This window comes from Gimesia aquarii, from assembly GCF_007748175.1.
Taxonomy (GTDB): domain Bacteria; phylum Planctomycetota; class Planctomycetia; order Planctomycetales; family Planctomycetaceae; genus Gimesia; species Gimesia aquarii_A.
The window spans coordinates 4649020-4706690 of record NZ_CP037422.1 but is presented as its reverse complement, the minus strand read 5'-3'; the positions used below and the strand labels follow the sequence as shown (position 1 = coordinate 4706690).

Below are 57671 nucleotides of genomic sequence, written 5' to 3'. Positions count from 1 at the left end.
TCGATCCAAAACCTGTAAAGCTGTTTGCATCATTAAAACCTTTCGGATTGTTCCGTTTAGAAAAGCTCCATCATGAAAAAATCATATCCATTTTCATTATATACCTTACATCGGCACTTCCTACTGTCTCAACTGAATTCAACTCAAATTCAGCCAACTCTTAACAGAAATTCAGTATAAATGAATTAGTTGTACTAGCTAAATAAAGAAAAATCAGGGGGATAGTGGACTAATCGTGCTTTTGGCTGAAATCCCTACCTATTCAGGAGATGGATCAAAACACTTCGGATTATTCCAATGGAATTCATAGGACATGAGGTCCTTAGCCGATCTACCAGTTCTACTTCGACTAGCTGACCAAAAGCAAATTCATGAATTGCCGAATGGAAGAAGTATCACTTGGTTCTTCGCTATGGATTTGCAACAAGTTTACTTTTTCGAAGTATCCCGCGCTATAGAATGTTGTTTTAGAAACTGTTCCAGTTGATTCAATTGCCGTTTCATTTCAGAGATATAGTCTCCTTGAACGGGTTTGACTGTCAGTGGGTCAAAAACAATCGAAGCCACACCTCGTTGCTGTAATTCCTTGACCAGTTTTTCGTCGGGCTTCTGTTCCCACAACATAAATGGAATCTGATGCTCTTCTTGAACCTTTTTTAGTTTTTTCCAATCATTATCATCAGGATTTAAATGTCTCTTCCAATGCAAATGATGCACTGACCAATCAGCACGCCGAGCCAGATATTGATAAACGGGACGTTGAGAAAACCATTGAAGACCAGCATATTCAGTTTTAAGCTGATCCAGTTTTTGTTTTAACACTTCTAGAGAACCCTTAAGTTTCTTCAAGTTGACAGTGACCGTCTTTTTCTCTTGAGGAAACAACACCATCAGCTTTTGGGCAACCGCTTCTGCCTGTTTGATCATTAAAGCGGGATCTAGCCAGAAAAAAGCCACAGTTCCCGCATGAGAATGCGCCCCCTTAGCGCCATGGCTGTGCACTTCAAAATCAGGAACAGTAATTAGTGAGTCTTTCAAATAAAGTGACGTTCTCAATACCTTGGAACGAGGAAGCGATAATTTTTTCACCCAGTCAGCAAAGTCAGCACCATTGGTAATAATTAAATCTGACTCCTGAATTGTCTGAATCATGGCATCATTGGGTAACCATGTTTCAGGATCGGCGTCAGGCGAAACAGGATTAATAACCCTGATTTCAGGACCGACAAGAAATTCGACAATAAATTCGAGAGGATAATTCACTACGACAACTACAGGAGTCTGCTTATTTCTTGCGTTATTGTTTTCCCGTTGGGGATCTTGCTGACATGCACATGACATCATCAAGAAAAATAAAGCGACAAATAGATAAATACGTTGCATAATCTAAATCACTAAAAAAACAAAAAACGCATCACTTGCGATGCATACATTTGAAACACAATAGCAACCATCAGAACCAACACCAAACTGGCTCCCAGGATGAAGAGGACTTCTGTGAATTGTAATTTCCAGATAGTTGCCCGGCTGCACCCCAATTGGAACATCGTTTGCCGCTCTCGTTTTCGAAGGCGCAAAGAAAGTAGAAAAACGAGAGCCAGTAATAAAGCCGTTGAAATCGCAACCAATAACGTATTCACGTCAAACAACTTTTTGACGCGAAACACCATCGCTAACAATTCATTGACAGTGACGACTGGGCGGACAAGTTGAAGTGTCGATTGTTCTACGTCATAGATTCCAAGTAGCAGGACTTCCGATTTTTCATCAAACGGAACCACAATGATCGATGAAATTGGAAATGTCTCTGCTTGACCATGAAAATGAAACGATGCCAGATTTTCTTCCGTCACTTCATTGAATTGTGGAACGGCCGCATTTGCAACTGTTCGCTGAGGATCCCGTTTTAACAAAAGGTCTTTATCTGTCTCCACATTGATCTTCTGATGGCCATGACCGATGCCTGCGATAATCCATTCGGTCTTTAAATCCACAAATACGGCGTCATCGTCTGGAGAGTTTGATTCTTCCAACACACCCACCACAAGCATTTTCAGTGGATAATTTCCGGAAAGATCAAAAACATTCAAAGGGTCCGAAATAACTCGATCACCAGGTTTTAGTTGTAGCTTTTCAGCTACGTTGGCGCCGATTACACAGTCTCCCAGACGTTTCAGGCTGGTTCCCACTGCAACTGATAGATCTCGAAACTCGAAATAATCTAATGTGGTCCCCACAATAGGAGATCCTTGAGCCGTGAAATGAACTGCCAGTGGAATCGGCAATGCATAGCCAGTTTCTTCAATGAATTCCACTTCTTTCATCGATATGGACTCTAGTTCTCCCTGACTGAAATACATTGACTCCAGTACCAGATCAAATCGGCTCCCTTTGGCTCCGGCAATTAATGGAGTGGAGCGTGCCCTGAATTGCAGTTCTTGTTCAAATTGAGTGACGCCAAATTGTAATACAACCGGTAATAAGAGAGACAGAGTCACACACAAAATCAGAGTGATCGTTTTGAATTTGTTATAGAGTAAATAACGTACCGTCAGCCTAAAAATACCATTCATACCGTTTCCACCACTTCATGAAAACGTTCGATATCAACGGTACGCTCAAATCGATCCAGGAGACTGTCATCATGCGTCACCATGATCAAAGTGGCGTTTGTACGTGTGGCATGCTCAAGCAGTAAATCTCGTATCAACTCTTTATTGACCCGATCAAGATTGCCTGTAGGTTCATCCGCTAATAATATTTGAGGCTGAGGTAATAATGCGCGGCAAATAGCAACCCGCTGTCGCTCACCTTGGGAAATTTGATCGATGTGAGAGTTAAAATACTGATCGACCTGCATGGAAGCTGCGAGCTCCTGTGCACGCTCATGCACACCTGCATCCAATAGTAATGCACCGTTGATAAAATAAGGAAGCAGGATATTTTCACGTACATTCAGGTAATCAATTAATTCAAATTCCTGAAAGACAAAACCGATTTGAGAAATACGATAAGCACGACGCTGATGATCATTCAACGCTTTCAGATCCATTCCATAGGAGGTTAAAGTCCCCTGATCTGGAACCAAAATTCCCGAAATCAAGTTCAAAAGTGTCGTTTTCCCACATCCACTCGGACCAATGACCGCAACTTTCTCAGCCGCCTGAATGACCAACTCAAGAATGTGTAATCGAAATTTCGACTGAGGATAACTGAATTTCAGTTGGTGTATCTCGATCATGACGAACTCGAATTTACTGACTTCGTTTCGGACTGATTATTTTCAGATTGATCGGTCTCTCCCGGTTCTACTTCCCTCAGACTTGTTTGAAATCGCAAACGCTGTTCATCGAGTAGGTTCATACCAGTCAGTTTCCAGTTACCTTCAATTGGCTCAAGATAAAAAACTGCCTGATACTGATTCGTGCGAGTATGAATGTGTCCCCAATGCTCAACAGTACCTTCGACCGTCCAGGTAGACTGAACTGCGAAGCTACGTTCATCCTGCGTGATTTGATCTTGTGAATCAAAAAGTGTCTCGGAATTCACGGTCTCCCAATTCACACCAGTCACTCGAGAAATCGCACCGCCTTGTTCTTGCATTTTCAAGCTCTGATTAATTTGACGATAGAGTGTTTCTAAAAAAGCACCATCGGCACTTTTGGCCAATGCATCATAGATATCACTATCTGCATGATAATCAAATGCTCGATAAATGTTTTTATGAAGCGTTTTAAAAACAGCTTCTGCTTTGTCAGTTGCCACTTTGGGAATCGGTTCCATTGGACTCGCAAATGTCACTCGTGTTAGTGGCCAACACAAAAGACCAGTTACCAATAAGATAACGACAGCCGCTAATCTCTTTTTGTATGATTCTTTTTTTCCAAAAAGGCTAAAGCTCAAAATAAAACCTAATAACAAACATCCTGAACTGACAAGAGGAACAGACCAAATAGATCGGGGTTGTAAACTGACTTCAACCGGATTCACTTCCAAACTAACCTTGTGCCCGGGATTCTCCCATTCAAAGATACTATTTCGCTCTAATTTCGAAAATACGGGTCGGTAAGACTGATCAAAGGCAAAACAAACAGATTCCACACTCCAGACACTACGGTTAAACATATCCCAGGTTACTTTAACTTTATCGGGTGTCCCTTTGGTGCTATATGATAAAATAATTCCCACTCGGGCATTGGCTGTACTCACCCGTTTTTTCTCTGCTGGCTTTGCAAAGTCTTTGAAATCAAGGCCATAAAAATCAAGCCGAGAGATCACTGGCTTCACTGCAATACCATCAATCTCAATTGGATTTGCCTTGGCGAAAAATTGCTCGATAGATTCCCGCGACGCTTCCTGCTCTTCGACAGATAAAAAATCAGCCTCTTTTCGATCTATTGAAAAGAACGATTCCAATGTTGCCAGGGGAATTAAGATTTCGTGTCGTACTTCAAAGTCTTCGATATACAGAAAGGAATAAATTGTTCCATAACTGGTAATTCCCAAAGTCTCTTCGCGGCGCTCTTTGAGCCACTTCTGCCAGGCTTCTTCGGAAGCATCGGGAGCCAATGGTGGATGCTCCCAATTAAAGCGAATGGTCTGTGGCTCGCGAGGTTTCATAGAGACAGCGTAAGGAGTTTCCGAACCTTCCTGTTTCAGATTAAATTGCACCATTGCTGGAAAACCGGCGTTTGAATCGACAAGCTGTTGACTGAACGTGAGAAATTCGGGGGGAGAAGTAAGTTTATACTCAATCTGAAAAACAAGTGTGAATAACATCAAATCGCTCATCGCGACGCCTTGTGGTTTGATTGAGGAATCATCCACAGAAACGACTTTTCCAATCAGCTTTTCTCCGTTGATATCTCGCACATGCAGGCGATCTAAGAGAAATTGTTTGTGTTTTTCAATGGCTTTCTTAATTTTCTCTGTCGAAATAATATTCTCTTTATCTGGTTCCAGCTTCTGAAAAAAATAGAGATCTTCAACATAGATCTGCATCGAAACCATGACTTTCTCACTCGTGACGTAGACATTTTCCTGACTGACTGATATGGGATGTGCTTCACTAATCACAGGAAAAAACAGACCTGTCGAAACGATGAAACAGGACAAAATAATCAGACGGGGTCGAAATCTCGGAATAGAACGACGACCAGCTAATGCTTGCAATTCATAAAGTGAGGTTTTAGCTGGCTGATTCATATTAAGATTTTGAACTAGGAAAACACGGACCAAACTGGCAGGAAAGTCATAAACAGGCAGGATTCCTCACATTTCTATACTATTTGATCGTACCGATAAACTGTATAGAATTGCAATCGAGGTCCGCTTATAAGACACTACGAATAATGAATTCATGATGATTGAGAAAAAAGGGCATCCCATGGAAGAAAATACAAACTCGGCGTCGTCGGAAACTGAGCCATCGAAAGAAGTTACCGTCGAAACAACTCCCATCATCAAACCCGGACTCTTTAAACGGAGTGTTCTCTGGTTTCTGGCTTTTTTATTAGCTGCCTCAGCGATGAATTACCAGCGAGAAACGGGGCCGACTTATCCCATGAAAATCCGGGTGGAAGATGGAATCACTGCGGAACTCATTCGTACACATGAATCAACAGCTGATGCGATCGTCGAACTACCGGCTCCCGGCAACAAAGAGAACAAGCCTTCCGCTAGTCTGTACTATAAACGGTACCGGACTTCTGATGAATTTACCTCTGTCCCAATGAAGGCCGTTGAGGAAGATTCTCATTACATACTTGAGGCGGCTCTGCCCAAACAGCCTGCGGCTGGCAAGCTGGAATACTATATTGATGCGACGATTGAAGGTCAAAAACGTCGTTTTCCAGATCAAGCAGATGACTATATTCTCATTCGATTTAAGGATCCTGTTCCGGATGGCGTTTTGTTTCCCCATATCATGTTAATGATTTTTTCGATTTTGTTAGGAATGCGATCAGGACTCGCCGCGTTATTTGCTCCATACAATATGCGTCAACTAGCCTGGGTTACCTTATGTGGTATGACTGTAGGAGGCATGATTCTAGGACCTCTTGTGCAAAAATACGCCTTTGGGGAATACTGGACTGGATTTCCATTAGGCGGTGACTGGACCGATAATAAGATGCTCTTCATGTTTCTGGCCTGGGTCTTTGCCTGCTCTGTCATTGGCTTAAACCCATTCAAAAAACCAACAGCGACAGGACGAACTGTCGTGTTCTTGGCCGCGATTGTGATGACGGTCTGTTATCTCATTCCCCATAGTATGGGAGGTAGCGAGTTAGACTACAGTCAGGTCGATCAGGGAATTGATCCGAGTGAAGCAATCAAGACAGGTCGACAATGAACGCCGCTCAAGTTCATCTATTAACGGTACACATACCCGTTATTGGCTGCTGGGGGCTGTCAATCCTCTTTCTTCTGGCACAATATCTTCGAGATGACAGACTGTTCAAAATCAGCTGTTGGCTTTTCTTGACACTTTTATTAGCGGCCACCATCGCATACTTCTCAGGACCTCCCGCATATGATCTTTTAAAAGACAATTATAGTATCACGACAGAGACTGTCGAATTTCATGCGATTCTGGCTCGTTCCGGTCTGCTGGCAATGGTAGTGTTGTCGATGGTAGTCGGTAATGCCTTGGTACAGGGATTTCAGGGAGAAAAAATCCCTGGCTGGCAACGATGGGTTATTCTGATCAGTATACTACTACTTTCCATTTTTTGGGGAGTCGTCGCTCATTGGGGAGGTTTGATTCGGCACCCAGAAATTCAGTATTCGGTATCAAAACCGATTGAAAAATCAAAACAGCAGCAAGCTACTGAATAATCTCTTATTTCACGATCTCTGTCCCAATTCCCTTATCGGAATAAATTTCCAACAGGATGGAATGAGGGAGTCTTGCATCAACAATATGGACTTTCCCAACGCCACTTGCCAACGCTTCCAGTGCCGCATCTACTTTAGGGACCATACCGGAATCGATCGTTCCGTCTGCAATTAATGATCGACAGCGTTCCGTTTCCAGATGTGAAACTAATGTCTGTGGATCATTTTTATCGAGAAAGATTCCTGGCACATCACTGAGAAACACTAGCTTTTCCGCCTTTAGAATCCGCGCTAACGCTGCTGCAGCGGTATCCGCGTTCACGTTCAGTTTCTGGCCTGATTTATCCAGTGCGACTGAAGGAATGACAGGTATTGCATCTGACTCACAAACTTCTGCTAACAGGCTTTCATCTACGTCAGTTACATAACCAACACGTCCCAAATCGATCGATGAACCATCCTCAGCCTGGAGTGTTAATTGTTCACCCTGGAGACAGTTCCGCGTTCCAAAATGAAGTGGTTCTGCTTTCGCTCCTTGAGATTTGATTTCTTGAGCCAATGATTCACTAATCTGATTGGCGAGTACGTTAGTGGCGATTTCCAATGTTTTTTCATCGGTATAACGCCGTCCATGCACAAATCGTGATTCAATTCCCGCTGAATTCATTGCCTGACTGATGGCTTTCCCACCGCCGTGAACAAGAATAGGATGCATCCCCACTGTTCTCATAAAGATCACATCAGTCAAAAAGCTTTTGACGGCTGCTTCCTCTTCAAGGGCACTTCCTCCTAGCTTAATGACAACATAACGTCCACGGAATCTTCGAATCCAGCTCAATGCTTCGATTAATACAGCAGCTTTCCGAACAGCGTCTTCCACTATGAATCTTTCATTTTTTGGTAGAAACTTTAAAGTCAATCGCGATTATTGAAATCATTGAATCTGGGATAAATCGCTCCAGATTTGAAATTGTATAATTCAAAAACTCATTGTAAGCGCCCTCCTTGAACTGTCAAACGAGTGGTTCTAATACCCCTTTAATTATGCTTTCACCGAAGATCTCCATTTTTTTCTCACGAATTCGTATATTTGGCTCAACTTCAATTCCAAATGCCTCAAAACAGGAATTCAGCAACAATTTGACCTGTCGATCTGTCATAACCCAACTTAAATCGCCTCCCCCATAGGCAATAAAATCGGACTGACCTCTACGGCCCCGGCATATAGTGGGAATGGTGCGACAGTCCGCTTCGGCAATTTTGCACTCACATACATCAGATGCAATCCATCTACTGAGAACCAGAGAATTGGTGTGTGGTATTTCAGGGGAATCCCCCGATACTTAACTCTACATAACAAGGTAGAACTCACTCGCCCCTTACATAACTTTACAACCACTAAGAGATTTTAAAGATTGAGATGGAGATACTAAGTTGGCCCATTCACACTTGCCGATTCAACACCTGATGAAACAAATGGAACACTATTCCTCAGAACAGATGAACTTAAACTGTCGCCCTGCCTGGCTCAATAGTTTTGTTGACGAAGTTGCAGAAATTTTCAATCCATTAGAAGAAGTCGGACGAGTTGGTTTTGACTGTCAGTTCACCGAAGAATACTGGGAAGTGGGCCTCTTCCTGGGAAGCACGGAGATTGTTGGTGGACAACGTGACGGTCAACATGTTGCTGCCAGCTTTCAATTCGACTTATTGCAACTTCTTGACCGATTTGAATCAGTTAACCGATTTCATTTTAATTATGTGGAAGAAGCAGAGGCAATCGATGCCTGCGATCCATCGTCCGCCTATATTACAGTTGAAGGACATCTCGCTGACCTGGAGCTGGTACGTTTGAACGTATATGCTACTCCTCCAACCGAGGCAGGACCAGGCTTTCGCAAATCTCATAATGGCACAATAGACACCGTTTGATCCCCACTCACATTGAACGAACTAACTTTACCTACATCGCCTGCTTCGTGGTACACCTTTCCCTCACTTTTCCAGCTCAGCTCCGATTCGCCACAAAACGCGGATCGGAGCTGGATTCGCATTGATGGTAATATCTATAAAACAACCGCTGCCCGAATTCATTAAAACATAAATTTCAGAGCGGTTGATCTGCCGCTGCGATTTTCCCATCACGTAGTCTGAGAATATGATCAGTTTCTCGAATATAACGTTCGTCATGCGTTACAATGACGACAGTGGTCTTATATTGCTCACTCATATCTCGCAAACAATGGAAAATTTCTTCGCCTGTTCTCGTATCTAGCTCGCCCGTTGGTTCGTCAGCGAGGATAAGTAGGGGCCGCTTTAATAAAGCACGTGCAATCGCCACTCGTTGTTGCTCTCCGCCTGACAACTGGCTGGGACGATGTGTGATGCGGTGCCCTAACCCAACTTGTTCCAGTAATTCTTTCGCTTCTTTCTTCTGCTCAATAGAAACCCCCAACGGTAAAAAGGGAGCCAGAACGTTCTCCAGGGCATTGAGATTTTTTAACAGATTAAAATTCTGAAAGACAAAACCAACTTTTTCACGGCGATATGTATCACGTTCATTATTGTTTAATGTAGATAGAGACCGATTTTGTACAAAGATCTCGCCTGCAGAAGGTACATCAAGCGCGCCCAACAAATAAAGCAAGGTACTCTTACCACTTCCCGATGGACCCAAAATAAATGAAAATCTCTGACCGGGAAAATGACAGCTGACCCCCTGCAGTGCACGTACTTCAGTCTCACCACTCTGATGAATTTTCGCTACATCACGAACTTCAATCATAAAACAGTCACTTTCTGCGAAGATTTCAGATTTGACATTCTCAAAATTCTTAACCACGACGGATGGCATCAATGGGAGTCATGCGAGTGGTCCACCAGGCAGGATACAATCCACCTAAAACTCCCAGTAGAGTACTAAATAGAACTCCGAATAACAGTAAACCTGGGCTGGCATAAAGATGAATCTGATTTGCAAAATTCCAGTTTACAATCGAAATTGCCACGAGCCCTAAAATGCCTCCAAGAATACCACCCAATACACCAAGTAAGGAACTTTCAGCTGTAATCAATAGCATCACATCCCGATTAGACCATCCATTTGCTTTCAGAATTCCGAAGTCCACAATTCGTTCCATGACACTCATTAACATTGTGTTGATGATGCTCAGCATGGCAATCAAAACACCAATGCCCGTCATTAAACTGAGAAAGATATCCAAATCAGCAGTGAACGTTTCCAATCGTTCTCCCCAGTCTGCAGCAGCCCTCACCTCTAACGCACTTTCTTCTTGATCAGATTCTGTCAACGTTTTATCAGGATCATTTTTCGGTTTTTGTCCTGCTTTGACATTGGTAATGTCTGGCGAAGAATTCTGGTCTGAAATCCCCTTCAAACTCTGGTCAATGGCATCCACAAAATCTTTAAGAATGTTGGACTGTGAAGTATTGGCAAGTGCTAATGATGCTGGTTGCCAGGAAGCCAATTCACGACCTCGAAAATGATCTTTGATTTGTTTCACAAGCGTATCGTTGTCGACCGCTCCCGATTGTTCGAGATAAAAACAACTCACACTATTGGGATCAAATCGCGTGATATCACGAACCACATCAATATCCAGGATGATGGCGACATCGAGCAGCAATGAACCGCATTCATAAAGCCCGATAATTGTCATCTCCTGACCATTGACGCTAATCGTGTCACCCACCTGTTTGTCATGCTGTTCAGCAATTTGTCGACTAACAACTGTATTCAGAGTCCCCAGATCTTCCAGAGATAAAAACCGTCCCGCATAAATCGCATCACGATAAACTCCATGTTTTAATTGCAATCGTGAAGAAAGCTCGGTTCCAAACAAAAACCGAGGAGGACTGATAACGGGTTTATCTTCAATCATATTAACTCGAGACCAGATTTCAGGATTTACAATCGCGATTCCTGAAATCTGGCTGATTTCTTCTCCCCATGACCGTGGAATTCTTGAGAATAATGGGATTGGCGCTCCAGGCTGCATGGCCACAATTCCCTTGATTCTGCCAAAAGTCTGGGAAACAGTCTCTTCCAGTCCTCCTGCAATAGAAAACAATCCTACCATGCCTGCAATAGCGATCGTCAATCCCATTAGACATAACAATGAACGAACTGAGCGGCTCAGAAGATTGCGTATCGCGAATTTTAGCATTTAGGCTGTTTCCCAATCAGTTGAGTCAATCTGGTCTAAAAAAAAGTGAAGTATTGTCATTCTAGGCTGATAACATCCAGCAAAGAATCCATTTGTTTCGTAATCTCGAAATAAAAGACCTGATTATATAGAGTTATAATTGCACTAACTTGAAAACCAGTTAATTTCAAACGTAGAATGCTTCCAATTGGAAAGCTGACTTTGAAATATGGAAGAGCCACTAAACTCTGACGATTTTTGTTTTTATTGCTTGAGTTTTATCGCCCATCAGAACGCGCTTGTTGTTTTCAGCTTGCCTGACATTTTAAAAACATATTTTATGATTTGACGCTTAATACAAAAAACGAATTTTAAATCCATGAACAAACGCGATTATTACGATATCCTGGAAATTTCTCGAAGCGCGAGCGCAGATGAAATTAAAAAGGCGTATCGGAAACTATCCAGAAAATATCACCCTGATATGGCTCCTGATGATAAATCAGCAGATCAGAAATTTAAAGAGGTGCAAGAAGCATATGATGTCTTGCGCGATGAGGAGAAGCGCAAACAATATGATCAATTTGGCCACTCATTTCAACAGGCAGGACCTGGGGGAGGTTATTATCAATCTGGAGGAGCAGGTCCAGTCGATCTGGATGACCTGTTCGGTGGAGGTGGCATTGATTTGGGTGACCTGTTCGGAGGTGCATTTCGAGGTGGAAAGCGCGCACAACCACGTCCACAAAAAGGAGAATCAAAACGCCTGCATATTGAAATTCCCTTTCATCTGGCTGCTGTCGGAGGAGAGCACGAGATCAGTCTTCAAAAAGGGGGGGCTTCTGAGCGGCTGACAGTCAAAATTCCACCAGGTGTGGACAATGGATCGGTCATCAGGCTCAGTGGTCAGGGAAACCCTGGAATTCATGGAGGACCGGCAGGAGATTTATTAATTACTATCAAGGTAGGCAACCACCCTTACTTCAAAAGGGAAGGTAGTAATCTGATCCTGGAAGTACCAATTACCCTCAGCGAAGCCGCTCTAGGCTCCAAAGTTGACGTCCCCACACTTTCCGAAGGTGAAGTCACAGTCACGATTCCACCAGGAACATCGAGCGGAGCAAAATTACGCCTGCGTGAAAAAGGTATTCTTGACCAGAAATTTAAAAAAACGGGTGATCAAATCTGCTCGATAAAAATAGTCGCTCCTAAAAGTCTCAGTGATCAAGCACGTAGCCTGTATGAGCAACTAAAGCAATTGGATGAAGAAAATCCACGGTCGAAAGCATGGTGAAGTCAATGCAAATCCATCTTATCTTTAAAAGCGGTCTGATTCGATTGCTGGTCATCAACTTAATTTTATTCAATTTCTCCGTCAATCAATTACAGGCTCAAAATACAGAAGCGGGGTCGGTCACATCTGATTCCAAGACGCTCACAGATTCTGATTCAGATCTGGATCATGCAAATCAAGATTCAGAAGAAAAAAAAGATGAGCGGCCTCGTGAGTTAGGAGTCATGTTAATCATCGTATGGCTAATATTGGGAACAGGTGTAGGAATTCTTATCTTCACCTCTCTATTTGGCCATTCAGTACGCAGTATGGTGAGACGACCTTATCCAACACAATCTGATTCTGAACAGCAATCCTCATTGAATCCAGCTTCTAATGAAAATGATGAATCGAACCCAATAGAAGATGAGTCAAAACTATAAATGGTTTACATCGCCACTATGGGAGGCATCGTTCTCTGTGAATCAATTTGATTTTCCAAGAGCAGACAGGATTCGCAGCCAGCAGGATTTTGCAGATGTCTACTCAGCAAGACAGAGAGCAGGCGACAAAAATTTATTAATATTTGCCATCACAAATCAACTCGAACGATGTAGACTAGGTGTCAGTGTTTCCAAAAAAAACGGAAATGCAGTCATGCGTGCTAGAAAAAAAAGAATGATTCGGGAAGCATTTCGACTAGTACAACATCAACTTCCGAAAGGATTGGACCTGATTGTTATCCCACGTCCTGAGGTTGAGGCAAATTTAAAGCAGTATCAGCACTCATTGAAACAACTCACGCAAAAACTTTATCGACGACTGGAGCATAAGCAAAGCGGATGAAACGGATGGCTTTGCAAATCGCCCGCTTGCTGTATCAGATCCCCAGTTTGATCCTGATAGGCCTGGTCCGACTTTATCAGATGACGTTAAGCCATTTCATCGGAGGACAATGTCGATTTCACCCAACTTGCAGTGAATATTTCATTCAGGCAGTTAGGAAATATGGAGCCGTAAAAGGAGCTTTTAAAGGCATCTTACGTATTTGTCGATGCCATCCCTTTCATCCAGGCGGATTCGACCCTCCCTAAGCTTCTCCTAGTTTAATAGCTACTTCTGGGGGTAATGATCACAGGTGAATCATTCAAGGTTTCCGAAGCCATGGTTTTTTGAATCGCTTTCGATCTTTGCATACTGATTTTTCGAATCGGTACCGGCTGATTTTGAGATAACACAGCAGGAACGGTTGATTTACCTGATGAGTTCAATGTTTCCTGATTCTTCAAAAAACGAGTAGCAGCCTGAGGTGTTACCAGCTCGATCCGATGATCTGCAGTCTGTTGCTGCATTTTCTGTTTAGAATAGGGCCACCATTCGATTTCATCATCGGTGGTTGAATAATCCTTGGCTGGCTGCTGCTCAAAAGTAGCTGATACCTTCCAGGAATTTTCCCAGTATGTTGTTTCTCCTGGAGGAGGTAATCGAGGGAGATCCTGTTTATCCACTTCAGGCTCTGGAATCACTGGTATTGGCTGGAGGTGATTAGTTTCAGACTTAAGCGGCAACTCCTGGAAAAAAGGTGTGGAGTCAATACAAGAAAGTTCCTCATGCACGATCTCTGATTCTTGAACGATTTCCTGATTGTCAGAAATATTTCGAATCCACTGAGGTGTTTTCATTTTTGACTTTATGATGCTATAGAAACTTTTCACCTTTCCGTTCATCTGTTTCATTTTCTGAGAAACTGACGAATGGTGGGGAACTAAACCAAGGTAGTTCTGAGCGGGTTCTTCTGACTCGCGTATTTCCTCAGAAAATGATGAATCTTCGCTGGATACAAATTGTTGTGAGATTTTTCGAATCCATGAAACATTTTCGTTACTGCCGTTGTCAGGAGTTGGCAGGAGTAAACTTGGCGGAGCCGGTGGTGGAAAGTTATTTTCAACTGGCGCTGGAGCAGGTTCAGGAGGAAATTCATATTGTGAAGGCGATGATATTATTTCGCTATCGGGAATGACATTGTGCTCAACACTAGCATTCGCAGCCTGTTGGTATACTTTCTGTTGAGCATATTGACAGCCATAGATTCCCGTGAAAGTTAGCAAGCAGGCAGACAACGAGACAATTTTTGAATATGGCATTGACATTTTCATTTCCTAATTCCATGTCGTGCATTAGGCACCGTATATAAAATACCACTTTTGAGTTTGACAAAGTAATAAAATGTGGTATGTCACACGAAATAAAAATCGGTCAATTCTGCCGCTCTGTAATATATGAAAGCGATGAATCAGTTAGAATAAGTTCAACAACCATCCGTTTATTCTTGCTAAAACGATTTCTCATAAATGCAAGTGTCGTGATTGATAATTCTGTTTTTCAGTCTCTAACGGTCGTAGTATTTGTACCTGCTCACCTAATAGGAAATATCACTAAAAAAACAGCTTTGAAGATTTTTATCAAAACAGGAATCAGTTAAAATTTATCGATTATTCATTTTTGAATGATTGTTATCAAAACTCAGTCCAGATATCTCTACAATTGTTGGAGAAGTCAAGGGTCAAGGGATCGGAATGAAATCTGGTTTTTTCTACAATAAAGAGATGGATTTTATATCGTTTTAAAAGTCGGGAGTGCACACATGATAGATATGAAAAAAATTCTCGTCCCCACTGACTTCAGTGAATTTGGCGAACAAGCTCTTGTATATGGTTGCGAGTTTGCGAAACGATTTGGTGCTGAGTTACACCTGCTCAATGTAGTACAGGACGCGGTTGCTATGTTCCCGGAACCAAACATGATGGGAACGTCCATGAATGATCTGGTTGCCGATATGCAGCATTTAGCACAAAAACAATTGGCAGAAATGCCTGATTTTCCCGGAATGGAAGAAATCAAGGTCGTACGTGAAGTTCGAGTAGGTCCCGCGTTTCTGGAAATTATACGTTATGCAAACAAAGCAGAAATCGACTTGATTGTCATTGGAACTCATGGTCGTACTGGCATCAAACACATGCTACTGGGAAGTGTTGCGGAAAAAGTGGTTCGAAAAGCACCCTGCCCTGTACTAACGGTTTCTCACCCAGAACGTGAATTTGTGATGCCCACTTAAATAATTTGCCATAGTCACTTTACCGATAGCCGTATACAATATTTAGGAATCGATGATAGTACCATAGTATCTCGATTAAAAATTTTATGACCTTTCTCTGAACTTAAATTTGAGGGAACAATGCCAAAACTGACTGTGGAAAATGTAGGAGAATTTGATGTGGAAGCAGGTAAGCGGCTCGTACTAGCCTTAACCGATGATGCCCATATTGATCAATTACATGCTTGTGGTGGAGCAAGTCGCTGTACGACATGTCGAGTTGAGTTCGTTGAAGGTGAGCCAGGTCAAATGACCGTAGCCGAGAAAAACACCCTTGAAGCCCGTGAAGTATCTGATTGCCGATTAAGTTGTCAAATTCTTTGCGATCATGATATGACTGTCCGTGTAATAAGCCGCCTAGAAGGAAGTGGTCGAGCTGATGCCGGTAACAGACCTAAAGACGATATTGAACCACAACCTGTCGAATGGACTGACAAGTAATTTACTTGAAGATTTCTGATACTCAGTAATGACTGCTCACAATTCAGAACTTCTTCAAATCAATTCTTATCGTTTTTTAAGAATCGATTCTTATTGAGAGAGGGAAAACCTCATGCAAAAAGTTCTGACTTTTCTTTTGATATTCGGTTGGCTATGCCTCTCTGACGCCGGGATCTTGTCTGCTAAAAATCGAGACCCGAAAGTTCAAAAAGCAATCACCAATGCTTTAGAATACCTGGCAAGAGAACAACGTCGACAGGGATACTGGGAAGCGAATGGCGGTCAATATCGCGTTGCCATGACCGCACTGGCCGGGAACGCACTTTTGGCAGAAGGCTCTACAACAACGCGTGGAAAATATGCAAAAAACATTAAAAACGCGGTAGATTATCTTCTTGAAATGAGCCAGCCAAATGGATTAATTGGTTATAAGAACGACTACCATTACACCTATGGTCATGGTTATTCGATGGTCTTTTTGTCGCAAGTTTATGGTGAAGAAGAAGACTCAGTGCGACGTAAAGAATTGAAAACGGCACTGATGAAAGCAGTCGGCTTCTGTGCCAGTGCGCAAACGACTCGCGGCGGTTGGGGCTATGTTTCAGCGAAAGATGGGAACGATTTTGACGAAGGCTCAACCTGTATAACACAAGTCCAGGGATTAAGAGCCTGTCGCAATGCGGGTATCCCGGTCGATAAAAAAATTATTGATCGTGCAAAAAAATATATTGCCGACTGCACTACTCCAGAAGGTGGCGTTCAATATAGTATTCGTGGTGGTGGAGCGAGACCTGCCATTACTGCTGCTGCTTGTGCTGCCTTATTTAATGCCGGCGAATATGACTCAGATCAACTGAAAAATATGTTAGAATACAGTCGAAAGAACATTTGGCCCGGCGGTAGTTCGAATCGGTATTTTGGTCACTGGCATTACGCGCACTTTTACTATGCCCAGGTGATGTACCGAGGAGATACTAAAAATTGGGAAAAGTATATTAAGGATATTGGCCAACAAATCATCCGCAAACAATCAGCCTCTGGAGCCTGGATGGAAGGCCATGTTGGTCCCGTTTATACTACTGCGATTAATGCAACCATACTTCAATTGGATAATGGTTACCTACCCATTTACCAGAAGTAGTTTCGATCCCTTTATGCATCGCTTAATATTGTTAGATGACTGACGGTTGACTCTGCTAACTTTTGAGGGTTGTAGCCTCCTTCGAGTAAACTGACTACTCTTCCTTCACAGTATTCATTCGCTGTACTCAAAACAATCCTGGTTAATTCTCCAAAATCATCGCTTTCTAATCCTAGTGAACCAACCGGGTCCTCGCGATGCGCGTCAAAGCCTGCACTGATAAGAATCAATTCCGGACGACATCTCTGGGCAGCATCGACTAACATCCGCTCAAATCGAGAGAAATAGTCATCTCGAGAAATTCCAAAAGCAAGAGGAAGGTTCCAGATTGTACCCAGCCCCTTGCCTACCCCTGTTTCATTTGCTGCACCAGTACCAGGATAAAATGGAGCGCGGTGGACGGAGAAGAAATGAACGTTTTCATCTTCATAGAAAATATCCTGTGTTCCATTACCGTGATGGACATCCCAATCAACAATAAGAACCCGACGCAACTGATATCGTTCTATAGCATGCCGCGCTGCGATAGCAACGTTGTTCAACAAACAAAAACCCATTGCCTGATCTATCAATGCATGATGGCCCGGTGGTCGAATTGCACAAAATGCTCTTTGTGTTTGCCCCTCAAGAACTTGTTTTACAGCTTCAAGTGCGCAGCCCGCTGCATGACAAGCAACTTCGTAAGAGTGTAATGAAACAACAGTATCTGACTCGACTCTGCCTCCCCCTTCAGTACAGAACTGCTTTATCTCATTCAAGTATTCTGGAGAATGTACAAGCTGTATTTCCTGGATAGTTGCGTTTCTTTGATTATCAATTCTTATTAGATCCGATATTATTTCTGTTGAGAGAAGGTCGAAAATGTTTTTTAAACGATCCGAACATTCAGGATGGTTACCTGTCTCATGCTGCAAAAAAAAATGACTCTGAAAAAAAACAGTCATGAAAAACCCATTTGAGCTTGAAATAATCAACTTCTAAGCTGATATAAATTGATTGTCCCGTATAAAAGGAATAAAAGATTCAGTTTAAACTGAACATTCCAACAACATATTTGTTTCTCAAAAGCAGAGCACTTCAAAAAGAAATTTCTTAATGAAAAGTACCAATCTTTTATAATTCTTCGCTCGAACATAGTATCCAAAAGCGATTCTAAAGTGAAAACCAGTCAGTTAAATCAGATAATTCTTGACAGTTCGTAAGGTAAGGCGATAACTTAAGATAAACAATATCTGGAAATATTAAGATTGACTGAGACAATTATCATTAGAGTAATGAAGATTTTCTTATATCAAATGTGAATTCAGGAGTAATTCCTTGTATCTGCTGATATTAATTGGCATATTTAATTGGTAACAGCCTGATATTTATCGTATTATTATTAGTATATCATCTCCTCATTCCGCATCGTTCGGAACTAGTATTGTGGTCGGTATTTAATCACAGGAAATCTAATCGACTGCCATAGAGTTTTTTGCCTTATTAGTGTAATATTTTTCTTGAATGTTAAGCTCCCTATTGTAGTCGAGAGTGCCCCACACGTTTTCGATATAGAAACGGGGTTCGAGCAGAACGTTGAATGAAGGAACTTTCCGTGCGACAATCCATATGCTCGTCTCAGGTCATTTCACGAGTTGGAACACTGATTGCCAGGCCTGCAGGGTTTTCTCTGCTGGTGGTTGGGTTGCTTTTTTCGTCCAATTCGTCGCTTCTCGGCCAACAGCCCGCTCCTCCTGCTAAACCGGCTGCTGACCAACCAAACGCAAATCCAGCTGATCCACCCAAGGATGACGCTCTTGATAAAATTAAGGAATTAATGAAGCCTGAAGAGGCGGTAAACTTTCGCAAAACAAAATTGAGAAAATTCGACGATTTGCTTCGTAGCGGAAAGATCAGTGGCAATGCAGATAAGAAACTTATCGCCGAAGGAGCCCGTTACGAACTGTACCTAATGACAATGAAACAGAATCCACATAAGCCCGCAGAAAAAACGGATCTTAAAAAGCTCCGGTTAAATATTCTACGTGACATTCAGTTCTCTGGCCGTGTCTCAGGCAACAGTCAAGCGAGAGAACTTTACCTGGCAGAGTTGACCAAGCGCGCTGAAGACCTGTTTAATAATCACCGTCTCGTTCGTTTCAATGCCGTCGTCCTACTGTCACAGCTGGACCTGAAAGATGAAGACAGGCGCAAGAAAGTAAAACGAACTGCTTACACTCTGGCTTATGCTCCACTGGTAAAAATCATCAGTTCAAAAACTCAACCCGTTGAATTGAAAATTATCGCTGCAAATGGCCTGGGTCGCATTGGAAGAATGGGTGACCCCACGAATGCCTTGCGAATCAAAATCGTAGAGGCGATCATTCCTGAACTAGAACAATCACAAAAGGAACATTCCTGGTATCAACGAAGCCTGGTCGATGCATTGGGTTCGTTGGATATTACAGACAATCTGGCACGACGCCCTGTTGTTGTGAATGCTTTATTGAAAACCATGAGCGATCCGAAACGCACTTGGGGAGTTCGTTCGGCTGCAGCCTATAATCTTGGTAAACTACCACTCAAAGCGAACTCTGATATCAAACTGATCACGTATTCTATCGTAGATCTAACCCGCAAAATGGTCGCAGCATATAATCAAAATAATAATGCCCGCTTCTGGAAACGTTGCTTTTGGAATGTTTATCTCGCTTTCAAACCCGAATTCGCCAATCAAAATAATGGTTTGTTCAAAAAACAAGTCAATCAAACGGTAGTCAATGATGCTTACAAGCAAATCATCAAGCCCGCTGCTATAATACTCCAACCTGGACCAACTCCAAAAATTCCTGCAAATGTCACAAAAGCTATGGATGACTGGTTGAAAAAAAATCTCCCTAAAAACTTTCGAGTCGCCCCCGGTCAAGTTAAGCCTCCAAACCAGAAAGTCGCTGAAGGTAGCTAATCTCGTGTGATTTAGTTCAAGTAGCACAACTTGAATGCCATCCCGGTTTCTTCTAGTACTTACCTAAAACACGACAAAATTCATACGTCTGGTTTAAAAGCATTTGCTGCTTATTTCTTCCTGTTCATGTAAAGTATCTCCCATGAAAATCACAGACGTTCGTGCGATACAACCCATTGGAAAAGACTCTCCCTCAGACTGGCGGACAACCTTAGGGCAAATTCTTGTGGCCATAGATACTGATGCCGGGCTGACGGGCTATGGAGTTGGTGGAGGCGGTCTGTCAGGAATTCATGTTGTAAAAACTGTATTAAGAGATCTGCTAATTGGACGAAACCCGGAGAAAATTCCTCAGCTATGGAATGAAATGTACCAAGCAACTTTGGCTTTCGGTCGCAAGGGAATTGCGGTAATGGCCATTAGTGGTGTTGATCTAGCCTTGTGGGACCTTAGTGGAAAATCCCAAAAACTGCCAATCGTTTCTTTGATGGGAGGAAATCCGGGTGAAAAAATTCCGACGTACCATACCGTCTGGGATTTTCAGGATTTATCGTCTGTTGCCGAACACGCGGGATTTAAACTACATCTTGGAAAGGTGGCAGCTCCTGATCAGCAGGAAATAATGATTTCAGCCATTGAACAGGCACGGTCACTGATCGGAACAGGCCGACTCTTAATGGTTGACGCATGGATGAAGTGGAATGTTGATTCTACCATTGCCATTTCAAAAGAAATTGCAACGTTCAATATAGAATGGATTGAGGAGCCACTGTCTCCAGACGATTTGAGTGGTTATGAAACTCTAAAAGAAGAGTCAGCTGTTCCTATTGCGGGAGGCGAACATGAATTTACAGCAGCAGCATTTAGACCTTTAATTCAACAAAAACTACACTCTGTCCTACAACCTGATGTCTGCTGGTGTGGTGGTTTGACGGAATTGATCAAAATCTACAAAATGGCAACAGCGGCTGAATTACGTGTTTGTCCCCATCGTGGAGCTGAAATTTGGGCTCTACATGCAATTGCTGCCCTTGATCCCAATCCTCTGGCCGAAACGGGGCGTCCCTGGATGACATGGGTTGAAGGACAACCATCAATAGAAAATGGGATGATTGAACTCTCAGATCAACCAGGCTTTGGGCTCACGTTCGATGAACACAAACTGAAGCTGATCCACTAGCACTGGTCTCATCTAAGGATCGCGAAACTGCCCACATTCAATTACTATTGGCCCGTAGACTCTAGCAACGCTACAATGCTCATAGATTCAGTCTAAACCAAATAAACTTTTAAAATTGATTATCCCGACTCAGAAAGCACTCACAGCTATGAACTTTCACAATTTCAGTTTTTTTGGTCTCTTTGCTTGTTTCCTTCCGGTACTCCTCATTTCGTCAGGTTGCAATACTGAGAATTCCAATGAACAAGTTACAACGATTCCTGTTCGAGAAGACCCACCTATTCCCACAGCACCAGAAGGACCTGCAATTCTGACTGAAGAAGACATTCATGAGCTTCTGCTAAAAAATAATCCAGACTACAAGGGAAACGCCGAATTTGGAAAGTTGAAAGGAGAGATTATCTCGATAAATCTTCACAAAACGAATGTGGAAGATATCACCGCGCTCAAAGGATTGAAATTAGAATATCTGGATCTTACCAATTGCCCTGTATCTGATTTGAGTCCTCTCAAGGGGATGAAGCTGCAACAACTCTTTCTTGAAGGAACGTATGTCAGCGACCTGGAGCCACTGAAAGGGATGCCTTTACAAATCTTACGGTTAGAGCACGCCCCGGTGTCCGATATTTCTCCATTAGAAGAAATGCCCATCAATCAACTAAATCTCTTTGGTACAAAAGTCAAAAATCTCAGTATTATTAACACCCTGCCACTCAAAACATTATGGATTCCTAAGACTCAAATCACAGATATCACTCCTCTCAAAGGAATGTTGCTGGAAAGCCTGGATATTCAGGATACGAAAGTCACAGATTTAAGCCCTATCAAAGGAATTCAGCTGCTACGATTGAACCTGGCCAACTCAGCCGTCACCGATCTAACTCCACTCAAAGGCATGCCGTTACAACGCCTGATTTTCACTCCCTCCCAAATTACAAAGGGCCTGGATATCATTCGCGAAAGCGAGTCAATTCAAGGTATCGGAACATCTTTTGACAACGTAAAAGCAGCAGAACTTTTCTGGAAAGACTACGATGCCAAACAAAGCGAGCAAAATAAATAGACAGCTTATGTTAGTTTGCTCGTCGCAATCTCAGTCAACAAGATACTGATTGTTCCCAGAGAATATTTCTGACTTCAAAATACCCAGTCGGTTTCCCCAATATTGAACTAGCACTCCCAATGTCAGTAAACCATAGCGGGCACTGCGCTTGAAATTGATACTGGAGGCTTCTTCAAAATATCGAACTGGTACCGGAATGTCACCTAACTTAAATCCAAATCGAACCGTCTGAGCGAGAAATTGACTATCAAACACAAAGTCATCTGAGTTCTTTTCAAAAGGAATCTTTTCCAAGACCTCGCGACGATAAGCGCGAAATCCACTATGGAAATCTCCTAAGTTCTGCCCTAACGCCATGTTCTCAACAATTGTAAGTATCCGATTTGCAATATATTTATAAAGTGGCATTCCACCTTCCAACGCTTCTGCCCTGGTTCGAATTCGTGATCCCAGGATAACGTCGGAAATTCCTAATCGAATTAGTTCAACGGCAATGGTCACTACTCGGCTGTCATATTGATAATCTGGGTGAATCATCACCACATAATCTGCACCTGCTTCCAACGCGTAGCGATAACAAGTCTTTTGGTTTCCGCCATAGCCAGTATTTTGCTCATGTTGAATGACCGTTAATCCCAGCCTCTTCGCTACTTCTACCGTATTGTCGCTACTGCAATCATCAACGAGCACAATTTCATCAACAGAACCTGTGGGAATATCAGCGACTGTTCTTTCCAAAGTACTGGCTGCATTATAAGCTGGCATCACAGCGACAACCCGCCCTTTAGGAGAGGTTAATTCAGACTGATGGGAGGAGTTTGTAGACATAAAATAATTAAGATCTAAATGAAGAGCTGCAGCCGGAAATATGTTCTTCGAATTTAAGTTGGAAGTATTGTAATATCCGTTAGCAATATACGAATATCCACAGAGCATTCCAATTTAGTTTAGCAAAAGCAGCCATGCATTGTTTACGAGAGGAAGTCTGTAAACAAGTCTAATAGCGTAAGTTTTGAAGAAACTATCACACAGTGGATGAGGTCAAGCTGCAAACTCGATTTCGGCCTTCTGCTTTGGCCTGATACAGGGCATTGTCAGCAGCGGCAACTAATGATTCGACATTCTCCATTGTATGTTGACTATAAGTCGAAATTCCAATACTGGCAGTGACAGGGATCCGTGTTTCATTGAATTCGATTACTGCAGATTCAATTGAATGGCGTATGACTTCAGCTATTCGTTCAGTACCAGCTAAACCAATATCTGGTAAAAGAATCGCCAATTCTTCACCACCATAACGTGCAGCAATGACATTATCTGAAGACCGTATCTCGGTAATACGATCTTTCAAAATTTGTGCTACCCGCCTTAGGACTTCATCTCCTGCCTGATGACCGTAAGTATCATTAACTGCTTTAAAATGATCCAAATCAATCAAGACCAATGAACATGCCATCTGCATACTTTGAGCACGGTTAAATTCATCTTCAATAAACTCATCAAACGATCGCCGATTGACCAATCCTGTCAAGCCATCCTGTTTGGCCTGTCTTTCAATCGTAGCATGACTGAGTACTTTGAGTAGCGTGTTTGAAAGAAATTGAGAGGCCCAGGAAATCAATCGAAGCGATCTTTCATCATAGGGCTGGCTATCTTGCCGTGACAAACAGATTGCACCGATTCGCTTTCGATTTGTAACAAGCGGAGAGACGAGACTAGACCCAATCAGCGAGCGAATTCCATGTTTGTCCAGTTGATCCCCTGAAAGTGAAGTATTCTCCCCTGAAGTTAATCCTATCTGAACTAGCTTAATTTCATGCTCTCGCCAACGTGCTTTGACCCCTGTCTGAAGTGTAATTCCACATTGAACAATGGCTTTACAGCGCTCTTCTTCTTCAGGGGTAGATAGGAATAAGCCTGCTCTACCAGACTCAGTGAATTGACGTAATCGATCTAAAAATTCCTCCAGCATTTTGACAGGAGTTTTAAACTGTTGATCAGCCAAAGAGCGTAATTCAAGTTGTTCTCTGGTAACTCGTAATTCAAAACGGTGGTTCTCAAAATCTTGATTTTTCACTATGTTGCGTGATACACATATCAACAACCGTTTCGCCAGCTTGATTTGCTGTTGTTCATCGACTCCCTTGGGATAGAGATCCGTCGTCAGGAAAATCCCAGAAATATTATCGTTTTCATAAACCGCCATCAGAATGAGTTTTCGAACTCGAGGCTTATCCTGATCATGAATACAAGCATATATTTTTGATTCGCGTAGTTTCTTTCCACGCAGAATAATAATATTTTCTGTATGTAATTTTTTTAGAAGATGCTCATCAATTTCGTATACTGCTTTCGAATTCTTAGTAATACCTCTAGACTCTCTAAGCTTGAATTGACCTCCCATTTCATCGAGGTAAATCCCAAAACCCTCACGCAAAGAAGGGACATATCGTTTTAAGAGCAATTCGATGGCTTGATCGAATTCTGATTGAGTCACAAATTCTCTCAGAATATGATTCTCAATCAGCGTCATTGCGCGATCAGACTGGACTTCATTTAGTTCTTCTTCAACAGCAGAAATATTCCGTTGGTACTCTTCATTCTCCTTATGAATCGCATTTAACTTCCATGTATAAACCACGTATTGCAATAAGCAGACGACGGCGATTGCCACAACACTGATGCTGGACACACCTTGGGCAACATTGTTCGTAAATACTTCAACGATTGATGCAATGATGTAAGACAACAGTCTCCTGCGCTTTCTAACATACAGGCCGTTTAGTTAAAATTTGTAGATATTTTTATAATTGTGGTATCCATTAAACTTAGCTCAAAAACGTGAACCGATTCGTTCATTTTTCATTTACGAATCGGGATATTTACTACTGTGTTCAAAATAGCCTTGAATTCGTTATAATCCGAATAATATTACTTTTTTCACTTCCCGTTCGAATCGAAGATTGTTTCTAATGGTATTGGTTCTAAACCTCCTACATATAATTCTTTTTTAAATAGCAGGCCCATCATGAATGAACACAGTACACTCACCTTTCCTAAGTCCCGAATTATTTTCATAAAGATCTACGTACTGATGCTTATGACTATTTTTACGGTCAGTACAGGGCCTGTTTCCGCAGATAATCAAACCGACAAAAACACAAAATCGAAAACCACTCAAACCCAAAATCCAACAGACTCAAAAAAGAAGAAATCTCAAAAGTGGGTCTCTCTGTTTAATGGAAAAAGCCTTGATGGCTGGAAAGTTCCACAGTTTGGCGGTGAAGGAGAAGTACACGTTGCGAATGGAAACCTGATTCTGGAAATGGGAGTCGATCTGACTGGTGTCACGATAACTGATACAAAAAAACTGCCCCTCACAAATTATGAAGTGGAATTGGAGGCAATGCGTGTTGACGGAAATGACTTCTTTTGCGGACTCACATTTCCTGTAAAAAAAGATCCCTGTTCCATCATTTTAGGTGGCTGGGGAGGCAGTCTTTGCGGGCTTTCCAGTATCGATGGAGACGATGCTTCTCAAAATAGCACTACCAGCTTTCAAACGTTCAAAAAGAAACAATGGTATAAAATTCGTTTGCAAGTTACTAATCATAAAATTCAAGCCTGGTTAGACGGAAAACAAATCATCGATCAAAATTTGAAAGATCGTAAAATTTCAATACGCCACGAGGTAGAGCTTTCAAAACCATTTGGAATTACTTCGTTTTCTACAACAGCCGCTTTAAAAAACATTAAAATTCGCAAGCTCACCAAAGAAGAAGTTGATAAAACGGCTCCTCGAAAGTGAGCGTATGTTGTTTTTTATCAACATACCGATGGTTTAATTCACCAAAATGCACGTCTAGAGTTACAGAAACCCCATCATAAATCCCTGTATAGGAACGATTTAACAGACCAAGCTTTATTCAGAAATCGACTGGTACTTTTTTTGCGTTTATTGATTCTGCGAATGCATTGAAATTTGCGTGATTTCTCATTCATCAATTTTTGAATTCTTTAAGCAAAATGGTATCGTCTTGAACTCACAATTAACTGCCGAAGTCACTGCCTTAATTGCATCACAAAGCCTTTCACTGGTAGAAGGTATAAGACCGTTCCCTCCGACGGCGCTCTATGATTTCTGGTTTCATGGGCAGGAACACCTAAAGCAAAGACGCAAATACTTCACTCCCTTGACCAGCGATAATCATCATACTGAAATCTCTGAAAAAGAGTTGGAAGTTATCCTCACGGAATTCTTTGCCGAAGAAATGCTGATTCGAGTTGCTACTGCTATTCTAACAGCAGCTGATAAGAGACGGAATCAATGTCAGGCAGAGCCAATTGCCAGAAATCTTTTTCTGGCATCTCTTGAAGTTAAACGATTGGCTTTGATTATTCTAGTATCAGAGAAGTACTTGAGTCTGGAGACCTTAAAACGAATCAACCGCACGAGACGCTCTATCGAACGCTGGACAGACCTGCTGCTGGGACAGCTCGTCTTAAGATTTGGACTTGAAGAATTCGCTCATGATGGTGCCCGCTCCCAGGATTTTGGCGAGGACCAGTCAACAAATCTGAATGCCAATCATCCGATACAAATCTGGGATTTGATTACCGCGGGGTTACGGATCTCTTTTCCAGGTAGCCACTCGAGCAAAATAGGAAATCAATGGGAATTGATGCTGGGAGCTATTATGGCATGCTACCCCTCTGAATGCTTCAATCACTCTTCTAGCATGAAATCAATTCATCAACTTCGACTGGAACGGAGTGGAATTCACCCGGAAACGACTCTGGATCGTTTACCCGATAAATTTAGTTCGTTCTTATTTGATTCTTCGTTAGAAATTGATATACATGAGCCTACGTCTCTAAACTCAAACTTCGACAAAAGCTCTAAAAAATCTCATTTATCCCTAAACAATCAATCGGTTAGTTTTTCCAAACTTAGAAAACGAAAGCCCAACGAGTCTTCATCCTGACAATAAAAACACATCAAAATTCTTTTCAGAATGTCTGTTGACTTGAGTCAGTAGACGGGAGTATTATGATTTCTATCTAGGAAGATCTTTCTAGAATTTGATATTTTTAATTGTTTTGGAGTTTCTCCGTGATACATCGGTCTGGTACTTTTAGCTTTAATTTTGTGCAGTTGAGTTCTTACTCACCTTGGCACTTTTTTGGCTATTGGTTTACCACATCAGGTTACCTGACCGATCGAAAATATACCGTTCATAGCAGTTGAACAAACATAAAATTCGATTGGCCCTGTAACCTTACTGGTTACAGGGCTTTTTTTATTCCCTGAAACTGAAATAGAAAAGAGTCAATGTCATGATTGTAGTAATGAAACCGCATGCCACCGAAGAGATGGTACAGGCGATGGTCAGGCGTGTCGAAGAAATGGGTCTGAAAGCCCATGTGATCGTTGGCGAAGAACGCACCGTCATCGCAGCGGCTGGCGTAAAACGGGACAGACACCAAACGGAACTCGAATCGTGCGAAGAAGTAGAAAAGGTCGTTCCGATCGTCGCGCCCTATAAAGTAGCCAGTAAAGAAACGAAACCAGAACCTACAATTGTCTCAACTCGAAATCTGAAGATCGGTGGCTCTCATGTGGGAGTGATTGCTGGTCCCTGTTCTGTCGAAAGTGAAAAACAAATTCTGCAAGTCGCTCATCAGGTAAAAGCGGCAGGAGCGACAGGACTGCGTGGGGGAGCTTTCAAACCACGAACCAGCCCTTACTCTTTTCAGGGAATGAAAGAAGAAGGCTTGAAACTTTTAGCCCTGGCGAGAGAAGAAACGGGGTTGGCTGTTGTTACTGAAGTCATGACCCCCCATCATGTTGAAATGCTTAGTCAATATGCGGATGTACTGCAGATCGGTGCCCGCAATATGCAAAACTATCATCTCTTGCAAGCAGTCGGTGAAACTCGACTCCCTGTCTTGTTAAAACGAGGCCCATCGGCATCAATCGAAGAGTTTCTGCTTGCCGCTGAATATATTCTTGATCAAGGAAACAAACAGGTCATTCTTTGTGAACGTGGGGTTCGCACCTTCGAAACTCATACTCGTTTCACACTTCCCCTGGCAACCGTACCCTACTTACATGAACGTACCCACCTACCGGTTGTTATTGACCCAAGCCATGGTACAGGTATCGCAAGTCTTGTTCCCCCAATGTGTGCTGCTGCAATTGCGGCGGGCTGCGATGGATTAATTCTCGAAGTACACCCTGATCCTTCTCGCGCAATGAGTGATGGAGCCCAATCTCTCACACCACAAGCGTTCGCAGAAACAATGCAAGCCTGTCGCAAAGTTGCGGAAGCTGTTGGAAAAGAACTAGGATAGTTGAAATCGTGAATTGATTCGAATTCATCTTTACTGAAGGAGTCAGAATATGAAACTGTGTCTCTTTTCCGTAAGCTATGCCGGTTTCTGGGGTCAACATACATTGAGTGTGAATGACTTCATCGTGCAAGCGGCTCAGTTGGGCTATGATTCGGTAATGTTAATGGGTAAGCGGCCTCATCTATCTCCACTCGATGTCACACCCGAAGAAATCGAGTCGATTCAAGGTGCGCTCCATGAGCATCAAATAAAATGTTCAATCATTGGTGGCTATACCGACTTTTCTGGAACGGGAGCCGCCGAAGTCCCTTTTCTGGAAATGCAAATACAGTATGTGCAACAGCTGGTTTATCTTGCACAACAACTTGGAGCATCTACAGTGCGTCTCTTTACCGCTTACGATGCTGGATTACAAATGCCTCACGTTCTGTGGGGTCAGGTAGTCTCCGCTATTCAGGAATGTTGCGACCGTGCTGCCACATCCGATGTCACGATTGCTGTCCAAAACCACCACGATGTCGGAGTTCACTCGGATGCCCTCCTGGAACTGTTCCACGATATTGACCGCCCAAACTGTAAACTCGGCTTTGATGCCTGGTCCCCTGCTCTGCGAAATGAAAACCTGTTCGAAGCGGCGCGTAAAATGGCTCCTTATACAGCAATCACGACCAGTGCTGATTACATCAAAATGCCCCGCTTTGCGTACCAACCAGAGTTAATCAATTATCAAAGACAACAACCAGATATGGTCCGCGCAGTCAAATTTGGCACCGGTTTTATTGATTATTCTGCTTTTTTTCACGGGTTAAAAGAGGGTGGGTTCAACGGCACCGCAACTTACGAAATGTGTTCTCCCATCCGAGGTGGGGGTAGTCTCGATAATCTGAATGCATACGCTAGCGAGTATTTAACGTGGATGAAAACGCATTTAATGTAAATCCATGACCAAGACCTCTACAGGCTTATTGCAATTGAACCATATCTAAAAACCCACCTTGGGGACAAATAGTTTATTTCTTAGCAGGAATGAATTTTAATAACCTCTCAACAGTAGTTGGCTGTTCGTCTGCAAGATTCTCAATCGGGTCAGGAGTTTTTGAAATATCATAAAGCTCATTTTTTGTTGGCTTCCCTTTTTCGGTAGTGGTGATTAAGCGATATGTTTTTGTACGCACGCTAATCGCCGAATTCCAATAACTTAATGAAGCATCGCGTACTGCTGTTTTAGATCCGGTCAGGATCGGTTTCAAACTAAGACCATCCAATGGATATTGAGTCTTCTGAAAGGCAGGCTGACAAAGCTCAATAAGTGTTGGATAGAGATCAATGCTTTCGACTAATGCCGCTGATTTCAACCCCGCCTGAGAAACTCTAGGAGCACGAATCATCAATGTACTTTTCAAAGCACGTTCAAATGGGGCATGCTTGGCCCAGAGTGCGGAATCTCCCAGAAACCATCCATGATCCCCCCAGACAACTACAATTGTGTTCTCTCTTAGTCCTAATTCATCCAATTCCCTGAGTACCTTACCCACTTGTCGATCAATATAACGCACACATGCCAGGTAAGCACGTCGTGTTTTAAGGCGTGCCGGTTCAATCAAAGGCCGTGTTTTTTCAAATTCCATATTGTAATTATAAAATTCACCACTCTTGTGCCAGTAGGAAGAACTGATCTTTTCCGGATGCGGTGCAGGTGGAATATTCACACGAGACATCGCCTCCCAATCTTTTTTGGGTGCGACGAATGGAAGATGTGGTTTGAAAAAACCAAGCCCCATAAAGAAAGGCTTCTGCTGTCGTTTCATTGCTCTTAGCTCCTGGATTGCCTGTCGAGCGAGTAAACCATCAGGAAGATCTTCATCATGCTCAACGTTGAATTCCATCAAGTCACGAATTCCGCTTCCATCTTCGCGGCTCTGGCCATTTGCATAAGCAAAAAATATTCCCCAACCTCTTTTCCAGGAACCAAAGGGAGTAGCCAGTTTATCCCAGGCAAAGGGTAACTCAATACGGCCATCCCCGCTTCCATTATATTCAAAGACCCGACCGTCGGCCGTATGTGAAATTTTTCCGATACATGTCGTGAGATAACCACTTCGACGGAACAGTTCTGGTAGTGTCTGCGCCCCTTCAGTCTGACTTGTAGAAAGCGCTGATTTTCCATGATAAAATGCTTGATTACTGCGAGTCACCCCTGATTGCATCGGACTGCGTCCCGTCAATAAAGCAAAGCGCGAGGCGCCACAGGTAGGAACTTGCACAAAGTGATTTGTAAATAAGACTCCTTCTGAAGCTAATTGATCCAACGATGGGCTCTGAACATAGGGAAGCCCATAACATCCCAGTTCAGTCCGTAAATCATCAATGGCGATAAACAGGATATTAGGACGCTGCCCGGACTTTGATTCTTGTGCATCGACAGACAGGACCAAATAAAGGAATATCAAAACCAAAATCTGAAAACAGAAACGAATATTCTTAAAGAGCATTTTAGGAGGAATCTTAAACAAGAATTACAATTCACTGATTTAAAACATCACAAACATATTCATTAAGAGTTTGACACGATCTCAGGGTCTTGTATACAGTAAATCAACCTGAAAATGCGATAGAAACTGAGACGACTTACGATTCCACTACCAAAACACCGGTTCCGTTGATTTGATCATTTTTTAAATCCATTAATGCCCGGTTAGCATCCTGCAAGGGATAAGTTGTAATATGAGGTCGTATTGGAATTTGGGCTGCTTCCCGCAAAAGTGCTTGTCCGTCCAGTCGCGTATTCGCTGTAACTGATCGCAGGTTTCGTTCATAAAACAACGTTTCCTCATAATTCAATTGAGGAATATCTGACATATAAATTCCCGCTAAAGCGAGAGTGCCTCCCTTTTCCAGAGACTTCAATGCAACGGGAACCAGTTCACCTGCTGGAGCGAAAACAATGGCAGAGTGCACTTTGACAGGCATTTGATCCGCCCTTTCACCCACCCAGGCTGCACCCATAGCACGCGCTAATTGACGATGTTTTTCTCCGCGCGTCACGACAAAGACTTCACAATCACGATGTAAGGCAATCTGAATTACCACATGGGCACTGGAACCGAACCCGTAAATCCCCAGACGTTCACCCGGTTTTAATTCACTCCGTTGCAAAGCTCGATAACCAATAATCCCTGCACAAAGTAAAGGAGTCGCCTCGAAATGGCTGAACGCCTCAGGAATTGGATAGGCATAATCTTCATGTATTACAGCGAATTCAGCAAATCCGCCATCGGCATGATAACCTGTAAAACAAGACGATTCACAAAGGTTCTCTCTTCCGGATTGACAAAACGAGCATATACCACAGGTGCTACGAAGCCAGGCAATTCCAACACGATCACCAGCTTGAAAACGTTGACTGTTCCTCCCCACTTTCACCACGGTCCCAACAACTTGATGACCAGGAATGACAGGGGATTTCGCTTTTGGCAAATCACCCTCAATTACATGCAAATCAGTGCGACAAATCGCGCAACATTTTACGCTGATCAATATCTCGTTTAGACCAGGTTCAGGAACAGGGACGTCTACCAGTGAAAGAGGGGAACTACTAATGGAAGCTCTCCGACTTAATATCATGGCTTTCATTGGAGGATATTCTCCAACATCGATCCTAATTGATGAGTTTTAAAGTTCTTGTTTATATTCCGATCTCTTTAGCCATCCAATCGCAATTAATAATCATTATGAGAGCTTGAGTACTTTCTCCCATGTAATTCATTATTTATTTGTACGACATGAAATCAGAATTTTACTTAAAAACACCCTTTATCAATGTGGTCGGCCAAGATCTCTTTCATACGACTGATGTTCTCTTCTTCCTGACTTTTGATATCTTTCCAAAATCCTTCCAATTCGGAATGCCCCTTTGCGTTGGCAATATATTGATCACAACGCCAAAGAGAATCTAACCTCTTGCTGAGTTCATGTATTACATCATGATCGTGATCTGCACATCCTTTTGTTTCGCCAATGTGCTCCATTTGTTGTTCTGCTGTTAAGGTCATATCCAGTTCCTTTCTTTACGAATTTAAGACTTACACCCTTTTCCTAATGACATCAAAATACAATTCTCTTTCAACTCAAGTAATCAGGAGTTGAGGTAAAGTTTAATAGGGAAATCCCCTAGGACATGACACGGATCATAAACTATGCCCAAGGTATTTACACGCCTCATTCCTCTGGTTATGTTGAAGAAATAATCTGGGGCACTGTCATGACGAAGTGAAAATATTCGCGAAGTCTCGTACAAGGACCTGAAGTTTTTGTTTAACATTTTCAGTGTAATGCTTGAAACAACATTGAATTTAAGGAGCAAAACCATGACCGTTGGACGAATTTGCACTCGGGAAGTTGATTTAGTAGATGCACACGAATCGGTTCAGATAGCTGCAGAACGAATGAATGCGCGTAATGTAGGAACGCTTATCGTTCTAGATCAAGAATCGCATCCGATCGGTATGATAACAGATCGCGATCTGGCTCTCCGTGTTGTCGCTAAAGGGCGCGATTCGATCCAAACACTCGTCTCCGAGATCATGACTCAATTTCCATACAATGTAACTGAAGAAACTTCGATTGAAATCGCACTCTCAAAAATGCGGGCTGGTGGATTTCGTCGATTACCTGTTGTAGATGCAGCAGGAAAGCTAATCGGTGTTGTCTCACTAGATGACATTCTGGAACTACTCTGTTCTGAATTTACGGATATTGGAAATTTGATTCGGAAGGAAAGCCCGGAAAGTTTGGCTCAATCTTAAAATTCAATGCGTTAATAGAGTCCGTTTAGCATGGAAAATTCAACATATAAGCAAAACACGAATCAATGGAATGAAGCACGACAAAAAATGGTGGCAACTCAACTCGTGTCTCGGGGCATTAACGATCGTCGTGTCCTGGATGCAATGAGCCAGGTTCCTCGTGAGGAATTTGTTTCACCTGAAAAAAAGACGTTTAGCTATAACGATTGTGCCTTACCCATTGATTGTAACCAGACGATTTCTCAACCGTTTACCGTTGCCTTTATGTGTGAAGCCGCTCAATTGAATGGTGATGAAAGCGTGTTAGAAGTTGGTAGTGGATCAGGATACGGCGCTGCCGTTTTATCTTTGCTGGCTCATGAGGTTCATACCATCGAACGGATACCAGAATTAGCACAACAGGCATTCGAAAGACTACGTCGTCTTGGTTTTTTGAATGTACACGTCTACTCTAACGATGGTACATTAGGGGTATCAGAAGCGGCTCCCTTTGATGCCATCATTGTAACAGCGGGAGCAGAATCATTACCCTCCCCCTACCTCAACCAGCTAAAGGAAGGAGGTAGAATCATCATACCCATCGGAACAGAACATGCCGGTCAAACGATGTATCGGTTTACGTTAAAGAATGGTAAACTATCCGAGGAAAACCTGGGAGCATTCGCTTTTGTTCCCTTGATTGGAGAGTATGGATGGCCTGTCTGACATTGCCACTCACTATTTAATTTTAACGGGCGGCTTTTGTCCTTTCGGAATCAAAGTGATGTATTTCCGTTTTTGCATCCGTTGATCAAAGTCTGCTTTGGCAGCTGTTACCAGAGCTGGATTCTCCATCAGTTCGACTGTTGTAGCAGCTAATGCCTGGGCAGCATAGAGAATTCCTTTATCACCTATTGAAGAACCGATGCAGGCCACATTCTGCCAACTATGACCGGGATTCCCTGCCGCAAAGCAAGTAGTACGCAAGCCACCAGTGGGAATATGCCAACTGATATCTCCCACATCGGTAGAACCTTTTGTTGAGGTTTTGGATTCGAGTAGTGAATGAATCCGGTTATCAATCGCCACAGAAAAGTCCTGACCAAATTTATCAATCAATGGCTGTTGAATCCGGCGAGCAAATTGTTTTTCCTCTTCCGAAAATTCGGGAGGCCCAATTGCCGTCAATTTTTTGTGGATCAATTCTGAAAGTGGCGTGTTGGGAATCAACTCATGATTATCGGTATCGACGTGTACTTTGAGTTTGGTTCGCGTCATGAGTGCAGCACCTTTGGCGATATCAACCACCCATTTATAGTTTCTCTCCAGATCTTCGTGAGAATTGGCCCGCACATAATACCAGACAGTCGCTTTCGCCGGAACGACATTTGGCTGACCACCTCCATCGATAATCACATAGTGCATCCGCGCATCTTCTTTAACATGCTCCCGCATAAAATTGACACCAGTATTCATTAACTCGACGGCATCCAAGGCGCTCACACCACTTTCCGGACTAACTGAAGCATGTGCAGGCAGCCCGGTGAATGTAAATTTGACGGACACCAAAGCTTTCGAACTTCCTAAATGCACGTTCGTTTTAGAAGAAGGATGCCAATGCAATGCAATATCCAGATCTTTAAACTGCCCATCTAGTAACATATAAACCTTGCCTAAACCGGTTTCCTCAGCCGGTGTTCCATATAATCGAATGGTGCCTTTAAGCTTGTGCTCATCGATCGCTTTTTTAACCGCGAGAGCCGCTCCCAAAGCAGCTGTTCCCAAACCGCTATGCCCACAAGCATGCCCTGCTCCCCCTTCCACTTTGGGCTCGCGATAAGCCACTGTTTTTTGAGACAAGCCAGGAAGGGCATCATACTCAGCTAAAATTCCGATAATCGGTTTACCACTGCCGTAACTGGCCACAAAAGCCGTCGGCATATCAGATACACCACTTTTGACACGAAATCCCGCCTGTTTTAATTTATCAATCAGCAACTGTGACGATTTCGTTTCCTCTAAACCGATTTCCGCGTAATTCCAGATCGCATGATTAACGGCCTTCAATTCATCAGATCGATGAGTGACATCATCTACAGCCGTCCGTTGAGATGAACTCAAGCCGTTAGATAGTCCTTCATCAGCCCAGCTATTTTGTATTTGTGACGCCCGGATCGCTAATAAACAGAAAACTGACAGCACAATCTTAATAACCAAATTCATTCGCATGATGGCCTCTTTTTCTGGATTTTTAAGTAAATAATTTAATTTACATATCCAGATTACCAAAGCCACGAAAAAATTTCACCTCATTTTCTTCTTCGAATTTCTTTCTCGTCAATCACAAATAGAACTCCAGCATGACAATTGAAATTAAAGGCCAGTCAGGTTGAAATCAAACGTGTTCTCTCCTGCTTTGACATCTGCCTCAAGTTCAGTCTTGGTATTATACTTTGCAGGAATCTTCTCCTTCACTGATTCGACCTCCACCTGAGCATCGTCACCTTCCTGTTCAACTTCATCTTCCCCTTCGGTCAAAGTAGTAATGGCGACTTTATTGTGGCCTATTTTACATCCCGGAGTATCCCGGATGTAGATTAATTCATATTTTCCCTCTGCATCGGTAGTTGCAATCGCCCTGCGACCAGAGTCGGGAAGAAAGGTGACGGTTGCTCTAGCAAGTGGTGCCCCATCAAATGTGATAACACCTTTTACCAACCCCAGGTCGGGTTGATCACTTGCTGGCCCGCCGCAGCCAAAGACACATACATAGAGAACCAAATAGGTAAACATTAAAAAAACCGTTTTCTTAATTTCCATAATTTCTACTAACCTTTTCATAACCCTGATTCATAAAAAAACTGCATCGCTGTTTCGCAACGCAGTTTGATTGTGGTATTGTCATTTTAGAATTCACCTAATGTTTCTCTTTTAGCTCTTGTGCTGAGCGCTCGATAAGTCGCCATATCGATGTTCTCTGAAAGAAATCGCACTCTACCATCACCAAGCACAAAATGTGCGCCCCCCACATGGTAGCTGCCCGCTGCTTCTTCACCATATGAATTAATAGGGTCATTATTTTCAGCGGCAATAAGGTACTCTGTCATCTCAGTCGGAGGATTGCTATCAGCCCCACCAGAAAAACAATATTTACGATCACTACCTGCACCACCGAGCATGTTGGCGTCTCCACCTGAATCAATGACCTCACTGACAAAGATTGTGTTTGAGAGGCCATCAGTAACATCACGAAAGGTAACGTTACTACTTATGAAAAACACGCCGTCGGCGTTCATACACCCACCCGGTGCTGCCATTTGAGCCGCGGTAGTTATGGGGCCACTGTAGCAGTTGTCGCCAGAACTACCAATTAGGGTTCCCATATTTCCGTTGTAGTTTGAAGTTTGATACAAATCCTTCTGAGGTCCCCGACTAGCATCTGGCTGAGAAGGACAGCGAAATACAGGAATGGCTGTTCTACCCGCCAAGCGCTGCTTGGTGCTGGTTGAACCACCAGACTCCGAGCCCATTCCACTGGAATCAGGTCCTTGTATCTGATTATAAAGAGGTGCTTGGTCGATATAAGGTAAAATACTTGCATGCCAAGTCCAACCATGACCATTGTAAGTTGTTCCGGATGAATTAAGCAAAGTGATACTACCCGGCGGTAATGAACTAAAGACGTCGTGATAATTATGTAACGCCAGTCCAATTTGTTTCATATTATTTTTACAACTACTACGACGAGCAGCCTCACGAGCTTGTTGGACTGCTGGCAACAATAACGCAATCAAGATTGCGATAATTGCGATGACAACCAGGAGTTCAATCAGAGTAAAACCTTTTTGATTCTTCATCGTTCCCTCTTCTTTGAATAAGTTTAAATAAATAGGTTACTAAGAGATGACTGTCTTATGACAACGTATATTTCTTCCGTTTCATGATTAGATAGAAGCATTTCTTACTAATGAATTTGGTTCTGATATGATCACCAGAATCTTTGGGTAGAGCTTAATTTCGCTAAGAATTTTTGATGATTTTAATATGGCAATATAAAAATTGTGTGAAGAGAGTATGATATTCGTAAGAGATGATTATGCTCAAAAGTAGAGTATAAATAACGCCACTTAAGTGACTTTCAAATTTTGCGATGACTCAGAATGCACCAAAGAACTCGCTTTCAGAATTGGTCAGATAAATACCATAAGAACTCATGAGAGTTAACGATCAACTTTTTCTGAATAAAGATCGTATTGAAAAAATATGTTAAAAACAGCGAAGAACCCGGCTCTCCATTATTTTGAATGCCCGTATAAAACGATTTGATCGCAAAATGAGATTTTTAACTTTGAAAAATTAACTCTTAAATATCCATTCATTCCAATTTTTTCAGACGAACCTATTTTAATTGATTTATTTTCCCTCAATCTAATCTAGTGTCGAATCTTCATCAAAGAAAAGCACTGCATGTTGATAGGAACTCTAATTTATCAGTTCGATTCACCTGAGAATGTCTGCTGGAGAATGATAACATAATTGGCTTTAGACTATCGCTTATCGAATCCAGTGTTCGTAGCAGGATGGATTCATATTCTGTCTCTATCCATTCCTGAATAGAGCTAGGCGATCTTCTAAAATTGTAGTTAGTAAGATAGAAATTTTTAAAGGATTAATTCACGTACCTGAGCTATTAGATCCATTTCGGTCACTTCATAATCAGGAATTTTTATGTAATTTTGGACTTTTCTGTAAGTCAACGCTTGTTGGAGCTACCAATACTTCTGAAAGGAGATTTTGCGTTGCTGAACGATGATGAAAAGTCATTATTCTTAAACTGGCTCGACGAGAATGGCGCCACTGTAATAAAGGTTGCGCGTGCTTATACCCTCACTAGTGAGGAATGTCAGGACCTGGCTCAGGAAATACTGCTGCAAGCTTGGCAATCCCTACCAAACTTCGAGCGTAAGGCTGCTCCTGCAACGTGGTTTTATCGAGTCGCACTACAAACCGCTATGAATTGGAATAGAAAGGACAAACCGCGACGATCAAGACAACAACCGTTACTGGAGGTTCAGGCCATAGCAACTGACTGTGTTGACAGCGCAGAGCAAGCTCAGCATCGAGATACCGTTGAACAACTCTACAAAGCAATCAATCAGTTACCGAAAACCGACGCGGCGTTGGTACTGCTTTACCTTGATGAACTCAGCTATCGAGAGATGGCCGAAGTGTTAGGCATCTCTGAAAACAATGTGGGTGTGAAATTGAACCGGGCAAAAAAAGTTTTAAACGAACTGATGAAAGGCCAGTCACATGAACCCTGATAGCCATATGAATCCTGACGATTATCAGCAAGCCTGGCAGGCGCATTCGTCGCAGACACGTGTCATCATCGATGCCGATTTACTACGCAAAGAAGCACAATATGACCAGCTAAGTTTCCGATCTGCGATCTTCTGGCGCGATTTTTGCGAAATAGGAATCGCATTGCTCATGATTCCGTTATGGTTCTATCTCGGAGCTGTGACATCTTCGCCATGGACATGGTATTTGACAGTCCCCGTTCTCGTTTGGATGGCCGGGTTCATGCTGGTATATCGAATGAGGCACAAGCAAAAGCCCAGTCAACCGGATGAACCACTCCTTATTTGCGTGAAACGCTCAGTAACCGAGGTGGAGGATCAAATCTGGTTGCTCCGCAATGTCTTCTGGTGGTATTTGCTCCCCCCCAGCATTTCAATCATGGCTTTTTTTGCCCAAGTTTCCTGGGAGTCACGATCTGAAGGCTGGTTGGCTGCTCTTATGTTCTTCATCGGACTCTCCATCTTTCTATTCGCATTATATTCTTTCATCTATTATCTAAATAAAAGATACGTACATTTGCAGCTAGAACCAAGACGACAGGAACTATTGACCTTGATTACAAGCCTCCGAGATGAAACGAACGTTGAAGGCGTAAATGATCGTGTCAGCTTGCCTGGGCTGCCCTTTGCGCAAGACAGACTTCCAACGTCTTGCACTTCTCCGGCCAGAATAGCCATTGGCTTGTTTACTATTGTGGTCATCATGCTGTTCCTGGTTTACATGATCAACATGGCGATTACTTCAAACTCCTCTCACCTTACCAGTGAAGGCTATCCGAAGATATCTCCCTTCGCCGGAGTGCGATGGCAGGAATCCCAACCAGAAGTCAAGCTCGGAGAGGAGTGGTTTAAGCTCGAATCGCTGAACAATATACCTGCCGATGAGATCGTAGCCTTTAGCCAACGAACCTACGAGGACTTGTGGCGCAAAAGATTCGAGGAAGATCTGGTTGAACTCCTAACTCGTATGGGTCATCCACCACAGGACACAGTTACCTTGGTTGTTCAACCTTTGACATCTTCACAGCCACAGGTTCGGAAGAACGTCCCCATGACAAAAGCGAATCGACGTGCGATCCGGGAAGAGGCCCGAAAGCGAAAGTATGACACTTCGGAACCATAGCAAAAATATGAGACGCCGTCTCGATCAAAACACGAGACAGTTCTTTGACGCTTCTTGTGATGAAGCTAAAAATTCAGTGATGGAATTGCCAAAGTTTTGCTGTTGTCATGTCATCGAAGATATTCAGTATAATGGTTAATGACATGAGTCGTACCCATCACGACTTTGATTCACTCTGGTTGCCTTTATGGTCAATCTCTATTCAATTTTTAGTACCACAGCAAAATCACAAGGACTTTTTTCAGGTAAGGTCACTTTCAAAGAAGTGCTGGTTTGCTTCCACTTCACCGAATCTTCAGAGCCAAGCAGCTTAATCCTTCTGACTTTCTTCAGAGTACCATTATCATTCTTCGCCAAAGATTTGATCAAAACCTGTCGTTCTTCTGGCCAACCAAGAATTATGGCATAGAGAGTATCGCCTCGAGTGGTGAAGCGAATATCCTGGGCAGTAAATCCCTTGTTTTTCTCTTCCTGTTTTTCCCCTTCGATGGTCACGCTGGGCCCTTCTCCATAAGTTAACCAGGGACGTGTTTCATAAATTGCTTCTCCATTCATTTTCAGCCATTCGCCAATTTTTCGTAACATGTTCTGTTCCATCTGGGGAATGCTGCCATCAGGTTTGGGACACACATTGAGAAGCAACACTCCATTTTTTGAGACGATATCAACCAGATCATCTACGATTAAATTCACAGGTTTGTAGTGTTGATCACGGATATGTCCCCAGGAATTAAAGCTGACAGAAGTATCCGTTTGCCAAAGTAGCGGGCGAATCCCTGCCAGCTTGCCGCGTTCGATATCCAACACAGCTGCGCTTTCCGGAAATGCGTTCAATTTATAATTCAGCACAACCTCTTGATGATTTTTTGCTGCATCGTTGTAGTAGTACGCAGCAAATTTTTTGAGGTGTTTTTGAAACGGATTGGTGTCATAGGATTTCACCCAGATCGGAGAAATCCCAAAATCAAACCAGATCAGATCAGGATGATATTTTTCTACTAGTTCACCCGTACGGGCGAGCCAATGGTTTTTAAATGCCATGTCCTGTGGAGGCCAGGGTTTACTCAAGTCATACACATCATCCGCGTATAGAAATTCATGATCACGACCATACAGATCAAAATAGTGAGGATTAACATTATCAAAATGTGGCTTACGTGGAAAGTACGCCCAGTTAAAGGCCCGATGACTGGAAACCCCAAATTTCAGACCCGCTTTGCGAGTTTCTTTTTCAAGTAAGCCAATGATATCTCGCTTAGGCCCCATGTCGACTGCATTCCAACGCGTCAGATTACTATCGTACATAGCGAAACCATCATGGTGTTCTGCGACTGGCACTACATAGCGTGCTCCCGCATCTTTGAAGAGTTTCACCCACTGCGCCGCGTTAAAATTATCTCCCGTTAATAAGGGAATGAAATTTTTATAACCAAAATCCTTGTGGAGACCATAGGTTTTGGCATGATGTGCATAAGTATTTCCACGCCATGTTTTTTTATCGATATACATCCAGCGGGGATACCACTCACTTCCAAAAGCGGGCACACTGTAAGCCCCCCAATGAATAAAAATTCCAAACTTGGCATCCTGATACCACATTGGAATCTTGTATTTTTCGAGAGAGTTCCAATCAGGTTGAAAGGGGCCTTTGTGAGCAATGGCTTTAATCTTCTCAAGAAGTACGCTTTCTGAGAGAATCGGCTGCTGCTTATCATGCGCATTGGCCTCAGACGAAGCCAAGCCAATGAGTGAAGATAAAATTAGAACCTGAATGACCCATGAAGAGGGCATAAAATTCGCCTTTGATAGAAAGCTAATGAGGTAGTACCACTAGAACATCAGTACTTACCATTATAACTCTCTGTCTCAGCAAATACAGCTGAAATTCGTCCGCTCAGTCCTCCTTAAATACATGCTCAGAAACAATTTCACATGAATTTTCCGCCTTCATTAGCTTTAACTTCTCAATCGTTCATTAACAAACATTGTTCTGACACACTTAATCGTTTAATCAGAGTATAAATCAAAGGGGTAGAAATAATGGACACTATTCTGATTTTAAGGAAAAATCGACCACGTTCTCATCATCCAGAGAAATGTTGGCCGTCAACTTAGTTTTATTTTCGTTGTGATATTTCGCCGGGATCGATTCTTCCCGCGCGCCAACAAAATTCCCTTCATCATCATATTTTTGTCCGCGCGTCGTGATGGCTACTTTGAACTTTCCAGGGGGGCACCCTTTTTCATTGATATAGATCAATTCGTACTTTCCCTCAGTATCACTGACCCCGATTGCGCCCCGCGGTGCGCTCCCCTCGGTGGGCATGAAAATGATCCTCGCAGATTCTACAGGATTTCCATCGAGTGTAACGGTTCCCGAAACATATGCGAGTTCGGGGCGGTCACCACGATCACCACAACCAACCTGGAAAAACAGAAATAGTAACGAGAATAAAACAAAGCGATTGGCGCAAGACATGTTTGACCTCCCTATAAAAAGATAGTCAATTGAGACAGGAAAGAACTAAAAAGACTCAAGAGTAAAACTCCTCTTAAGCAACTTTTAAGTTTGACACATTTCTGAAGAATGCATCGTGCAAAAATATCAAATTAATCCAGGAGAGAGGAAGAGTCGACAGGAATCTTCCTTCCCCCCCTGATTGTTTTAGTAAAATCAAAACATTACAATTGGAATGAAATCTTTTCTAGAATTCACCGATCACTTCAGCATCGTTAATAGCACATAACAACTCGTAGATAGCGTTATCGTGCCCCCAACCTCCACCACCTTGATTCACATTCTCACTCACAAAACGAACCGATCCATCACAGAGGAGGAAATGAAGGCCTCCGACATGCTGACTGGAAGTTGCACGGTCAAAAGCCCAGTGCAATGGATCATTCATTGGAACACCGGCTGCAAAGCTCACATCAGGAATCCCTCTCCAATCACCTGTCGAACCTGAAGCTCCAAATGCACTTCCTGATCTTCCATTATTTGATGCTGCTACGGGAAGCTTCCCGTAAACACGTTCTCCCACAAGAATGGTATTACTTGTCCCATCGATAATATCGCGTATCCGTACATTGCTGTTTTTGAAAAAGACCCCTGTAGGGCGATTCCAGAATTCCGTACCAACTGGTTCTACCATTCTCGCCATATTATGCCCCGAGCTTCCTACATAGTTAGATCCCGCCAGAAAATGAGGTTGATTAGCAGAATCTCTAATCCGACGCGAATCATTTATGGCAGGTTTTGGATCTGAGGGGCACAAGAAAACAGGAAGTGGCGTCGCTGCCACACTCGCCAACACGGGGTCAGCCAAAGCCTGTGCTAAACTTTGACCAGAAACATCCATTTGATTGTATAATGCAGCCTGATCAAGAAATGGGAAGCAGTAAGCGGGCCATCCCCAGTTTCCTTGCTCTGTATACCCATTCGCATCGTCATTTTGTGCTGAAATTGCAGGAGGGAAAGTGCGGTGTACATCATGATAGTTATGGAGTGCCAAACCAATCTGTTTCAGGTTATTTTTGCATGTACTCCTTCGAGCAGCTTCTCGGGCCTGTTGCACTGCAGGAAGCAACAAAGCAATCAGAATGGCAATAATGGCAATGACTACCAACAATTCAATGAGCGTAAAACCACGACGCCTGGTCAAGCTTTTCATGAAATCTTCCCTTGAAAATAGATAGAAATGATTTGTGTGATATTTAATGATTTTTACGCTGAAATTGTGTAGTGACAATGAGATTATGAGATAAAATATTAAGGTTTTTTCACACAACTTTATTTCTTAAATAATCCAATAGATAATCTGACTATGGCTTATCGACCGCAGATTGCTGTTCTTGTGGAAACATCCAAAACATATGGGCGCGGGATTATTGAAGGAATTTCCCAATATGTAAGGAGCCATCGGCACTGGTCTATTTTTATCAACGAACGAGGTTTGGATGATCCTTTACCTGAGTGGATTGAGCAACGCCCCACTGATGGAATCTTGTTAAGAACTTCCAATGCGACTGTGTTTGATGCAGTCAAGAAACTCAAGATTCCCACAGTTTCACTTGGGGAAATATATGATCCCCATTTTCCCATCGTACACACGAACGATCGACGCCTGGCGATTTTGGCCGCACAGGAATTTCTACATCGAGGTTATAAAACAATCGGTTTTGCGGGTATTCAGGGCACAACCTGGTCAGACATTCGATATCAAGCTATCGTCAATTTTCTAGATCAATCAATATTTCACTCCTGCTGTGATCCATCGAACGCTGAAGGTGGCCTCTTAGACTGGCCAACTCATCAAGCGGAATTGACAAAGTGGCTCCAGGAAATTCCCAAACCAGTAGGGATCATTGCAGCTTATGATGTCATCGGTGTTCGGGTGTTAGATGTTTGCAATGAACTTGGGATTGCCGTTCCAGCCGAAGTTGCCGTCATTGGAATTGATGATGATCAGTATCTTTGCGAACTTGCAAATCCACCATTGAGCAGTGTTGCACACAGTCTTCAGGAAATAGGATATCGTGCATGTTCCGTTTTGGATCAAATTATGCAAGGAGGAGCAGTACCAGATGAGCCAATTTTGATTGAACCACAAGGTGTGATTGCGCGTCAGTCGAGTGATATTTTTGCCATCGATGATCCACTCATTGCAAAAGCAATTCAATACATTCGCGATCATGCCTGTGATGGAATCAATGTGAATGACGTGTTAAAAAGATTCCCATTAACAAGAGCCACATTGACACGCCGATTCGAAAAGTATATTGGGCACTCTGCCAAAGAAGAAATCATGCGATTGCAAATGATTCGTGTAAAAGAACTGCTGACGGAAACCGATTTCAATCTGGAGAAAATTGCAAAGCTCTCTGGATACAATCACGTCGAACACATGAGCACAATCTTTAAAACCAAAAATGCAATCACCCCAGGCAAATATCGCGAAAGGTCAAAAACAGAATCTTGAAAATTCAATCAAGTACTATGGAGATGATTCAATTCTTGCTCTATATGACAATGCTATTTGATAAACTACAAAATGACTTTTTTCACTGTTACAATCCGTTGAGTATGAAATCAAATGAATCACCTTTCTCACTTATTATATTTGTTTTTTATCTTTACACCAATTCTTCTCCATGGGGAGGAAAGAATCACTTTAAATGCAAGGTCAATGACTTACGTCCTTCAAGCTGACAAACTTGCCTCTTCTAGAAATGAGGCGGTCAAGAGACTGGCATCGAGCGGACGTGATCTCATCGTTTTAGATTATGCGTATAATACAGATATAAATGGATTATGGACTTCAGATGAAATTGAGAGTATTCGTAAAGGTAAGTTTGGTCGCAAAGTTGTTGCGTACATTTCTATCGGTGAGGCCGAAGATTACCGTCCCTATTGGCAAAGTCATTGGGATACAAACCAGGACGGCCAGCCTGACAAAGGAGCACCGTCATTTTTGAATACCCTTAATTCAGATTGGGAAGGAAACTATAAGGTACGTTATTGGCACAGGTCGTGGCAGAATATCATCCTGAAATATGTAGATGAAATCAAGAATCAAGGATTTGATGGGATTTACCTGGATATTGTCGATGCCTTTGAATTCTACGAATATGACGCGAAGAACAATAAATGGGTGGACAATCGAATAAACCCTGCAACCGGCAATACCTACCGTCAAGACATGATTGCATGGGTCCGCAAGATTGCACTACATGCGCGTAAAACCAAACCTCACTTTTTAATCATTCCTCAAAATGCGGCACAACTATTGACAGAGCCCGAATATGTAAATTCCATAGATTCAATCGGTATTGAGGATCTCTTCACAACTGGAAATAAAAAACAGAAGCAGGATCACATCGAAGGAATGATCAGATTCCTCAAAAATATTCAAAGAGTCCGCAAGCCTGTCTTTCTCATTGAATATGGAAAGAAGAAAGTTGTGAGAGAGTATTCAAGCAAGAGTGCAAAATCAAATGATATGTTTCTGTTACTCACAAACCGAAATCTCTCAATTTTAGGAATTGCTGTAAGTGAGGACTGAAAGTGCATGAATATTTAAGGCTTACAGAAAAAGTTCTAAGAATTAGTTCATCTGCCTTGAATTGAATTCCAGGCCTACTCTATACACAATATAATTAAATGACTTCCTTATATTATCTTATACCCTTACTATTTTAGAATCACATCCATGAATCCTCCCAATCAATCTCGCCGCGCGTTTCTTAAAACTTCAGTTGCAATGTCGGGGGTATTTCCATTTACCACAGGCTTGGTTCAAGCAGAAACGAATGAGGCAAGTAGACCACTGATTGCCTACGTAGGCACGTTCAGTTCTCCCCTGCGCGATATGTTGGCGACTCAAGTTGACTTGCCACCCGGCAATGGGCGTGGTATTCATCTTTTCCAGATCAATCGCGAGACCGGGGCAATGACACCTGCGGGCATTCATGCAATGGGGACAAGCCCGAGTTGCCTGGCTGTCAATGCATCAGGCACTCATCTTTATTCCACTAATGAAACAGATCGTGTGGGAAAAGAGAATCACGGGACAGTCAGCTCATTCAGTATCAACAAGCAAGATGGAAAATTAAAGTCACTCAACACGGTTAGCTCTGGTGGAGCAGGTCCCACTTATGTGAGCATTCATCCTTCCGGTCGCTTTCTACTGATTGCTAATTATTTTGGTGGTTCAGTATCGGTGCTTCCCATTTTGCAGGATGGTCGGTTGGGAAACACGACAGATCTTAAATACGATGCTGGAAAAATTGGCCCTACAACAGCCACAAATGCACCGAAAGGTAGCTTTGCCATCAGTGGTCATGATCGAACACACGCACATATGATTCAATCCGATCCTACAGGACGATTTGTACTGCACGTTGATTTGGGCTTAGATAAAATCTATATCTGGAAGTTTAATGATAAAACTGGAAAACTGACCGCAAATGATCCACCCGCAATCTCCCTCCCTCCAGGTGATGGCCCTCGGCATTTCCATTTTCATCCCAATGGTTGTTGGTTCTACTCCATTCAAGAAGAAGGTTCGACAATTGTTTTGTTCGATTATGACTCTAAGGTGGGAAAGCTAACTTCGCGGCAAACCATTTCCACTCTCCCAGCTGAATTTGAGGGAAGCAACTTTTGCTCAGAAATTCTTGTTTCAGCCGATGGAAAGTTTGTTTATGCAGGCAACCGTTTGCATGACAGCATCGGAATTTTTTCTGTTGGTTCTGAGGGCAAACTCACCTTCATTGGTGAAGAATGGACACGAGGAAATTACCCACGCAGTTTCAGTTTTGATCCTACAGGACAGTTTTTATATTGTTGCAATCAACGGGCAGATAGTATTGCAGTCTTTCAGATAAATAAGAAAACTGGCAAATTGAAATTCACCAACCACTACGCTGCGGTAGGCAACCCTTCGCATATTGTCTTTCTAGACCTTGCAAAAGCAGATCGTTAAAAATGAATTGAACCTTGAAGATTAGTGTTTTTGATTAATCTGATTCCACGACCAGATAAGCCTGTAATGAGATCTTCGTTTTCGCTTTAGTTGAATAGTTCTACTTCAATCTAATCAGAACTTCATTGCGGCGGAAGGGACCGGGAGTCCAGGGAGGATCGTAGCCCGCGTACTCAGAATCACCATCAGCAATCAGACCTTTTTTGCTCATCCACTTGCGTAAGTTTTCTTCTTCTTTTGCGACTGTTTTTTCATTTATTCTTCCGTTAAATCGGACCACGGCAAAACGCCCACCAACACGCTTTTGTACTCGAACTTTCTTGTTTGCCGGATTGGGAACACCTTGCTTCGTGACAGTTTTTGGGACAACAAATCCCATTTGACCTGATTCCTCAGAGCCTTTAGGTTCCATGAAAACGGGTGTCGTCATCGCTACTTTTTGCTGATCGTCATTGGCACCGTCAATATATCGAAATAATCGCATAAAGCTTCCATCGTCGCCTTGCGAATTAAACTGCATATTGGTCGTCACCAGCATCAGATCTGGATATTCGCGAGTTTCAAAGGGGCTCTCTGCTTTAAGTACTTTGTATTCCGCCGATTCATACGCAGTTCTGGCAGTCAGCTTCCAGCCATAATAGCCAAGCACGCCTACGACGATAACAACGCTGAAATAGATCATTCTTTTTCTAGCCATTTTGAATTCACTCTTATAATTTTTCAGTCTGTGCAGCTTCAACTTTAATCCAATCGACATCCAGCTTGAATGGTCCTGCTTTTTTATCACCGAGTAAGAAACCAATCGAATTGACTTGTGGTGCGTTGACTTGTCCAGCATTCGCGACAATTCTTCCAAACGAAGTGGCGACAAAGTCTTTAAGTGGCAAGCGTAATTCAATCCATTTGTCTTTTTCCGTTTTGAATTCCATACGATAAGAAAATGCAACACGACGTATTGGCAGGTATAGATTTAATGAGTATTTCCGACCATCACCTTTCACTCGAGTCAGGAGTGTGTCTCCAACCTGCAGGTTCAGCTGTTTGGGTCGCGAACGAACTGAAGCAAAACCGCCGTTATTTTCGAGTGACAGAGTTCCAAAGAATTCCAGCCTTCCCTCATTCGAAATTCGAAAACGCCCCTTTGAAATGCCTCCCATTACACCGTCATTGACAGTTTGCCATTGGTTACCGGCCTTTTGATTTGAAAAATCAAATAAGATTCGTGGCTTCAGACCATAGTTAACCTTAGCGAGTAACTTGAACGAACTCGCATTTGCTCCAGTGTCGATAAGATCTCCACCGATGGCTCGAGTATTTGTAGTCAAAATGACGCTGATCACAGACGCTACTAGAACCGTGTCTTTGAAAAAACGAACCATTACTAAACTCCCTAAATTCAGCTACACCGACTTAATTCTATCAATAGCCGTTTATTATACTAATTCCGTCCAGAACGAGCACATAAATTCAATAGTTTTATAGATGTAACAGGTGATATGACAAGTCCTTACAGAATGATTAATTGCTCGATACACAGTATTGATAATTAAAATTCTAAGTCCAACAAAAATTTCTTTGAATCACCAGTATCAAAAGAGCCAGATTATCCACAAATTCTTAGATTGATTATTGACACATTTCTTTTTTCTGTATATACAGATATAGGAGACTAATATGTCAAGTAGTAAAAAACCACTAAAAGCAGAATTGATCTCACAATCGTGTATCGCCTTACGGATGCGATTGGCAAATCGTGTGATCACTAAAATCTATGATGATGCACTTCGCCCTTTAAAATTGAGAGTGCCGCAGTTGGCAATGCTCGCTTTTGCCGAAGAACGGGGCCTACTTCGACAGTCCGACATATGTAGCCAATTACAAATTGATGATTCTACTCTGAGTCGTAACTTGGAACGCATGCATTCCAATGGGTGGCTAGAAGAAGCCATCGGAGAAGATGCTCGTGAACGTCCATATCAACTGACAACTAAGGGAAAAAAACTACTGCATCAGGCAATTCCCATCTGGAGCGAGGCTCAGAAGAAAGCAAGCGAACTGTTAGGCGAGAGTGGGGTAGCAACACTGCAATCTTTTGCCAGACAACAGGGGCTCAGCATATAATATTTTTTAACCCATTACCTGCATATACAGACTTAAGTTTATTAATCAAAACAAGGAGCAAACCACAAAAATCAAATCCATTTCAACCTAACGCTGCTAAGTTCAGCAACAGCCACCAATTTACAAATAGTTATGGTCTCTTGAATAATTCTGTTTCTATTCAAAGCTGAGTGACATTTCGATATTCGTTTCAAAAAGGAGAAAAAGATGTCCAATCAACCACAGACAGTCAAAGCGGCTGCAGTACAAGCAGCGTCTGTTTTGTATGATCGTGAAAAAACGCTCGACAAAGCAGTAGCCTTGATTGAGGAAGCGGCCAACGCAGGCGCTGAACTCGTTGGATTTCCTGAATCGTTTCTACCAGGTTATCCTTACCATATCTGGCTTGGTGCACCTAACTGGTATCAGTCTTTGTTCAAAGAGTGGTTTCTCAACAACGTTGAAGTTAACAGCAAAACGACAGATATACTATGCGAGAGCGCTCGCACAAATAGTATCGACATCGTGATGGGAGTGAGTGAGCGAGAAGGAAATAGTTGTTACAACACACTGCTGTTCATCAACCGACGTGGAGAATTGCTAGGTAAACATCGTAAAATTATGCCTACACATGCAGAAAGAACTCATTGGGGACTCGGAGGTGGCGGCAAAAACATCAAAACCTATGATTTTGAAAACTACCGTCTCAGCGGCTTACTCTGTTGGGAACACTCAATGGACTTGATGCGTCATGCCGTGATCGCAGAACGACCACAGATTCACGTGGGGGCCTGGGTCGGAGGAATGGCAATTTCGCCCTGGTGGGATCAGTTTGAAATGCTGTCGGACCTCTGTTCTCGATACCACGCTCATGCAGGTGACTGTTTTGTCCTCAATGTACATGGCGCGTTAGACCAGACAGGCTTTAACAAACTGTGCGAAACCGACTATCAAGCTGACAAACTACGGATGGGTGGTGGTCTCTCATCTATCATTGCTCCCGGCGGAAAATTGCTGGCAGGACCAGTCATAGATGAAGAAACGATCTTGTATGCCGATCTCGATTTTAGCGCGATTGCTGACTGGGCTTATTTTCATGATGCCGTAGGACACTATGCACGACCTGATCTGCTGAGCCTGATGGTAAATACAGAGGAATACCATGTCACCCGACCAATGGCGGCTACTCCAGTGGACCATTTGCAACACAAATCAATCATTCACAGTCGCGGAGACAGAAGTCGGTTTGATTTTCCAGGTTATAAGGAAAGCACTGGAATAGTTGAGCTCCCGAATTTGCAAACTATGACACACTAAAATGATTTGCTATTTTTTTCTACCTTTATCTGCATATACAGATTATTTTCGTTTATTTTTAAAAAGGAGGAGCACATGTATTTTAATTCATCATAACGGAAGTTCCAGAGTCAAACGCGTTACAGAAACCGTCAGCTAATTCAATGATTTAAATCTCATCAAAACACAAGGAGAAATGTCATGCCAGTCATCGATATCCAGTATCAGAAGGGCGCTTTATCTGAAGCAGCAAAAACAGAGTTACCAACTAAGCTCGGGCAAATAGCAATTGGCTATGAAGGACTTGAAGGCAGTCAGTTTGCCAAGGAATTTACCTGGGTCTATCTGCACGAAATGCCTGCCAACCATGTGACACAGGTTTCCGGCGCTCCTCCGAAACCAATTTACCGTCTGCGATTCACAACACTGCAATCGTTACTCAACAACGAAAATAAGCATCGATTGGGAGAAGACGTAACCCGCGCAATTTATGAGGCTGAGGGTTCAGTGTGGGATGAAGAAGAGGCATACAACCGTGTGTGGGTCTTCTTTGAGGATGTAAGCGAAGGCGATTGGATCGCTGGAGCACGCATTAATAGTCTTAAAGGCTTGCGTGATAAGTTAGCCGAAGAACGACAGGAAGCCGCTTGCTAGTGAATTCCTTTGAACGCGGAGCTGCGCTGATTTCAATCACGCGTACTCCGCGGTTTCTCGTCCAATCATACTAACATCACTGATAGGTTAATTTAATATTGATCGAGATCGAACAACCGATAATCACAGCCCTTTTCTCACAGGAGTTGATTCATGAAACTCTCACTCACACCTTTTTTGCTTTTAGCAGAGCTGGCATTTTTACTATTTGTTTTCCGCAATGCAAATCGCAAAAACGGATTTCCTTACTGGCGTCTTCTAGTGTTCTGGCTCTGGATTGTAATTTATGCGGGAATGGCAACGTACCTGGGATACAAGGGAGTTTACGTTTCTGAAGCACTGCTCAACTATTTTCCAGGTTTCTGGCTTCAGTTGATCACAGTCACTTCATGCGTTGCTCCCGTGTTACTGAGTCCGGGCCTCAGGCATGACCTCAGAAGTGCCGTAGATGCAACCATGTGGGAACATTGGATCTATTTTAATATGCTACGACTTGCGGCAGTGGGAACTTTAGTCGGAGCCAGCAGAAACTCGTTTCCAATCTATTTTGAGTTACTGGTAGGAATTCCTGATTTACTGTTTGCGCTATCCACATTTTGGATACTAAAAAGAACAAAAGCGGATCGACTCTCAAGCCGCCAGTTTTATTACTGGAATCTCATTGGCGCCTTCGTCATCGTGCCCGCGGCACCGATCTTACTTCAACTTGGCCTACCCGGACCTCTACAGGTCTTTAACGCTCAACCAGATGCACGTGCCGTATTTGCTTTCCCAATGTCTATTGCTGCCATGATCGGAGTCCCTCTTTTTGTTTTGGTAAATCTCCTCGTTGCATGGCATCTGTTCGAGCAGAGAACGAAACAACCTACCCGTAACAGTCATACTCTTAAGGCAGGCACATCGATGTAATTCAATTAATACAACAAAATCAATATGCCTTTAGAATCTATAAAAAGTTCTCGTAACCATCTTTAAAAAAGATTACGATAGTCGGGCATATTTTTAAAAGAGTTCTTCTTTGAATTCTTCCATTTGTTATTGGATCACTGGCAACCAGAATTAGTGAAGAAAGAAATTCCCATGAAGTCGCAACTCATAACATGGACCGTTTCAACTCTGCTCGTCTGCTGCCTTTTACAAAAGACCGAAGCCAATAACAACTATTTTTTACCCGGCGATGCGTTCTTTCACTGCATCATCACTGAAAACGTATTACAAAAATTGGATAAAGATCCGGAACGCGTATTATACTATCGTTTCGTTTGTGAACCCGCTTTCTGTGGATACGCAGGTTACAGCAAAATATCACTAAAAAGTGAAAATCAAAAACTTGCCGATAATATCCAAAAAGCATACTACCAAATTCGAAAATCAGTACCGTTAGAACTCAGAGTCGATGAGATCTCTCCCAATTCTGCATTAAAAAAAACAAAAGAAAAACTAACTAAGTTTGAAGAGATCAATGGCCTCAGTTTGTTTTTATATAATGAAGATTATGAGTGGCAAAAAAGGAAGATCGCCATCAAATACAATGAAGATTGGATAAAAGATCTCCAAAAGTTTGGATTTAAAGGCGGAAGATATTGCGAGTTCGTGAAAACCTCAGATGCAATTGTAAGGTCATGGGCTCTGGGTAACTATATAAAACCGTTAGCTGTTCAACTCCCAGAGGTCGCTATCGAAAAATACAAAACTGTCAATGTGCCAATGACTCCAAAAGGCCCTTTGAAAGCTCTCATCTTATTTGATCGAGATTACAAACAGTATTTTAACATGAAACGAGGCATGCAATTACTAGAAGTCTCGAATAAGGAAATCAAACACTATTATGTTGATAAACGTGAGTGGAAACTCGATGAAGAAGAATAACCTTCATTAAATGACGGTTAATTGTCAATTCAAATTCATCAACCAGAAACAAGAGGAGTGCATCAGAAGTAGAACCGAAATATTGAGAAAAGAATCGTAGTTGTGTTAGTAGAAATTAGAACGAAGGCTGTGTACATTATTGAAACGGCATTTAATAAAAGCGCTGTTGTAATGCTAAAATACGAAACCATAGCCTCGCGAACACATTTGGACCCATTAATATGCTGCTCACTCTCGTTTCTTTCCTGTTCTTTACAGGGCTCGTGGCCGTCCTGACCTGGTGGACTACACGCCGTGATGATCACGACAGCAGTAGCGGTTACTTCCTTGCGGGTCGAACGCTTACGTTTCCCTTGATTGCTGGCTCGCTTTTGCTCACAAACCTATCCACTGAGCAGATGGTTGGATTGAACGGTGCGGCTTTCACAGATGGTCTGTGTGTGATGGTTTGGGAAGTGGTCTGTGTTGTCGCTCTGGTCTTTATGGCATGGTTCTTTCTTCCACGCTTCTTAAAAAGTGGCGTAGCAACTGTGCCTGAGTACCTCGGAATTCGATTTGATCACCAAACACAGGTAATTACGAATCTGATCTTCCTGGTGGCTTATGTGGGTATTCTGCTCCCGATTATTCTCTATACAGGGGCGACCGGAATGATAGGAATTCTGAACGTACATTTCATGTTGGGTAGCTTGCCGGAAGCACTCGGAATCGATCCTGAAACGACCGCTCTATGGCTGATCGTCTGGTGCGTGGGAATCATTGGATCAATCTACGCTTTGTTTGGTGGTTTGCGAACAGTTGCTGTTTCTGACACCTTAAATGGCATCGGTTTGTTTGTCGGCGGTTTTTTGATCACCGGATATGTATTGTCGATGCTTGGTGGCGAGGGTGGTATTTCAGTTGGAACACAGTTGCTTTTGGATCAACAGAAAGAACGTTTCAATTCGATCGGTAGCCCCGAATCATCAGTTCCGTTTGGCACAATCTTCTCAGGTATCTTTCTCTTGAATCTATTCTACTGGACTACCAACCAGCAAATCATTCAACGTACCTTTGGAGCCAGCAGTTTAGCTGAAGGACAGAAGGGTGTTTTGTTAACGGGTGCATTGAAACTATTGGGGCCAATTTATCTGGTGATTCCCGGAATGATCGCTTTCACCATGTTCGCAGGTGAAAATATCAAAGCAGATAATGCATACGGACTATTAGTGAATCGTGTCTTGCCCCCTCACTTGACGGGTTTCTTCGCAGCGGCAATGATCGGTGCAATTCTTTCGAGCTTTAATTCCGCCCTGAATAGTTCTTGCACGTTATTCAGCCTCGGCCTTTACAAAAACGTTCTGAGACAGGACGCCAGTGAAACAGAGATAGTCAATTCCGGAAAAATATTTGGATGGATTGTCGCAGTTGTGGCAATGTGTATCGCCCCCTTGTTAGCAAATACAACCAGTATCTTTGGTTACCTGCAAAAGATGAACGGGATTTATTTCATTCCCATCTTTGCGGTAGTCCTTGTCGGAATGTTAACCAAACGTGTCCCTTCACTCGCAGCAAAAATCGGGCTTGTCGCGGGTTTCGCAGTGATTGCCATTGGTTATTTTGTACCACCGTTTAACATGATCGTCGCCTCGTTACACGACTATCACTTTCTGGGAATTGTCTTCAGTTGGCTCATGATACTGATGTTGGTGATTGGCGAGATTGCCCCCCGCGAAACTGAATTTGTCCAGGAAGACGTTGGAGCCGTTGATATGACACCATGGCAACTTGCCAAACCAGCTGGAATGATTTTAATTCTGATTGTTTTCAGCATTTACGTTACATTTTCTGATTTCTCTGTACTAGGTGCGAACGGAAGTTAAATCGATCACACCAAGATATCATGCACCACGTGCGCTTCTTCTACCCCGGTTAACCTGGCATCCAGACCACGGTATTTATAAGTCAGCCGACGATGATCAATTCCCATGCAATATAGGATTGTGGCATTCATGTCGCGAATGTGTACCGGGTTTTCGACAATGTTGTAGCAGAAATCATCGGTCTTGCCGTATTCAAATCCGCGTTTGATACCACCACCGGCCATCCAGATCGAAAAACAACGGCCATGATGATCTCGACCGGCACTCGGACTGCCGATAGTTCCCTGACTATATACGGTGCGTCCAAACTCACCCCCCCAGATCACAAGCGTTTCGTCTAACAATCCTCGTTGTTTCAGGTCCTTGACCAACGCTGCCGAAGGTTGATCCACGTCAAGACACTGGTTAGGTAACTGTCGTTTGAGAGATACATGCTGGTCCCAACCGCGATGAAAGAGTTGGACAAACCGCACCCCCCGCTCAGTCATACGACGCGCTAACAGGCAATTCGCGGCAAAACTTCCTGGCTTTTTTGATTCAGGCCCATACATTTCAAATGTTTTTGCGGTTTCACTGGAAAGGTCTATCAGGTCGGGAACGGACGTCTGCATACGGTAGGCCATTTCATATGAATTGATGCGTGCTTGAATTTCGGGATCACCAATCTCTTCTGCCTGTCCTCGATTCAATTTTGCCAAATCATCCAACAAGGTCCGTCGTTGTTTACGATCTATGCCTGCCGGATTTGACAAGTATAAGACGGGACTCGAACCAGGACGCAATTTGACTCCCTGATGGCTGGGAGGTAGAAAACCGGAGCCCCACAAGCGATCAAACAAAGGTTGCCCCGGGTTTTTTCCCGTTCCCTGCGAGAGCATCACCATATAAGCGGGAAGATTTTCATTCTCGCTACCCAGTCCGTAACTCAACCACGATCCTAAACTCGCGTGACCAATTTGCTGTGTGCCCGTGTTGATAAACGTAATCGCGGGATCATGATTAATTGCTTCGGTATTGACTGATTTCAAAATGGTAATGTCATCGGCAATGGTTTGTGTATGAGGCAGTTGTTCGCTAATCCAGGTTTGATGTGCCCCACACTGCTTCATCTCCCAGAAAGGTGCCACTACAGGAAACGACTTTTGCCTGGCCGTCATGCCTGTGACTCGCTGAGTTCCCTTGATGGAATCAGGAAGATCCGTACCATGTGTCTTGCGTAAGATCGGTTTATAATCAAACAGGTCCACATGCGAAGGACCTCCCGATTGAAACAGATAAATAATGCGTTTCGCTTTGGGTGCTATCTTTTTAACGGCATCTGGTACCAGTTCAGATTCGGCGTTAGCGTTCTGACTAAACAATTCAGGATAGAGCAGTGAAGCCAAAGCGGCACCACCAATGCCCCGCGCAGATTTCCCTAATAGCGTTCGACGCGTTAGATTTCGCTCGTATTCAAATACAGGATCCATAATTATCCTCGTGTAATAAATTCGTATGTATTGAAAATCATACTCGCTACAGCCGTCCAGGCCGCCATTTCGGCAGCAGGCAATGACTCATCACGGTCTGATTCCCCTTGCGAAAGTAAAGCGAGTGCAGCTGTTGGGTTTACCTGATAGGATTTCAGTTCACGTTGATATGCTGCTTTGAGAGTATCTACTTCCCATGTTTCAGGGAGCCGGCCCAGCGCTGCTTTAAACGCAAACTGAACCCGAGAATTGACATCCTGTCCCCCTTCTTTCATCACCCGTTCCGCATAATTGCGCGAAGCTTCAACAAACTGCACATCGTTAAGTAATACCAGCGACTGTAGAGGAGTATTCGTCCGTGCCCGACTGATTAAACAGACTTCACGATTCGGTGCATCAAAAGTTTGCATATTCGGAGGAGGCACTGTGCGTTTCCAATAAGTATACATACTGCGGCGGTAGAGTTTTTCACCGTGATCCTGCACAAAGACCTGAGCGGTTGCAGGTGAACTTCCATAGTGGCTGACTTCCCGCCACAGACCTTCCGGTTGATATGGATTCACACTCGCCCCACCGATGCGCTCGACCAATAAACCTGAAACTTTCAAAGTAGCATCACGAATCATTTCCGCTTGTAACCGGAATCGTGCACCACGGGCTAAAAGCCGATTTTGTGGATCGTCTTTCCAGAGTTGGGGAGAACCCGCTGATGACTGACGATAGGTAGCTGACAACAGGATCTTGCGCATAATATGTTTAACATTCCAACCCGATTCGTAAAATTCAACTGCCAGCCAATCGAGTAATCGCGGATGTGTGGGGGGGTCACCCTGGGAACCAAAGTCAGCCGAAGTCGAAACAATTCCCTGACTAAATAACATCTCCCAAAATCGGTTTACAGTCACACGTGTTGTTAGTGGATTTTCACGCGAAGTCAACCATTGCGCTAACGCTGTTCGATTTTTCGCCGCATTTTTCGGCAACCCAGGCAAAAATCCGGGCACTCCCGTTTCTACTTTTTCCGTAGGTTGATCATATTGACCACGATTTAAAATAAACGTTTCTCGCGGCTTCTTTGCGGTATTCATCACCATCGTCTCGAACGAATCGGTCA

At 43.0% G+C, this 57671-nt stretch carries 55 protein-coding genes (2 of these 55 only partly in view); 30 read left to right on the top strand and 25 right to left on the bottom strand.

The annotated features are described in order from the left end of the window. The 5 genes from V202x_RS17960 to V202x_RS17940 form a co-directional block, all read right to left on the bottom strand. Nucleotides 1-33: the start of a hypothetical protein gene (locus V202x_RS17960; RefSeq protein ID WP_145177890.1), read on the bottom strand. The gene continues 207 nt to the left of window position 1, outside the view; the window shows 33 of its 240 coding nt (coding positions 1-33); the start codon lies at nt 31-33; its stop codon lies off the left edge, out of view. A gap of 396 nt (nt 34-429) precedes the next feature. Further along, nucleotides 430-1383, bottom strand: a complete 954-nt coding sequence (locus V202x_RS17955; protein WP_145177888.1) for a metal ABC transporter substrate-binding protein — start codon at nt 1381-1383, stop codon at nt 430-432. A gap of 11 nt (nt 1384-1394) precedes the next feature. Then, nucleotides 1395-2573, bottom strand: coding sequence for an ABC transporter permease (locus tag V202x_RS17950; RefSeq protein WP_145177886.1), 1179 nt, complete (start codon nt 2571-2573; stop codon nt 1395-1397). Next, complete coding sequence (locus tag V202x_RS17945; RefSeq protein WP_145177884.1) at nt 2570-3241, bottom strand: ABC transporter ATP-binding protein; 672 nt, start codon at nt 3239-3241, stop codon at nt 2570-2572. Before V202x_RS17945 ends, V202x_RS17950 begins: the two co-directional genes overlap by 4 nt. Next, complete coding sequence (locus V202x_RS17940; protein WP_145177882.1) at nt 3238-5205, bottom strand: hypothetical protein; 1968 nt, start codon at nt 5203-5205, stop codon at nt 3238-3240. The genes V202x_RS17945 and V202x_RS17940 overlap by 4 nt, the downstream gene beginning before the upstream one ends. Nucleotides 5206-5359: 154 nt before the next feature. On the opposite strand from V202x_RS17940, the gene V202x_RS17935 reads away from it, so the two are divergent. Together V202x_RS17935 and V202x_RS17930 are read left to right on the top strand one after the other, a co-directional pair. Then, entirely contained in the window at nt 5360-6352 is a 993-nt protein-coding gene (locus V202x_RS17935; RefSeq protein WP_145177880.1) for a hypothetical protein, read from the top strand. After that, nucleotides 6349-6837, top strand: a complete 489-nt coding sequence (locus V202x_RS17930) for a hypothetical protein (RefSeq protein WP_145177878.1) — start codon at nt 6349-6351, stop codon at nt 6835-6837. The genes V202x_RS17935 and V202x_RS17930 overlap by 4 nt, the downstream gene beginning before the upstream one ends. 4 nt (nt 6838-6841) lie before the next feature. Here V202x_RS17930 and argB read toward each other — a convergent pair whose 3' ends face one another. Further along, nucleotides 6842-7717 carry an acetylglutamate kinase gene (gene argB, locus V202x_RS17925; protein WP_145177876.1) on the bottom strand — a complete coding sequence of 292 codons (876 nt, stop codon included), beginning with the start codon at nt 7715-7717 and terminating at the stop codon, nt 6842-6844. A 554-nt stretch (nt 7718-8271) separates the two neighbouring features. Between argB and V202x_RS17920 the strand changes: the two genes are divergently transcribed. Next, nucleotides 8272-8769: a hypothetical protein gene (locus V202x_RS17920; RefSeq protein WP_145177874.1), complete on the top strand. Its 498-nt coding sequence runs from the start codon at nt 8272-8274 to the stop codon at nt 8767-8769. A 175-nt stretch (nt 8770-8944) separates the two neighbouring features. Here V202x_RS17920 and V202x_RS17915 read toward each other — a convergent pair whose 3' ends face one another. Then, nucleotides 8945-9622, bottom strand: a complete 678-nt coding sequence (locus tag V202x_RS17915) for an ABC transporter ATP-binding protein (protein ID WP_145177872.1) — start codon at nt 9620-9622, stop codon at nt 8945-8947. A gap of 49 nt (nt 9623-9671) precedes the next feature. Continuing rightward, nucleotides 9672-11024: an ABC transporter permease gene (locus V202x_RS17910; RefSeq protein WP_145177870.1), complete on the bottom strand. Its 1353-nt coding sequence runs from the start codon at nt 11022-11024 to the stop codon at nt 9672-9674. Between the two features lie 358 nt (nt 11025-11382). Here V202x_RS17910 and V202x_RS17905 point away from each other — a divergent pair, with 358 nt between their 5' ends. Genes V202x_RS17905 through yidD form a run of 4 tightly spaced genes read left to right on the top strand, consistent with a single transcriptional unit; the run spans nt 11383 to nt 13370 of the window. Continuing rightward, complete coding sequence (locus tag V202x_RS17905) at nt 11383-12297, top strand: DnaJ C-terminal domain-containing protein (protein ID WP_145177868.1); 915 nt, start codon at nt 11383-11385, stop codon at nt 12295-12297. Between the two features lie 5 nt (nt 12298-12302). Continuing rightward, nucleotides 12303-12719 (top strand): hypothetical protein, encoded by a 417-nt coding sequence (locus V202x_RS17900; RefSeq protein ID WP_145177866.1) that lies wholly within the window; start codon nt 12303-12305, stop codon nt 12717-12719. A 37-nt stretch (nt 12720-12756) separates the two neighbouring features. Then, on the top strand, nt 12757-13122 hold the full coding sequence (gene rnpA, locus V202x_RS17895) for a ribonuclease P protein component (protein ID WP_232098553.1): 366 nt from the start codon (nt 12757-12759) through the stop codon (nt 13120-13122). Then, nucleotides 13119-13370 (top strand): membrane protein insertion efficiency factor YidD, encoded by a 252-nt coding sequence (gene yidD, locus V202x_RS17890; RefSeq protein ID WP_145177862.1) that lies wholly within the window; start codon nt 13119-13121, stop codon nt 13368-13370. The genes rnpA and yidD overlap by 4 nt, the downstream gene beginning before the upstream one ends. A 12-nt stretch (nt 13371-13382) precedes the next feature. On the opposite strand, the gene V202x_RS17885 is transcribed toward yidD, so the two are convergent. Beyond that, complete coding sequence (locus tag V202x_RS17885; protein WP_145177860.1) at nt 13383-14426, bottom strand: hypothetical protein; 1044 nt, start codon at nt 14424-14426, stop codon at nt 13383-13385. Nucleotides 14427-14920: 494 nt separating this feature from the next. Here V202x_RS17885 and V202x_RS17880 point away from each other — a divergent pair, with 494 nt between their 5' ends. From V202x_RS17880 to V202x_RS17870, 3 genes are all read left to right on the top strand, one after another. Further along, complete coding sequence (locus tag V202x_RS17880; RefSeq protein WP_145177858.1) at nt 14921-15391, top strand: universal stress protein; 471 nt, start codon at nt 14921-14923, stop codon at nt 15389-15391. A gap of 120 nt (nt 15392-15511) precedes the next feature. Further along, on the top strand, nt 15512-15871 hold the full coding sequence (locus V202x_RS17875; RefSeq protein WP_144985150.1) for a 2Fe-2S iron-sulfur cluster-binding protein: 360 nt from the start codon (nt 15512-15514) through the stop codon (nt 15869-15871). A 112-nt stretch (nt 15872-15983) separates the two neighbouring features. Continuing rightward, complete coding sequence (locus tag V202x_RS17870; protein WP_145177856.1) at nt 15984-17012, top strand: prenyltransferase/squalene oxidase repeat-containing protein; 1029 nt, start codon at nt 15984-15986, stop codon at nt 17010-17012. 11 nt (nt 17013-17023) lie between these two features. Here V202x_RS17870 and V202x_RS17865 read toward each other — a convergent pair whose 3' ends face one another. After that, nucleotides 17024-17956: a histone deacetylase gene (locus V202x_RS17865; protein ID WP_145177854.1), complete on the bottom strand. Its 933-nt coding sequence runs from the start codon at nt 17954-17956 to the stop codon at nt 17024-17026. 650 nt (nt 17957-18606) lie between these two features. Between V202x_RS17865 and V202x_RS17860 the strand changes: the two genes are divergently transcribed. The 3 genes from V202x_RS17860 (at nt 18607) to V202x_RS17850 (ending at nt 22199) form a co-directional block, all read left to right on the top strand. Beyond that, entirely contained in the window at nt 18607-19956 is a 1350-nt protein-coding gene (locus V202x_RS17860; RefSeq protein ID WP_145177852.1) for a HEAT repeat domain-containing protein, read from the top strand. A gap of 142 nt (nt 19957-20098) precedes the next feature. After that, nucleotides 20099-21136 carry a mandelate racemase/muconate lactonizing enzyme family protein gene (locus V202x_RS17855; RefSeq protein ID WP_145177850.1) on the top strand — a complete coding sequence of 346 codons (1038 nt, stop codon included), beginning with the start codon at nt 20099-20101 and terminating at the stop codon, nt 21134-21136. Between the two features lie 148 nt (nt 21137-21284). Beyond that, nucleotides 21285-22199, top strand: a complete 915-nt coding sequence (locus tag V202x_RS17850) for a leucine-rich repeat domain-containing protein (protein WP_145177848.1) — start codon at nt 21285-21287, stop codon at nt 22197-22199. A 30-nt stretch (nt 22200-22229) separates the two neighbouring features. On the opposite strand, the gene V202x_RS17845 is transcribed toward V202x_RS17850, so the two are convergent. Both V202x_RS17845 and V202x_RS17840 read right to left on the bottom strand, forming a co-directional pair. Next, entirely contained in the window at nt 22230-23027 is a 798-nt protein-coding gene (locus tag V202x_RS17845; protein WP_232098549.1) for a glycosyltransferase family 2 protein, read from the bottom strand. 196 nt (nt 23028-23223) lie between these two features. Beyond that, nucleotides 23224-24948 carry a sensor domain-containing diguanylate cyclase gene (locus tag V202x_RS17840; RefSeq protein ID WP_145177846.1) on the bottom strand — a complete coding sequence of 575 codons (1725 nt, stop codon included), beginning with the start codon at nt 24946-24948 and terminating at the stop codon, nt 23224-23226. Between the two features lie 345 nt (nt 24949-25293). Between V202x_RS17840 and V202x_RS17835 the strand changes: the two genes are divergently transcribed. From V202x_RS17835 to V202x_RS17820, 4 genes are all read left to right on the top strand, one after another. Next, the gene (locus tag V202x_RS17835; protein ID WP_232098548.1) at nt 25294-26007 is read left to right on the top strand and encodes a DUF1080 domain-containing protein; all 714 of its coding nucleotides are present in this window, start codon (nt 25294-25296) and stop codon (nt 26005-26007) included. A gap of 229 nt (nt 26008-26236) precedes the next feature. Then, the gene (locus V202x_RS17830) at nt 26237-27184 is read left to right on the top strand and encodes a hypothetical protein (protein WP_145177842.1); all 948 of its coding nucleotides are present in this window, start codon (nt 26237-26239) and stop codon (nt 27182-27184) included. A 352-nt stretch (nt 27185-27536) separates the two neighbouring features. After that, nucleotides 27537-28553 carry a 3-deoxy-7-phosphoheptulonate synthase gene (gene aroF, locus V202x_RS17825; RefSeq protein WP_145177840.1) on the top strand — a complete coding sequence of 339 codons (1017 nt, stop codon included), beginning with the start codon at nt 27537-27539 and terminating at the stop codon, nt 28551-28553. Nucleotides 28554-28602: 49 nt separating this feature from the next. Further along, a complete protein-coding gene (locus tag V202x_RS17820) occupies nt 28603-29490 on the top strand; it encodes a sugar phosphate isomerase/epimerase family protein (protein WP_145177838.1) in 888 nt (295 codons plus the stop codon). Between the two features lie 73 nt (nt 29491-29563). Here the strand turns inward: V202x_RS17820 and V202x_RS17815 are convergent, their stop codons facing one another. The 3 genes from V202x_RS17815 to V202x_RS17805 form a co-directional block, all read right to left on the bottom strand. Beyond that, nucleotides 29564-31045 (bottom strand): sulfatase, encoded by a 1482-nt coding sequence (locus V202x_RS17815; RefSeq protein WP_145177836.1) that lies wholly within the window; start codon nt 31043-31045, stop codon nt 29564-29566. A 136-nt stretch (nt 31046-31181) separates the two neighbouring features. Next, the gene (locus tag V202x_RS17810; RefSeq protein ID WP_232099028.1) at nt 31182-32177 is read right to left on the bottom strand and encodes a zinc-dependent alcohol dehydrogenase family protein; all 996 of its coding nucleotides are present in this window, start codon (nt 32175-32177) and stop codon (nt 31182-31184) included. Nucleotides 32178-32353: 176 nt separating this feature from the next. Next, nucleotides 32354-32605 (bottom strand): hypothetical protein, encoded by a 252-nt coding sequence (locus V202x_RS17805; protein ID WP_144985137.1) that lies wholly within the window; start codon nt 32603-32605, stop codon nt 32354-32356. Nucleotides 32606-32920: 315 nt separating this feature from the next. On the opposite strand from V202x_RS17805, the gene V202x_RS17800 reads away from it, so the two are divergent. Both V202x_RS17800 and V202x_RS17795 read left to right on the top strand, forming a co-directional pair. Next, the gene (locus V202x_RS17800; protein WP_197992942.1) at nt 32921-33358 is read left to right on the top strand and encodes a CBS domain-containing protein; all 438 of its coding nucleotides are present in this window, start codon (nt 32921-32923) and stop codon (nt 33356-33358) included. A 30-nt stretch (nt 33359-33388) separates the two neighbouring features. Next, nucleotides 33389-34063, top strand: coding sequence for a protein-L-isoaspartate(D-aspartate) O-methyltransferase (locus V202x_RS17795; protein WP_145177830.1), 675 nt, complete (start codon nt 33389-33391; stop codon nt 34061-34063). A gap of 12 nt (nt 34064-34075) precedes the next feature. Here the strand turns inward: V202x_RS17795 and V202x_RS17790 are convergent, their stop codons facing one another. From V202x_RS17790 to V202x_RS17780, 3 genes are all read right to left on the bottom strand, one after another. Next, nucleotides 34076-35566, bottom strand: a complete 1491-nt coding sequence (locus V202x_RS17790; protein WP_145177828.1) for an amidohydrolase — start codon at nt 35564-35566, stop codon at nt 34076-34078. A gap of 144 nt (nt 35567-35710) precedes the next feature. Further along, on the bottom strand, nt 35711-36178 hold the full coding sequence (locus V202x_RS17785; protein WP_145177826.1) for a carboxypeptidase regulatory-like domain-containing protein: 468 nt from the start codon (nt 36176-36178) through the stop codon (nt 35711-35713). Nucleotides 36179-36243: 65 nt separating this feature from the next. Further along, entirely contained in the window at nt 36244-37194 is a 951-nt protein-coding gene (locus V202x_RS17780; protein WP_144985132.1) for a DUF1559 domain-containing protein, read from the bottom strand. A gap of 942 nt (nt 37195-38136) precedes the next feature. Between V202x_RS17780 and V202x_RS17775 the strand changes: the two genes are divergently transcribed. Next, nucleotides 38137-38661: an RNA polymerase sigma factor gene (locus V202x_RS17775; RefSeq protein WP_145180652.1), complete on the top strand. Its 525-nt coding sequence runs from the start codon at nt 38137-38139 to the stop codon at nt 38659-38661. Then, nucleotides 38651-39823, top strand: coding sequence for a hypothetical protein (locus V202x_RS17770; protein ID WP_145177824.1), 1173 nt, complete (start codon nt 38651-38653; stop codon nt 39821-39823). The genes V202x_RS17775 and V202x_RS17770 overlap by 11 nt, the downstream gene beginning before the upstream one ends. 198 nt (nt 39824-40021) lie before the next feature. On the opposite strand, the gene V202x_RS17765 is transcribed toward V202x_RS17770, so the two are convergent. From V202x_RS17765 to V202x_RS17755, 3 genes are all read right to left on the bottom strand, one after another. Then, complete coding sequence (locus V202x_RS17765; RefSeq protein ID WP_145177822.1) at nt 40022-41614, bottom strand: alpha-L-fucosidase; 1593 nt, start codon at nt 41612-41614, stop codon at nt 40022-40024. A gap of 256 nt (nt 41615-41870) precedes the next feature. Next, on the bottom strand, nt 41871-42302 hold the full coding sequence (locus V202x_RS17760) for a carboxypeptidase regulatory-like domain-containing protein (protein ID WP_145177820.1): 432 nt from the start codon (nt 42300-42302) through the stop codon (nt 41871-41873). A 226-nt stretch (nt 42303-42528) separates the two neighbouring features. After that, the gene (locus V202x_RS17755) at nt 42529-43494 is read right to left on the bottom strand and encodes a DUF1559 domain-containing protein (RefSeq protein ID WP_145177818.1); all 966 of its coding nucleotides are present in this window, start codon (nt 43492-43494) and stop codon (nt 42529-42531) included. Between the two features lie 153 nt (nt 43495-43647). Between V202x_RS17755 and V202x_RS17750 the strand changes: the two genes are divergently transcribed. The 3 genes from V202x_RS17750 to V202x_RS17740 all read left to right on the top strand — a co-directional run bounded on the left by V202x_RS17750 (nt 43648) and on the right by V202x_RS17740 (nt 47307). Continuing rightward, nucleotides 43648-44802, top strand: coding sequence for a xylose operon transcription regulator XylR (locus V202x_RS17750; RefSeq protein ID WP_145177815.1), 1155 nt, complete (start codon nt 43648-43650; stop codon nt 44800-44802). 114 nt (nt 44803-44916) lie between these two features. Then, nucleotides 44917-45885 carry an MJ1477/TM1410 family putative glycoside hydrolase gene (locus V202x_RS17745; protein ID WP_145177813.1) on the top strand — a complete coding sequence of 323 codons (969 nt, stop codon included), beginning with the start codon at nt 44917-44919 and terminating at the stop codon, nt 45883-45885. A 147-nt stretch (nt 45886-46032) separates the two neighbouring features. Then, nucleotides 46033-47307 (top strand): lactonase family protein, encoded by a 1275-nt coding sequence (locus V202x_RS17740; RefSeq protein ID WP_145177811.1) that lies wholly within the window; start codon nt 46033-46035, stop codon nt 47305-47307. 100 nt (nt 47308-47407) lie between these two features. Here the strand turns inward: V202x_RS17740 and V202x_RS17735 are convergent, their stop codons facing one another. Together V202x_RS17735 and V202x_RS17730 are read right to left on the bottom strand one after the other, a co-directional pair. Then, a complete protein-coding gene (locus V202x_RS17735) occupies nt 47408-48004 on the bottom strand; it encodes an SOUL family heme-binding protein (protein ID WP_145177809.1) in 597 nt (198 codons plus the stop codon). Between the two features lie 13 nt (nt 48005-48017). Further along, nucleotides 48018-48686, bottom strand: a complete 669-nt coding sequence (locus V202x_RS17730) for a CIA30 family protein (RefSeq protein WP_145177807.1) — start codon at nt 48684-48686, stop codon at nt 48018-48020. 295 nt (nt 48687-48981) lie between these two features. Between V202x_RS17730 and V202x_RS17725 the strand changes: the two genes are divergently transcribed. The 6 genes from V202x_RS17725 (at nt 48982) to V202x_RS17700 (ending at nt 55088) form a co-directional block, all read left to right on the top strand. Further along, nucleotides 48982-49428 (top strand): MarR family winged helix-turn-helix transcriptional regulator, encoded by a 447-nt coding sequence (locus V202x_RS17725; RefSeq protein ID WP_145177805.1) that lies wholly within the window; start codon nt 48982-48984, stop codon nt 49426-49428. A 207-nt stretch (nt 49429-49635) separates the two neighbouring features. Further along, complete coding sequence (locus V202x_RS17720; RefSeq protein WP_145177803.1) at nt 49636-50724, top strand: carbon-nitrogen hydrolase family protein; 1089 nt, start codon at nt 49636-49638, stop codon at nt 50722-50724. A gap of 180 nt (nt 50725-50904) precedes the next feature. Continuing rightward, nucleotides 50905-51357: a hypothetical protein gene (locus tag V202x_RS17715; RefSeq protein WP_145177801.1), complete on the top strand. Its 453-nt coding sequence runs from the start codon at nt 50905-50907 to the stop codon at nt 51355-51357. A 153-nt stretch (nt 51358-51510) separates the two neighbouring features. Next, nucleotides 51511-52266, top strand: coding sequence for a hypothetical protein (locus tag V202x_RS17710; RefSeq protein ID WP_145177799.1), 756 nt, complete (start codon nt 51511-51513; stop codon nt 52264-52266). 312 nt (nt 52267-52578) lie between these two features. Then, the gene (locus V202x_RS17705) at nt 52579-53226 is read left to right on the top strand and encodes a hypothetical protein (protein ID WP_145177797.1); all 648 of its coding nucleotides are present in this window, start codon (nt 52579-52581) and stop codon (nt 53224-53226) included. A gap of 221 nt (nt 53227-53447) precedes the next feature. Next, nucleotides 53448-55088 carry a solute:sodium symporter family transporter gene (locus V202x_RS17700; RefSeq protein ID WP_145177795.1) on the top strand — a complete coding sequence of 547 codons (1641 nt, stop codon included), beginning with the start codon at nt 53448-53450 and terminating at the stop codon, nt 55086-55088. A gap of 5 nt (nt 55089-55093) precedes the next feature. Here V202x_RS17700 and V202x_RS17695 read toward each other — a convergent pair whose 3' ends face one another. Next, nucleotides 55094-56557 carry a DUF1501 domain-containing protein gene (locus V202x_RS17695; protein WP_145177793.1) on the bottom strand — a complete coding sequence of 488 codons (1464 nt, stop codon included), beginning with the start codon at nt 56555-56557 and terminating at the stop codon, nt 55094-55096. A gap of 2 nt (nt 56558-56559) precedes the next feature. Then, nucleotides 56560-57671, bottom strand: partial view of a PSD1 and planctomycete cytochrome C domain-containing protein gene (locus V202x_RS17690; RefSeq protein WP_145177791.1) — the 3' end only. It continues 2047 nt past the right edge of the window; the window shows 1112 of its 3159 coding nt (coding positions 2048-3159); its start codon lies off the right edge, out of view; it ends in the stop codon at nt 56560-56562.

What these genes read in the sequence shown, in the direction of transcription:
- V202x_RS17955 (WP_145177888.1), bottom strand. Translation starts at nt 1,383, where the DNA reads ATGCAACGTATTTATCTATTTGTCGCTTTATTTTTCTTGATGATGTCA.
- V202x_RS17950 (WP_145177886.1), bottom strand. Translation starts at nt 2,573, where the DNA reads ATGAATGGTATTTTTAGGCTGACGGTACGTTATTTACTCTATAACAAA.
- V202x_RS17945 (WP_145177884.1), bottom strand. Translation starts at nt 3,241, where the DNA reads ATGATCGAGATACACCAACTGAAATTCAGTTATCCTCAGTCGAAATTT.
- V202x_RS17940 (WP_145177882.1), bottom strand. Translation starts at nt 5,205, where the DNA reads ATGAATCAGCCAGCTAAAACCTCACTTTATGAATTGCAAGCATTAGCT.
- V202x_RS17935 (WP_145177880.1), top strand. Translation starts at nt 5,360, where the DNA reads ATGATGATTGAGAAAAAAGGGCATCCCATGGAAGAAAATACAAACTCG.
- V202x_RS17930 (WP_145177878.1), top strand. Translation starts at nt 6,349, where the DNA reads ATGAACGCCGCTCAAGTTCATCTATTAACGGTACACATACCCGTTATT.
- V202x_RS17915 (WP_145177872.1), bottom strand. Translation starts at nt 9,622, where the DNA reads ATGATTGAAGTTCGTGATGTAGCGAAAATTCATCAGAGTGGTGAGACT.
- V202x_RS17910 (WP_145177870.1), bottom strand. Translation starts at nt 11,024, where the DNA reads ATGCTAAAATTCGCGATACGCAATCTTCTGAGCCGCTCAGTTCGTTCA.
- V202x_RS17905 (WP_145177868.1), top strand. Translation starts at nt 11,383, where the DNA reads ATGAACAAACGCGATTATTACGATATCCTGGAAATTTCTCGAAGCGCG.
- V202x_RS17900 (WP_145177866.1), top strand. Translation starts at nt 12,303, where the DNA reads ATGCAAATCCATCTTATCTTTAAAAGCGGTCTGATTCGATTGCTGGTC.
- yidD (WP_145177862.1), top strand. Translation starts at nt 13,119, where the DNA reads ATGAAACGGATGGCTTTGCAAATCGCCCGCTTGCTGTATCAGATCCCC.
- V202x_RS17885 (WP_145177860.1), bottom strand. Translation starts at nt 14,426, where the DNA reads ATGTCAATGCCATATTCAAAAATTGTCTCGTTGTCTGCCTGCTTGCTA.
- V202x_RS17880 (WP_145177858.1), top strand. Translation starts at nt 14,921, where the DNA reads ATGATAGATATGAAAAAAATTCTCGTCCCCACTGACTTCAGTGAATTT.
- V202x_RS17875 (WP_144985150.1), top strand. Translation starts at nt 15,512, where the DNA reads ATGCCAAAACTGACTGTGGAAAATGTAGGAGAATTTGATGTGGAAGCA.
- V202x_RS17870 (WP_145177856.1), top strand. Translation starts at nt 15,984, where the DNA reads ATGCAAAAAGTTCTGACTTTTCTTTTGATATTCGGTTGGCTATGCCTC.
- V202x_RS17865 (WP_145177854.1), bottom strand. Translation starts at nt 17,956, where the DNA reads ATGACTGTTTTTTTTCAGAGTCATTTTTTTTTGCAGCATGAGACAGGT.
- V202x_RS17855 (WP_145177850.1), top strand. Translation starts at nt 20,099, where the DNA reads ATGAAAATCACAGACGTTCGTGCGATACAACCCATTGGAAAAGACTCT.
- V202x_RS17850 (WP_145177848.1), top strand. Translation starts at nt 21,285, where the DNA reads ATGAACTTTCACAATTTCAGTTTTTTTGGTCTCTTTGCTTGTTTCCTT.
- V202x_RS17845 (WP_232098549.1), bottom strand. Translation starts at nt 23,027, where the DNA reads ATGTCTACAAACTCCTCCCATCAGTCTGAATTAACCTCTCCTAAAGGG.
- V202x_RS17835 (WP_232098548.1), top strand. Translation starts at nt 25,294, where the DNA reads ATGCTTATGACTATTTTTACGGTCAGTACAGGGCCTGTTTCCGCAGAT.
- aroF (WP_145177840.1), top strand. Translation starts at nt 27,537, where the DNA reads ATGATTGTAGTAATGAAACCGCATGCCACCGAAGAGATGGTACAGGCG.
- V202x_RS17820 (WP_145177838.1), top strand. Translation starts at nt 28,603, where the DNA reads ATGAAACTGTGTCTCTTTTCCGTAAGCTATGCCGGTTTCTGGGGTCAA.
- V202x_RS17815 (WP_145177836.1), bottom strand. Translation starts at nt 31,045, where the DNA reads ATGCTCTTTAAGAATATTCGTTTCTGTTTTCAGATTTTGGTTTTGATA.
- V202x_RS17810 (WP_232099028.1), bottom strand. Translation starts at nt 32,177, where the DNA reads ATGATATTAAGTCGGAGAGCTTCCATTAGTAGTTCCCCTCTTTCACTG.
- V202x_RS17805 (WP_144985137.1), bottom strand. Translation starts at nt 32,605, where the DNA reads ATGACCTTAACAGCAGAACAACAAATGGAGCACATTGGCGAAACAAAA.
- V202x_RS17800 (WP_197992942.1), top strand. Translation starts at nt 32,921, where the DNA reads ATGACCGTTGGACGAATTTGCACTCGGGAAGTTGATTTAGTAGATGCA.
- V202x_RS17795 (WP_145177830.1), top strand. Translation starts at nt 33,389, where the DNA reads ATGGAAAATTCAACATATAAGCAAAACACGAATCAATGGAATGAAGCA.
- V202x_RS17790 (WP_145177828.1), bottom strand. Translation starts at nt 35,566, where the DNA reads ATGCGAATGAATTTGGTTATTAAGATTGTGCTGTCAGTTTTCTGTTTA.
- V202x_RS17785 (WP_145177826.1), bottom strand. Translation starts at nt 36,178, where the DNA reads ATGAAAAGGTTAGTAGAAATTATGGAAATTAAGAAAACGGTTTTTTTA.
- V202x_RS17780 (WP_144985132.1), bottom strand. Translation starts at nt 37,194, where the DNA reads ATGAAGAATCAAAAAGGTTTTACTCTGATTGAACTCCTGGTTGTCATC.
- V202x_RS17770 (WP_145177824.1), top strand. Translation starts at nt 38,651, where the DNA reads ATGAACCCTGATAGCCATATGAATCCTGACGATTATCAGCAAGCCTGG.
- V202x_RS17765 (WP_145177822.1), bottom strand. Translation starts at nt 41,614, where the DNA reads ATGCCCTCTTCATGGGTCATTCAGGTTCTAATTTTATCTTCACTCATT.
- V202x_RS17760 (WP_145177820.1), bottom strand. Translation starts at nt 42,302, where the DNA reads ATGTCTTGCGCCAATCGCTTTGTTTTATTCTCGTTACTATTTCTGTTT.
- V202x_RS17755 (WP_145177818.1), bottom strand. Translation starts at nt 43,494, where the DNA reads ATGAAAAGCTTGACCAGGCGTCGTGGTTTTACGCTCATTGAATTGTTG.
- V202x_RS17750 (WP_145177815.1), top strand. Translation starts at nt 43,648, where the DNA reads ATGGCTTATCGACCGCAGATTGCTGTTCTTGTGGAAACATCCAAAACA.
- V202x_RS17745 (WP_145177813.1), top strand. Translation starts at nt 44,917, where the DNA reads ATGAATCACCTTTCTCACTTATTATATTTGTTTTTTATCTTTACACCA.
- V202x_RS17740 (WP_145177811.1), top strand. Translation starts at nt 46,033, where the DNA reads ATGAATCCTCCCAATCAATCTCGCCGCGCGTTTCTTAAAACTTCAGTT.
- V202x_RS17735 (WP_145177809.1), bottom strand. Translation starts at nt 48,004, where the DNA reads ATGGCTAGAAAAAGAATGATCTATTTCAGCGTTGTTATCGTCGTAGGC.
- V202x_RS17730 (WP_145177807.1), bottom strand. Translation starts at nt 48,686, where the DNA reads ATGGTTCGTTTTTTCAAAGACACGGTTCTAGTAGCGTCTGTGATCAGC.
- V202x_RS17725 (WP_145177805.1), top strand. Translation starts at nt 48,982, where the DNA reads ATGTCAAGTAGTAAAAAACCACTAAAAGCAGAATTGATCTCACAATCG.
- V202x_RS17720 (WP_145177803.1), top strand. Translation starts at nt 49,636, where the DNA reads ATGTCCAATCAACCACAGACAGTCAAAGCGGCTGCAGTACAAGCAGCG.
- V202x_RS17715 (WP_145177801.1), top strand. Translation starts at nt 50,905, where the DNA reads ATGCCAGTCATCGATATCCAGTATCAGAAGGGCGCTTTATCTGAAGCA.
- V202x_RS17710 (WP_145177799.1), top strand. Translation starts at nt 51,511, where the DNA reads ATGAAACTCTCACTCACACCTTTTTTGCTTTTAGCAGAGCTGGCATTT.
- V202x_RS17700 (WP_145177795.1), top strand. Translation starts at nt 53,448, where the DNA reads ATGCTGCTCACTCTCGTTTCTTTCCTGTTCTTTACAGGGCTCGTGGCC.
- V202x_RS17695 (WP_145177793.1), bottom strand. Translation starts at nt 56,557, where the DNA reads ATGGATCCTGTATTTGAATACGAGCGAAATCTAACGCGTCGAACGCTA.